Origin of the sequence: Streptomyces sp. NPDC051180 (genome assembly GCF_040689545.1) — a bacterium.
Lineage (GTDB): Bacteria > Actinomycetota > Actinomycetes > Streptomycetales > Streptomycetaceae > Streptomyces.
The window spans coordinates 170,252-211,857 of the sequence record NZ_JBFBBC010000013.1 but is presented as its reverse complement, the minus strand read 5'-3'; the positions used below and the strand labels follow the sequence as shown (position 1 = coordinate 211,857).

Annotated in this window: 36 protein-coding genes; 9 read left to right on the top strand and 27 right to left on the bottom strand. The window is 72.4% G+C overall.

What is annotated here, in order from left to right:
* Nucleotides 1-163: 163 nt before the first annotated feature.
* The 7 genes from truB to rimP form a co-directional block, all read right to left on the bottom strand.
* On the bottom strand, nucleotides 164-1,063 hold the full coding sequence (gene truB, locus AB0424_RS23605; RefSeq protein ID WP_366308465.1) for a tRNA pseudouridine(55) synthase TruB: 900 nt from the start codon (nucleotides 1,061-1,063) through the stop codon (nucleotides 164-166).
* Nucleotides 1,060-1,500, bottom strand: a complete 441-nt coding sequence (gene rbfA, locus AB0424_RS23600) for a 30S ribosome-binding factor RbfA (protein WP_329850685.1) — start codon at nucleotides 1,498-1,500, stop codon at nucleotides 1,060-1,062. The genes truB and rbfA overlap by 4 nt, the downstream gene beginning before the upstream one ends.
* A gap of 29 nt (nucleotides 1,501-1,529) precedes the next feature.
* Nucleotides 1,530-1,823 (bottom strand): DUF503 domain-containing protein, encoded by a 294-nt coding sequence (locus AB0424_RS23595; protein ID WP_125746257.1) that lies wholly within the window; start codon nucleotides 1,821-1,823, stop codon nucleotides 1,530-1,532.
* Between the two features lie 150 nt (nucleotides 1,824-1,973).
* The gene (gene infB, locus AB0424_RS23590) at nucleotides 1,974-5,069 is read right to left on the bottom strand and encodes a translation initiation factor IF-2 (protein ID WP_366308463.1); all 3,096 of its coding nucleotides are present in this window, start codon (nucleotides 5,067-5,069) and stop codon (nucleotides 1,974-1,976) included.
* Nucleotides 5,070-5,216: 147 nt separating this feature from the next.
* Nucleotides 5,217-5,498, bottom strand: coding sequence for a YlxR family protein (locus tag AB0424_RS23585; protein WP_366308461.1), 282 nt, complete (start codon nucleotides 5,496-5,498; stop codon nucleotides 5,217-5,219).
* A gap of 74 nt (nucleotides 5,499-5,572) precedes the next feature.
* Nucleotides 5,573-6,568 carry a transcription termination factor NusA gene (gene nusA, locus AB0424_RS23580; protein ID WP_366308459.1) on the bottom strand — a complete coding sequence of 332 codons (996 nt, stop codon included), beginning with the start codon at nucleotides 6,566-6,568 and terminating at the stop codon, nucleotides 5,573-5,575.
* A gap of 2 nt (nucleotides 6,569-6,570) precedes the next feature.
* Entirely contained in the window at nucleotides 6,571-7,068 is a 498-nt protein-coding gene (gene rimP, locus AB0424_RS23575) for a ribosome maturation factor RimP (protein WP_366308457.1), read from the bottom strand.
* 168 nt (nucleotides 7,069-7,236) lie between these two features.
* On the opposite strand from rimP, the gene AB0424_RS23570 reads away from it, so the two are divergent.
* From AB0424_RS23570 to AB0424_RS23555, 4 genes are read left to right on the top strand one after another with little or no spacing between them, the layout of a single operon-like run.
* Nucleotides 7,237-7,848, top strand: coding sequence for a hypothetical protein (locus tag AB0424_RS23570; RefSeq protein ID WP_366308455.1), 612 nt, complete (start codon nucleotides 7,237-7,239; stop codon nucleotides 7,846-7,848).
* Complete coding sequence (locus AB0424_RS23565) at nucleotides 7,845-8,261, top strand: ferritin-like domain-containing protein (RefSeq protein ID WP_366308453.1); 417 nt, start codon at nucleotides 7,845-7,847, stop codon at nucleotides 8,259-8,261. Before AB0424_RS23570 ends, AB0424_RS23565 begins: the two co-directional genes overlap by 4 nt.
* 32 nt (nucleotides 8,262-8,293) lie before the next feature.
* Entirely contained in the window at nucleotides 8,294-9,193 is a 900-nt protein-coding gene (locus AB0424_RS23560; RefSeq protein WP_366308451.1) for an aminoglycoside phosphotransferase family protein, read from the top strand.
* Nucleotides 9,194-9,238: 45 nt separating this feature from the next.
* Complete coding sequence (locus AB0424_RS23555; RefSeq protein ID WP_366308449.1) at nucleotides 9,239-10,156, top strand: slipin family protein; 918 nt, start codon at nucleotides 9,239-9,241, stop codon at nucleotides 10,154-10,156.
* A 78-nt stretch (nucleotides 10,157-10,234) separates the two neighbouring features.
* Here AB0424_RS23555 and AB0424_RS23550 read toward each other — a convergent pair whose 3' ends face one another.
* The 8 genes from AB0424_RS23550 to AB0424_RS23515 form a co-directional block, all read right to left on the bottom strand.
* Nucleotides 10,235-11,935 (bottom strand): proline--tRNA ligase, encoded by a 1,701-nt coding sequence (locus AB0424_RS23550; RefSeq protein ID WP_366308447.1) that lies wholly within the window; start codon nucleotides 11,933-11,935, stop codon nucleotides 10,235-10,237.
* Nucleotides 11,936-12,042: 107 nt separating this feature from the next.
* Entirely contained in the window at nucleotides 12,043-12,588 is a 546-nt protein-coding gene (locus AB0424_RS23545; protein ID WP_366308445.1) for a GNAT family N-acetyltransferase, read from the bottom strand.
* Between the two features lie 42 nt (nucleotides 12,589-12,630).
* Nucleotides 12,631-13,476, bottom strand: a complete 846-nt coding sequence (locus AB0424_RS23540) for a GNAT family N-acetyltransferase (protein ID WP_366308443.1) — start codon at nucleotides 13,474-13,476, stop codon at nucleotides 12,631-12,633.
* Nucleotides 13,477-13,610: 134 nt separating this feature from the next.
* Nucleotides 13,611-14,768, bottom strand: coding sequence for a flavodoxin-dependent (E)-4-hydroxy-3-methylbut-2-enyl-diphosphate synthase (gene ispG / locus AB0424_RS23535; RefSeq protein WP_366308441.1), 1,158 nt, complete (start codon nucleotides 14,766-14,768; stop codon nucleotides 13,611-13,613).
* A gap of 103 nt (nucleotides 14,769-14,871) precedes the next feature.
* Complete coding sequence (locus AB0424_RS23530) at nucleotides 14,872-16,179, bottom strand: site-2 protease family protein (RefSeq protein ID WP_366308439.1); 1,308 nt, start codon at nucleotides 16,177-16,179, stop codon at nucleotides 14,872-14,874.
* Nucleotides 16,176-17,426: a 1-deoxy-D-xylulose-5-phosphate reductoisomerase gene (gene dxr, locus AB0424_RS23525; protein WP_366308437.1), complete on the bottom strand. Its 1,251-nt coding sequence runs from the start codon at nucleotides 17,424-17,426 to the stop codon at nucleotides 16,176-16,178. Before dxr ends, AB0424_RS23530 begins: the two co-directional genes overlap by 4 nt.
* A gap of 34 nt (nucleotides 17,427-17,460) precedes the next feature.
* Nucleotides 17,461-18,696 (bottom strand): 3-phosphoshikimate 1-carboxyvinyltransferase, encoded by a 1,236-nt coding sequence (gene aroA / locus AB0424_RS23520; protein WP_366308435.1) that lies wholly within the window; start codon nucleotides 18,694-18,696, stop codon nucleotides 17,461-17,463.
* A 352-nt stretch (nucleotides 18,697-19,048) separates the two neighbouring features.
* The gene (locus AB0424_RS23515) at nucleotides 19,049-20,971 is read right to left on the bottom strand and encodes an acyl-CoA dehydrogenase family protein (protein ID WP_366308433.1); all 1,923 of its coding nucleotides are present in this window, start codon (nucleotides 20,969-20,971) and stop codon (nucleotides 19,049-19,051) included.
* A gap of 154 nt (nucleotides 20,972-21,125) precedes the next feature.
* On the opposite strand from AB0424_RS23515, the gene AB0424_RS23510 reads away from it, so the two are divergent.
* On the top strand, nucleotides 21,126-21,428 hold the full coding sequence (locus tag AB0424_RS23510) for a putative quinol monooxygenase (protein ID WP_366308431.1): 303 nt from the start codon (nucleotides 21,126-21,128) through the stop codon (nucleotides 21,426-21,428).
* Between the two features lie 61 nt (nucleotides 21,429-21,489).
* Here the strand turns inward: AB0424_RS23510 and AB0424_RS23505 are convergent, their stop codons facing one another.
* Entirely contained in the window at nucleotides 21,490-22,935 is a 1,446-nt protein-coding gene (locus AB0424_RS23505; RefSeq protein ID WP_366308429.1) for an aldehyde dehydrogenase family protein, read from the bottom strand.
* 139 nt (nucleotides 22,936-23,074) lie between these two features.
* Nucleotides 23,075-24,046 (bottom strand): EamA family transporter, encoded by a 972-nt coding sequence (locus AB0424_RS23500; RefSeq protein WP_366308427.1) that lies wholly within the window; start codon nucleotides 24,044-24,046, stop codon nucleotides 23,075-23,077.
* Nucleotides 24,047-24,210: 164 nt separating this feature from the next.
* Here AB0424_RS23500 and AB0424_RS23495 point away from each other — a divergent pair, with 164 nt between their 5' ends.
* Nucleotides 24,211-24,414, top strand: coding sequence for a hypothetical protein (locus AB0424_RS23495; RefSeq protein WP_366308425.1), 204 nt, complete (start codon nucleotides 24,211-24,213; stop codon nucleotides 24,412-24,414).
* Nucleotides 24,415-24,448: 34 nt separating this feature from the next.
* Here AB0424_RS23495 and AB0424_RS23490 read toward each other — a convergent pair whose 3' ends face one another.
* The gene (locus tag AB0424_RS23490; protein WP_366308423.1) at nucleotides 24,449-26,002 is read right to left on the bottom strand and encodes a PucR family transcriptional regulator; all 1,554 of its coding nucleotides are present in this window, start codon (nucleotides 26,000-26,002) and stop codon (nucleotides 24,449-24,451) included.
* Between the two features lie 132 nt (nucleotides 26,003-26,134).
* A complete protein-coding gene (locus AB0424_RS23485; protein WP_366308421.1) occupies nucleotides 26,135-28,576 on the bottom strand; it encodes an ATP/GTP-binding protein in 2,442 nt (813 codons plus the stop codon).
* 266 nt (nucleotides 28,577-28,842) lie between these two features.
* Here AB0424_RS23485 and gabT point away from each other — a divergent pair, with 266 nt between their 5' ends.
* Complete coding sequence (gene gabT / locus AB0424_RS23480; protein ID WP_366308419.1) at nucleotides 28,843-30,177, top strand: 4-aminobutyrate--2-oxoglutarate transaminase; 1,335 nt, start codon at nucleotides 28,843-28,845, stop codon at nucleotides 30,175-30,177.
* Between the two features lie 118 nt (nucleotides 30,178-30,295).
* Nucleotides 30,296-31,060 carry a phosphatase PAP2 family protein gene (locus AB0424_RS23475; protein ID WP_366308417.1) on the top strand — a complete coding sequence of 255 codons (765 nt, stop codon included), beginning with the start codon at nucleotides 30,296-30,298 and terminating at the stop codon, nucleotides 31,058-31,060.
* On the opposite strand, the gene AB0424_RS23470 is transcribed toward AB0424_RS23475, so the two are convergent.
* The 8 genes from AB0424_RS23470 to AB0424_RS23435 all read right to left on the bottom strand — a co-directional run bounded on the left by AB0424_RS23470 (nucleotide 30,996) and on the right by AB0424_RS23435 (nucleotide 40,716).
* Complete coding sequence (locus AB0424_RS23470; protein ID WP_366308415.1) at nucleotides 30,996-32,798, bottom strand: glycoside hydrolase family 18 protein; 1,803 nt, start codon at nucleotides 32,796-32,798, stop codon at nucleotides 30,996-30,998. The two genes, AB0424_RS23475 and AB0424_RS23470, sit on opposite strands and share 65 nt — an antisense overlap.
* A gap of 98 nt (nucleotides 32,799-32,896) precedes the next feature.
* A complete protein-coding gene (locus tag AB0424_RS23465) occupies nucleotides 32,897-33,376 on the bottom strand; it encodes a hypothetical protein (RefSeq protein ID WP_366308413.1) in 480 nt (159 codons plus the stop codon).
* Nucleotides 33,377-33,514: 138 nt separating this feature from the next.
* Nucleotides 33,515-34,933, bottom strand: coding sequence for an FAD-dependent oxidoreductase (locus AB0424_RS23460; protein WP_366308411.1), 1,419 nt, complete (start codon nucleotides 34,931-34,933; stop codon nucleotides 33,515-33,517).
* Between the two features lie 36 nt (nucleotides 34,934-34,969).
* Nucleotides 34,970-35,767 carry an ABC transporter permease gene (locus AB0424_RS23455; RefSeq protein ID WP_366308409.1) on the bottom strand — a complete coding sequence of 266 codons (798 nt, stop codon included), beginning with the start codon at nucleotides 35,765-35,767 and terminating at the stop codon, nucleotides 34,970-34,972.
* Nucleotides 35,767-36,693 (bottom strand): ABC transporter permease, encoded by a 927-nt coding sequence (locus tag AB0424_RS23450; protein ID WP_366308407.1) that lies wholly within the window; start codon nucleotides 36,691-36,693, stop codon nucleotides 35,767-35,769. The genes AB0424_RS23455 and AB0424_RS23450 overlap by 1 nt, the downstream gene beginning before the upstream one ends.
* Entirely contained in the window at nucleotides 36,690-37,859 is a 1,170-nt protein-coding gene (locus AB0424_RS23445) for an ABC transporter ATP-binding protein (protein ID WP_366308405.1), read from the bottom strand. The genes AB0424_RS23450 and AB0424_RS23445 overlap by 4 nt, the downstream gene beginning before the upstream one ends.
* Before the next feature lie 44 nt (nucleotides 37,860-37,903).
* Nucleotides 37,904-39,151 (bottom strand): spermidine/putrescine ABC transporter substrate-binding protein, encoded by a 1,248-nt coding sequence (locus AB0424_RS23440; protein WP_366308403.1) that lies wholly within the window; start codon nucleotides 39,149-39,151, stop codon nucleotides 37,904-37,906.
* A 50-nt stretch (nucleotides 39,152-39,201) separates the two neighbouring features.
* A complete protein-coding gene (locus AB0424_RS23435) occupies nucleotides 39,202-40,716 on the bottom strand; it encodes a gamma-aminobutyraldehyde dehydrogenase (RefSeq protein ID WP_366308402.1) in 1,515 nt (504 codons plus the stop codon).
* A 175-nt stretch (nucleotides 40,717-40,891) separates the two neighbouring features.
* On the opposite strand from AB0424_RS23435, the gene AB0424_RS23430 reads away from it, so the two are divergent.
* Entirely contained in the window at nucleotides 40,892-41,440 is a 549-nt protein-coding gene (locus tag AB0424_RS23430; RefSeq protein WP_366308400.1) for an NADAR family protein, read from the top strand.
* The last annotated feature ends 166 nt before the right edge of the window (nucleotides 41,441-41,606 follow it).

Genomic DNA, 41,606 nt, shown 5'->3' with positions numbered 1-41,606 from the left:
CCCCGCCGCTCCCCCCCCCCGCGGCGGGGGGGGGGGGGCCGGGGGGGCCCCGGGCGGGGCGGGGGGTGGGGGGGGGGGGGGGGCGCCCCCGGGGGGGGGGGGGGGCCGGGCCCCCCCCCCCCCCCCACGGGGGAGCCGGCCCGGTGGACCGCTCCCTGTCCGCTCAGCCGAAGACGGCGAGGCTCTTCGCCTTGCCGCGCTGGTCCTCGACCAGCGCGAGCAGCGTGCCGTCGGGCCCGAAGACGGCGACCGGTCCCGGCGGGTACGTGGGCATCTCCAGCCGCACACCGTTCAGGAGCAGCTTGGCCCGCTTCTCGTCGACGTCCCATCGCGGGAACGCCGCCGCGGCCGCGTCGGCGACCGGCATGACCGTGAGCTCCTCCTGGAGCTGGTCCAGGGTCCTGGCCGCGTCCAGCTTGTACGGGCCGACGCGGGTGCGGCGCAGCGCGGTCAGGTGGCCGCCCACGCCCAGACCGGCGCCGAGGTCCCGGGCGAGCGCGCGGATGTACGTACCGGAGGAGCAGACGACCGAGACGACGAGGTCGACGACGGGCGTGCCGTCCTCGGCGACCGCGTCCCGCACGTCGTACACCCGGAAGGAGGAGACGGTGACCGGACGGGCCGGGATCTCGAACTCCTCGCCGCCGCGCACGCGCGCGTAGGACCGCTTGCCGTCGATCTTGATCGCGGAGACCTTCGATGGCACCTGCATGATGGCGCCGGTGAGCTCGGCGACGCCCGCGTCGATGCCCTCGCGGGTGACCTTCGAGGCGTCCACCGAGGCGGTGATCTCGCCCTCGGCGTCGTCGGTGACCGTGGTCTGGCCCAGGCGGATGGTGCCCAGGTACTCCTTCTCGGTCAGCGCGAGGTGACCGAGGAGCTTGGTCGCCCGCTCCACGCCGAGGACGAGGACACCGGTGGCCATGGGGTCGAGCGTGCCGGCGTGGCCGACGCGGCGGGTCCTGGCGATCCCCCGCATCTTGGCCACAACGTCGTGCGAGGTGAATCCCGACGGCTTGTCGACGACGACAAGTCCGTCGGGAGTCTTTTCCGAGGTGCTCATTCGGCGGCTTCGTCCTCGCCCGGCTTCTTGTAGGGGTCGGCCTCGCCGGCGAAGGCGGCGCCCGAGGACGCCTCCCGCACCTGCGCGTCGGAGGCCCGCGCCTTGTCGAGGAGGTCCTCGATCGTCTTGGCGTTCTCCGGGAGGGCGTCGGCCACGAAGGTCAGGGTCGGGGTGAACTTGGTTCCCGCCGCCCGGCCCACGGCCGAGCGGAGGATGCCCTTGGCGCTCTCCAGACCGGCCGCGGCGCTCGCCCGCTCCTCGTCGTCGCCGTAGACCGTGTAGAAGACCGTGGCCTCCCGCAGGTCACCGGTGACGCGGGTGTCCGTGATGGTCACGTGCGTACCCAGGCGGGGGTCCTTGATGCCGCGCTGCAGCTTCTCGGCGACCACCTCCCGGATGAGGTCCGCCAGCTTCTTCGCCCGCGCGTTGTCGGCCACTGGTCCTTCTCCTTCTTTGCCTTGCTCAATCAGTCTTCATCAGTGTGGAGCCTGCGGCGCACCGACAGCAGCTCCACCTCGGGACGCGCGGCGACGAGCCGCTCACAGCGGTCGAGCACGTCCGATACGAACCCCGGGTCCCCGGACACCAGCGCGACGCCCAGCAGGGCCCTGCGGTGGAGGTCCTGGTCGCCCACCTCGGCCGCGCTCACGGAGAACTTGCGCTGGAGCTCGGCGACGATGGGCCGGACGACGGAGCGTTTCTCCTTCAGCGAATGAACGTCGCCGAGGAGCAGATCGAAGGACAGAGTCCCCACGTACATGCGGTGCCGGATGTCCCGCCGGTTCGGGTTCGGTGGCCTGCCACGCCGTCGCTTGGCAGGGACACCAGAACCGTACACGCAACGGCCGGGGCCGATCGACGGAATAACTTCCGCCGACCGGCCCCTGCTCACTGCTGCGATCGGACGCGATCAGGCGCGCGGCTTCTCGCGCATCTCGTACGTCGCGATGACGTCGTCGATCTTGATGTCGTTGAAGTTTCCGAGGTTGATACCGCCCTCGAAGCCTTCGCGGATCTCGGTGACGTCGTCCTTGAAGCGGCGCAGACCGTGGATCGTGAGGTCCTCGGCGATGACCTTGCCGTCGCGGACGAGGCGCGCCTTGGTGTTGCGCTTGACCTCGCCGGAGCGGATGAGGACACCGGCGATGTTGCCCAGCTTGGACGAGCGGAAGACCTCGCGGATCTCCGCCGTGCCGAGCTCGACCTCTTCGTACTCCGGCTTGAGGAGACCCTTCAGGGCCGCCTCGATCTCCTCGATGGCCTGGTAGATCACCGAGTAGTACCGGACGTCGACGCCCTCGCGCTCCGCCATCTGCGCGGCACGGCCGGCCGCACGGACGTTGTAGCCGATGACGATGGCGTCGGAGCCCATCGCCAGGTCGATGTCGGACTCGGTGACCGCACCCACACCGCGGTGCAGGACCCGGATGTCGACCTCTTCACCGACGTCGAGCTGGAGCAGCGAGGCTTCGAGGGCCTCGACCGCACCGGACGCGTCGCCCTTGATGATGAGGTTGAGTTCCTGGACCAGACCGGCCTTGAGCACCTTGTCGAGGTCCTCGAGGGACACCCGGCGGACGCGCTTGGCGAAGGCGGCGTTGCGCTCACGCGCAGCGCGCTTCTCGGCGATCTGGCGGGCCGTACGGTCCTCGTCGACCACCAGGAGGTTGTCGCCGGCACCCGGCACGTTGGTGAGACCGAGCACCAGGACGGGAGTCGACGGGGTCGCCTCCTCGACGTTGTTGCCCTTGTCGTCGAGCATCGCCCGGACGCGGCCGTACGCGTCGCCGACCACCACGGTGTCGCCGATGCGCAGCGTTCCGCGCTGGACCAGGACGGTCGAGACGGCACCGCGACCGCGGTCGAGGTGGGACTCGATCGCAATACCCTGCGCGTCCTGGTTCGGGTTGGCCCGAAGGTCGAGCGAGGCGTCGGCGGTGAGGATCACGGCCTCCAGCAGGGAGTCGATGTGCAGACCCTGCTTGGCGGAGATGTCGACGAACATCGTGTCGCCGCCGTACTCCTCGGCCACCAGACCGAACTCGGTCAGCTGACCGCGGACCTTGGTCGGGTCGGCACCCTCGACGTCGATCTTGTTGACCGCGACGACGATCGGGACGCCGGCGGCCTTGGCGTGGTTGAGCGCCTCGATCGTCTGCGGCATGACGCCGTCGTTGGCCGCGACCACGAGGATCGCGATGTCGGTCGACTTCGCACCACGGGCACGCATGGCGGTGAACGCCTCGTGACCCGGGGTGTCGATGAAGGTGATGCGACGCTCTTCGCCGTTGACCTCGGTACCCACCTGGTAGGCACCGATGTGCTGGGTGATGCCACCGGCCTCGCCCGCGACGACGTTCGTCTTGCGGATCGCGTCGAGCAGTCGGGTCTTACCGTGGTCGACGTGACCCATGACGGTGACGACCGGCGGACGGGAGACCAGAGCCTCTTCGCCGCCCTCGTCCTCGCCGAACTCGATGTCGAAGGACTCGAGGAGCTCGCGGTCCTCCTCCTCCGGCGAGACGATCTGAACCTGGTAGTTCATCTCGTCGCCGAGCATCTGCAGCGTGTCGTCGGAGACGGACTGCGTCGCCGTGACCATCTCGCCGAGGTTCATCATCACCGCGACGAGCGACGCCGGGTTGGCGCCGATCTTCTCGGCGAAGTCGGTGAGGGAGGCACCGCGCGACAGGCGGATGACCTCGCCGCCACCGCGGGGAAGCATCACGCCGCCCACGGACGGGGCCTGCATGGCCTCGTACTCCTGGCGCCTCTGACGCTTCGACTTGCGACCACGACGCGCGGGACCGCCGGGACGACCGAAGGCGCCCTGCGTGCCACCACGGCCACCGGGACCGCCGGGACGGCCACCGAAGCCACCGGGACGACCGCCGAAGCCGCCGCCACCGCCGCCGGGACCACCCGGACGACCGCCGCCGCCACCGGGACCACCGGGACGACCGGCGAAGCCGCCGCCGCCACCGCCGGGACCGGCCGGACGACCGGCGAAGCCGGGACGACCGCCACCGCCGCCGCCGGGACCACCCGGACGACCGCCGGGACCACCGGGACCACGACCGCCGGGACCGGGGCGCGGGCCGGCAGCGGGACGCTGCGGCATCATGCCCGGGTTCGGACGGTTACCGCCGGGCGCGCCGCCCGGACGGGGAGCCTGCGGACGCGGCATGCCACCGGGGGTGGGACGCGCGCCGCCCTGGCCCTGCGGACGCGGGGCGCCACCGGGGCCACCCTGCGGACGCGGAGCGCCGGGAACGGCGTTGGGGCCGCCCTGCGGACGCGGGGCGCCGCCACCGGGGCGGGGCGACTGCGGTCGCGCCATGCCGGTGGAGCCACCCGAGGTGAACGGGTTGTTGCCGGGACGCGGGCCGGCCGGACGGGCACCGCCCGGACGGGGGGCCTGCTGGCCACCGGGGCGCGGGGCGCCCTGACCCTGCGGGCGGGGAGCCTGCTGACCCGGACGGGCGGGACGCTCGCCGGAGGGGCGGGGTCCCTGAGCGGCGCCACCCGGACGCTGACCGGCGGCGGGAGCCGACGGAGGCGCGGTGAACTCGGGGGCGGCCGGAGCCGGCGTGGCCGGCTTGGGGGCGGGCTTCGGGCCCGGGCGGGGGCCCGAGGCGGCCGGAGCCGGAGAGGGGGTGCTGCTCGCGGGCGCGGCCGGAGTGACCGGAGCCGGCGCCGCAGGCGCGGCGGGGGCCGGCTTGGGGGCCGGGGCGCCGGGCTTGGGGGCAGCGGGACGAGCCGCGGCGGCCGGAGACGGCGCCGCGGGGGAGGGCGCCGCCTTGCGGGGCGCGCCGGGCTTGGCAGCGGTCTTGCCGGCGTTGCCGCCGGGACCCTGCAAAGCGTCAGTCAACTTGCGCACGACCGGCGCCTCGATCGTCGAGGACGCAGATCGGACGAATTCACCGAGTTCCTGGAGCTTGGCCATGACGACCTTGCTCTCCACACCGAACTCCTTGGCGAGTTCGTATACCCGGACCTTAGCCACTTCGCTCCTTTGTGAGGTCCGGTTACCGCCGGACCGTCGCTACTTCATGGGCGTACTCATCGCGTACTCATCGAGTGCTCATCGCAATCTCGACCTACTTCCAACTCGCGAGGTACCTGACCGCACGGTGATCCGTGCCGTACTTCTTCACTGCGGTGCCGACCGCTCGACGTGGTGACGCAGTTCCGCCGTGTCGAGCGGGCCCTGGACCCTGAAGGCCCTCGGGAACGCCCGGCGGCGGACCGCAAGGTCGAGACAGACCACGGCGGGGTGCAGGTGAGCACCCCGGCCGGGCAGCGTACCGCGCTGATCGGGAACGCACTCGTCCTTGATCAACACGATCCGCAGCAGATCGCTCTTGGCCGCTCGCTCCCGACATCCCACACAGGTTCGTTCAGGGCATACGCGGGCTTGCGTCCGGCCAGACACGATTAAGTCTACCTCCCCGTACCGACCCCACCCGTTTGGGGCAAGAATCGAACAGTTGTTGGCCAAAAACGGTCTCAGTCCTGCGGACCGGCCGGCTCCGTGTCCGGACGGATGTCGATCCGCCAGCCGGTGAGGCGCGCGGCGAGGCGGGCGTTCTGGCCCTCCTTGCCGATCGCCAGCGACAGCTGGTAGTCCGGCACCGTCACCCGGGCGGAACGGGCGGCCAGGTCCACGACCTCGACCTTGGAGACCCGCGCCGGGGAGAGCGCGTTCGCCACCATCTCGGCCGGGTCGTCCGACCAGTCGACGATGTCGATCTTCTCGCCGAGCAGCTCCGCCATCACGTTGCGGACGCGGCTGCCCATCGGGCCGATGCAGGCGCCCTTGGGGTTCAGGCCCGAACGGGTGGAACGGACGGCGATCTTGGTGCGGTGGCCGGCCTCACGGGCGATGGCGGCGATCTCGACGGAACCGTCGGCGATCTCCGGCACCTCCAGGGCGAACAGCTTCTTCACCAGATTGGGGTGGGTGCGCGAAAGGGTGACGGACGGACCGCGGACACCCTTCGCCACCCGGACGACGTACGTGCGCAGACGCAGACCGTGCGTGTAGTCCTCGCCCGGCACCTGCTCCTGGACCGGGAGGATGGCCTCCAGCTTGTCGTCCAGACGGACCAGGACGTTCTTCGGGTCCTTGCCCTGCTGCACCACACCGGCGACGACGTCGCCCTCGCGGCGCGCGTACTCGCCGAAGGTCACGTCGTTCTCGGCGTCCCGCAGCCGCTGCTGGATGACCTGGCGGGCGGTGCTCGCCGCGATCCGGCCGAAGTCCGACGGGGTGTCGTCGAAGTCCTTGGGCTCCTGGCCCTCCTCCAGCTCGGAGGGGTCTTCCTTCGCCCACACCGTCACGTGGCCGGAGGCCCGGTCCAGCTCCACGCGCGCGTGGCGGCGGGCGTCGGGGGTGCGGTGGTAGGCGATGAGGAGGGCCGACTCGATCGCCTCGACCAGCAGGTCGAAGGAGATCTCCTTCTCATGCGCCAAGCCCTTGAGAAGCTTCACGTCGATGTCCACGGCTACGCCTCCTCTTCCTTCTTGTCCTTGCGGTTGAACTCGATCTCGACACGCGCCTTGGCGATGTCGGCGAAGGCGACCCGGCGGGCGGTGGGCTTGCGCCCCTTCAGGCCCGGCACTTCGAGGTCGAGGCCGTCCTCGTCCACGGCGAGGATCCGTGCCACCAGCTCGCCGTCCTCGGCGAGCTGGAACTTGACCAGCCGGCCGGTGGCACGCACGTAGTGGCGGTGCTCCGTCAGGGGGCGGTCGGCACCGGGGGAGCTGACTTCGAGGACGTACTCGCCCTCGCCCATCGCGTCGCTCTCGTCGAGCTTCTCGGAGATCGCGCGGCTCAGCTCGGCACAGACGTCCAGCTCGACGCCCTCGTCCGAATCGACGACGATCCGCAGCAGTCCGCGGCGGCCGGCCCGGGACACCTCGATCTCTTCCAGATCCAGGTCCTTCGCGGCGACGAGCGGCTCCACGAGTCCGCGCAGCCTGTCGCTCTGGGTGGTGCTCATCCGGGTGACTCCTCGGCCGCGTGTGCTGTTGTGGGTTCGTCGCGTGTCAGACCAAAGGGTATCCGGTCCCGGAGGGTGTTGCCGTCCACCGCCCCGGGGCCCGCGGGTACGCTCGCCTGCGGTGATCTCGACGATCTTCGACGACGGACGACAGCCGAGGGAGAAGGCGTGACGACGACGGACAGGCGCGCGCTCCTGATGGCGGGAGCCGCGGCGGGAGCGGCAGCCCTCACGGCCTGCACCTCTTCGTCCGACCGGGGGACACGGCGGCCGAGCGCCGCCGAGCAGGAGGCCGAACGGGTGGCACGCGCCGAGGCGGCCCTGCGGCTGCGTTCGGTGGCCACCGCGCGCGGCCTGCTGGAACGTTACGACGCCGCGCTCGCCGCCCATCCCGCGCTCGCCCCCCGCCTCACCCCGCTGCGCCGCTCGGCGGCGGCCCAGGCCCAGGCGCTGGGCGAGGGCGGCACGACGGTGACCCCCGCGACGGCGGCCGCCACCCCGACCGCGGCCGCGGCCTCCCGCCCGTCCGCGACGGCGTCCGCCTCCCCCACCGCGTCGGCCGGCGCGTCCGCCGGGGCGAAGGCGACCGCCACTCCCCCGGCCGTGCCCGCCGACCCCCGCGCGGCGCTGCGGGAGCTCGCCGCCGCCGCGCGCGAGGCGTCCGACCGGCATTCCGCCGCGCTGCTCACCGCCCCGCCCGAGTACGCCCGGCTGCTCGCCTCCGTGGCGGCCTCGGGCGCCGCGCACGCCTATCTGCTGACCGAAGGAGCCCGGGCATGAGCGCCCTCGACGCGGCGCAGGCCGCGCTGGCCGCCGAGCACGCGGCGGTGTACGGCTACGGCGTCGTCGGCGGCCGGATCGGCGCCGAGCGCCGCCCCGAGGCCACCGCGGCGTACGAGGCCCACCGGGCCCGACGCGACGCGCTGCGCCGCACCGTCCGCGACCTGGGCGGCACCCCGGTCGCCTCGGAGGCCGCGTACACGCTGCCGTTCCCGGCCGCGGACACGGCCGCCGCCGTACGCCTGGCGGCCGTCCTGGAGGACCGGGTGGCCGGGGTCTACTCCGACCTCGTACGCGCCGCGGCGGGCCCGCTGCGGCGCGAGGCGGCCGCCGCGCTCCGCGAGACGGCGGTACGGGCCGTCCGCTGGCGCGGCAGCGACGTAACCTTTCCTGGGCTCGCCGAGCGGGTATGAGTCCGGACCCGACCGAAGGAAACGACGCACGCATGGCATTCGAACCGCCGCAGCGACTCGCCAGGACACTCGGCGAGACGTACGGGGACGCCGCGGCGGCGGAGTGGCTCGGGAAGCTGCCCGCGCTCGCCGACGAGGCCCTCGGCCACGCCTCCCTGGACGCCGACCGGGTGATGGCCCCCGGCGGACGGAGCAGCCTCGTGGTGCTCGTCCGCCGCGCCGACGGCTCCCCCGCCGCGCTCAAGATCGCGCCCCCGTTCACCCGGCCCGACCTGGAACGGGACGCTCTGGCGCACTGGAACGGCTGGGGCGCCGTCCAGCTCGTCGAGGAGGCCGTACCGGGCGCGCTCGTGCTCGAACGGCTGCACCCCGAGGTCTCGCTGCGCTCCCTGCCGGAGGCGAAGGCGCTCCTGGAGGCGGCCGGCACCGTCCGCAGGCTCTGGACCGAGCCCCCGGCCGGGCACGGCTTCGAGACGGTGGCCGAGCGGACCGCCCGCCAGGCCGCGGCCATGGAGTCCCACCGCTCCGCCGCGGCGACCGGCGAACTCACGGCCGCGGCGCTCGCCGCGCGCGAGGAGCTGGTGGCCGCCGAGGCCGAGACGGTGCTGCTGCACGGGAACTTCCGCCAGGGCAAGGTCCTCGGCGGCGACCGCGCGCCCTGGCTCGCCGTCGGCCCCGAGCCGCTGGTCGGCGAGCGCGCCTACGACCTCGCCCGGCTCGTACGGGACCGGGTCGAGGACCTGGTGGCCGCGTCCTCCGGCGCCTCGGCGGCCCGGCGGCGGGTCAACAAGCTGGCCGACTCCCTCGACCTGGACCGGGAGCGACTGCGCGGCTGGACCCTGTTCCGGGCGGTCGAGTCCGGGACCCGGGCGCTCACCGCGGGCCGCCCGCAGGATGCCGAGCTGCTCCTGGAGTTCGCGAGCTGGCTGTAGGGGAATACCCTTTTTGTACCGTTCGGCTCAATCCAGGGGGCCGTGATGATCCAAGAACTGCTGATGGCGGTGGCCGGGGCGGCCGCGGCCACCGCCGTGTACGCCGGCGCCGCGGCGCGGGTGATCAAGCAGTACGAGCGCGGCGTCGTCTTCCGCTTCGGACGGCTGCGCGACGAGGTCCGCGCCCCCGGCCTGACCATGATCGTTCCGGTCGTCGACCGCATGCACAAGGTGAACATGCAGATCGTCACCCTGCCCGTGCCGGCGCAGGAGGGCATCACCCGCGACAACGTGACGGTGCGCGTGGACGCCGTCGTCTACTTCAAGGTCGTCGACGCCGCCGACGCGCTCGTCCGGGTCGAGGACTACAAGTTCGCCGTCTCCCAGATGGCGCAGACCTCGCTGCGGTCCATCATCGGCAAGAGCGACCTCGACGACCTTCTCTCCAACCGCGAGAAGCTCAACCAGGGTCTCGAACTCATGCTCGACAGCCCCGCCATGGGCTGGGGCGTCGCCATCGACCGCGTCGAGATCAAGGACGTCTCCCTGCCCGAGACCATGAAGCGCTCCATGGCCCGGCAGGCCGAGGCCGACCGCGAGCGGCGCGCGCGGGTCATCAACGCGGACGCCGAGCTCCAGGCGTCCAAGAAGCTCGCCGAGGCGGCCGGCGTCATGTCCACGCAGCCCGCCGCGCTGCAGCTCCGCCTCCTCCAGACCGTCATGGCCGTCTCCGCCGAGAAGAACTCCACCCTCGTCCTCCCCATCCCCGTCGAGCTCCTCCGCTTCCTGGAGCGCGCCGCGCCGGGGGCCGCCGAAGCGGTGTCCCCCGAGCCGGCCCCCTCCGCCGACGCGCCGCCGCTCAGCGAGGCGTACCTCAAGGGGCGGGCCGCGGCCGTCGACGCGATCGGCGACCTCACCGGGCCCTCCGTCGAACCCACACCCCACGACGAACCCGCGTCCTGACCCGGGGAGGGGCGCCCGCGTCTGCCTCCGTGGGGGCGGCACCGGCCCCCCGCCTCCGGGGGGCGCGGCTCCGCGGGGTCAGGCGGTGAGGTGGGCGAGGGCCTCTTCGACGGTGAGTTCCTCGCGGGTCCCGGTGCGGCGGTCCTTGAGTTCGAGGACGCCCTCGGCGGAACGGCGGCCCGCGACGAGGATCTTGGGGACGCCGATGAGCTCCGAGTCGGTGAACTTGACGCCCGGGGAGACGCCGGCGCGGTCGTCGACGAGGACGCGGAGGCCGGCGGCGGCCAGCTTGTCGGAGACCTCGAGGGCGAGCTCGGTCTGGAGGGCCTTGCCGGCGGCGACGACGTGGACGTCGGCGGGGGCGACCTCGGAGGGCCAGCAGAGGCCCTTGTCGTCGGCGGACTGCTCGGCGAGGGCGGCGACGGCACGGGAGACGCCGATGCCGTAGGAGCCCATGGTGACGCGGACGGGCTTGCCGTTCTGGCCGAGGACGTCGAGCTTGAGGGCGTCGGCGTACTTGCGGCCGAGCTGGAAGATGTGGCCGATCTCGATGGCGCGGTCCAGCTTGAGGCCGGTGCCGCACCGGGGGCACGGGTCGCCCTCCTGGACGACGACGACGTCGACGTACGCGGTGACCTCGAAGTCGCGGCCCGCGACGACGTTCTTCGCGTGCATGCCCTCCTTGTTGGCGCCCGTGATCCACGCGGTGCCGGGCGCGACGCGCGGGTCGGCGATGTAGGTGACCTTCTCCAGGCCCTGGGGGCCGACGTAGCCGCGGACCAGGTCGGAGCGGACGGCGAAGTCGGCCTCGGTGACGAGCTCGACGGCGGCCGGGGCGAAGTGCGCCTCGACCTTGTCCATGTCGACCTCGCGGTCGCCGGGGACGCCGACGGCGACGATCTCGCCGTCGACCTTCACCAGGAGGTTCTTCAGGGTGGCGGAGGCCGGCACGCCCAGCGAGGCGGCGAGCGTCTCGATGGTGGGGGTGTCGGGGGTGGGGATCTCCTCGGCCGCGGGGACCGAGGCGGCGTCGACCGCCTTGACCTCCTGGTGGACGGCCTCGGTGTTCGCCGCGAAGTCGCAGTTCGGGCAGTCGGCGAAGGTGTCCTCGCCGGCCTCGGCCGGGGCGAGGAACTCCTCGGACTTGGAGCCGCCCATGGCGCCGGCGGTGGCGGCGCAGATGCGGTAGTCGAGGCCGAGGCGCTCGAAGACGCGCTGGTACGCCTGGCGGTGCAGGGCGTAGGACGCGGCCAGGCCCTCGTCCTCGGTGTCGAAGGAGTACGAGTCCTTCATGAGGAACTCGCGGCCGCGCAGGATGCCGGCGCGGGGCCGGGCCTCGTCACGGAACTTCGTCTGGATCTGGTAGAGGATGACGGGCAGGTCCTTGTAGGACGAGCACTGGTCCTTGACCAGGAGGGTGAAGATCTCCTCGTGGGTGGGGCCGAGGAGGTAGTCGCCGCCCTTGCGGTCCTGGAGGCGGAAGAGCTCGGCGCCGTACTCGTCCCAGCGGCCGGTCGCCTCGTAGGGCTCGCGGGGCAGGAGGGCGGGGAGGGAGACCTCCTGGGCGCCGATGGCGTCCATCTCCTCGCGGACGATGCGCTCGACGTTGGCGAGCACCTTCTTGCCGAGCGGCAGCCAGCTCCAGATGCCCGCGGCGGTGCGGCGGACGTATCCGGCGCGGACGAGGAGCTTGTGGCTGAGGACCTCGGCGTCCGCCGGGTCGTCGCGCAGCGTCTTCGCCATCAACTGGGACATGCGCTGGACCGGTGCGTTGGCCATGGTTCTCGTACTCCTGCCGGGCTGGTGGTCCCCCCGGCTCGAGCGGGGCCGTGAGCCCGGGGAGGTGATGGCCCCGAGGTTAGCCGGGCCGCCCCTGGCGAGAGAAATCAGTTCCGGCGCAGCAGGGGCAGCGGCGCGCCCATCACCGCGTACGGGCGGACGGCGCTCGGGAACTGGACCTGGCGGGCGAGGTCGCGGTAGCCGAGGGCGTGGTAGAGGCCGCGGGCCGGGGAGTCGGTGTCGATCGCGGAGAGGATCGAGCGGGGTTCGGCGGCGCCGTCGGTGATGGTGGTGATCAGCTCGCGGCCGACGCCGCGGCCCTGGAAGGCGGGGTGGACGTGGAGCTCGGTGATGACGAAGGAGTCGTCGAGCCAGTCGGCGGTGCCGGTGACGCGCAGGTAGGACTCGACGACGGTGGACCACCAGTGGGTGCGGTCGTTGGGCATGCCGTACACGAAGCCGACGAGCCGTCCGTCGGCCGTGGTGGCGCCGTAGGCGCGGGCTCCGGGGCTCATCAGGTGGCGCAGCACGATGTGGCGGCGTACGGCGACCTCGCCGGCGTCCAGGCCGAAGGCGACCGCCTGCACGGCGAGGGCCTCGTCCACCCGGGCGGCGAGATTGACCGGTCCGATCACGGGGTCTGCGTCATCCATGCGGCGCACCCTACAAGCGGCCGCCCGCCTCGGGCACCACGTTCAGAACAGCACGCTCGTGAACGCGCCGGTCTCGCGGAAGCCGACGCGGCGGTACGCGGCCCGCGCGGGGGCGTTGTAGTCGTTGACGTACAGGCTGACCACGGGTGCCACGTCCGCCAGGGCGTACCGGAGCACGGCGGCCATGCCGGTCTCGGAGAGGCCCTTGCCGCGGTGCTCCGGGGCGACCCAGACGCCCTGGATCTGGCAGGCGTGGCGGGTGGCGGCGCCGATCTCGGCCTTGAAGACGACCTTGCCGTCCTCGATGCGGGCGAAGGAACGGCCCGTGCCGACCAGCTCGGCGACCCGGGCCTGGTAGAGGAGTCCGCCGTCGTTGGCGAGCGGGGAGACGCCGACCTCCTCGGTGAACATGGCGACGCAGGCGGGCATGATCGCCTCCATCTCGTCCTTGCGGACGCGGCGCACCAGCGGGTCGGGCGTGACGGCGGCGGAGGGCTCCTCGGTGACCATGAGCGGCTGGTGGGCCCTGACGTCCCGCGCGGGGCCCCAGCTGGGCTCCAGGAGGCGCCACAGCTCGGTGGTGGGTTCGGCGGGGCCGACGATCGAGGAGCAGCGGCGGCCGATCCTGCGCGCCCGGTCGGCGAAGGCGCGAACGGCCTCGGGGGTCGCGCAGATGGGCACGAGGTTGGCTCCGGAGTAGCAGAGGGAGCGCAGTCTTCCCTCGGTGTACCAGCCCCACATCTCGCCGCCGAGCCGCCAGGGGTCGAGCCCGGCGACCTGGACGCGGGCGGCCACGAAGGCGTTCTCGACGGGGGCGCTCTCCAGGACGGCGAGCGCGGCGCCGAGGTCGGCGGGTTCGAGGACCCGGGTGGTCGTCTGTGTCAACACGAGGGGGCCTCACGGGTGCGGATCTGCTGGTCTCCGCACTGTACCCCTCTGCTCCGCGGGGGAGCCCGTCGTGCGCGCGAAGCCCCTCCACCGGTGCGGTGGAGGGGCTTCGGGGTGCGGGTGTCCGGCCGGAATCAGCCGGCGACGGCGACGGTGGGCTCGCCGCTGGCGATGCCGTCCTTCTCCATCTGCTCGGCGATCTTGAGCGCCTCCTCGATGAGGGTCTCGACGATCTTCGACTCGGGGACGGTCTTGATGACCTCGCCCTTCACGAAGATCTGGCCCTTGCCGTTGCCGGAGGCGACGCCGAGGTCGGCCTCGCGGGCCTCGCCGGGGCCGTTGACGACACAGCCCATGACGGCGACGCGCAGCGGGACGGTCATGCCGTCGAGACCGGCGGTGACCTCCTCGGCGAGCTTGTAGACGTCGACCTGGGCGCGGCCGCAGGACGGGCAGGAGACGATCTCCAGGCGGCGCTGGCGGAGGTTGAGCGACTCCAGGATCTGCATGCCGACCTTGATCTCCTCGGCCGGCGGCGCGGAGAGCGAGACGCGGATGGTGTCGCCGATGCCCTGCGAGAGCAGGGCGCCGAAGGCGACGGCCGACTTGATGGTGCCCTGGAAGGCCGGGCCCGCCTCGGTGACGCCGAGGTGCAGCGGGTAGTCGCACTGGGCGGCGAGCTGGCGGTACGCCTCGACCATGATGACCGGGTCGTTGTGCTTGACCGAGATCTTGATGTCGCGGAAGCCGTGCTCCTCGAAGAGGGACGCCTCCCAGAGGGCGGACTCGACGAGCGCCTCGGGGGTGGCACGGCCGTACTTCTTCAGGAGCCGCGCGTCCAGCGAGCCGGCGTTGACGCCGATGCGGATCGGGGTGCGGGCGTCGGAGGCCGCCTTGGCGATCTCCTTGACCTTGTCGTCGAACTGCTTGATGTTGCCGGGGTTGACGCGGACGGCCGCGCAGCCGGCGTCGATCGCCGCGAAGACGTACTTCGGCTGGAAGTGGATGTCGGCGATGACCGGGATCTGGGACTTCCGGGCGATCGTGGCGAGCGCGTCGGCGTCGTCCTGCGTGGGGCAGGCCACGCGCACGATCTGGCAGCCGGAGGCGGTCAGCTCGGCGATCTGCTGGAGCGTGGCGCCGATGTCGGACGTGCGGGTCGTGGTCATCGACTGCACGGAGACGGGGGCGTCACCGCCGACGGCCACGCTGCCGACCTGGATCTGACGGCTCTTGCGACGCTCGGCGAGCCGGGTCGGAACGGTCGGGATACCGAGAGAAATCGCGGTCATCTTCTGTGCAACCTCAAGGTTGTGCGTCGGCGGGCTCAGGTCTCCGAGGTTACCGCCCCGGGGGCGGGGGGCCGGACACCACCGGGTCCGGCCCCCCTGGGGGTCATGTCAGCTTCACCGGGTTGACGATGTCGGCGGCGAGCACCAGCAGGGTGAAGCAGACGAAGACACCGGCCACCACGTAGGCGGCGGGCATCAGCTTGGCCACGTCGAACGGGCCGGGGTCGGGGCGCTTGAAGATCCGGGCCGTGTGGCGGCGGACGGACTCCCACAGGGCGCCCGCGATGTGGCCGCCGTCGAGCGGCAGCAGCGGGAGCATGTTGAACAGGAACAGCGAGACGTTGAACATGACCAGCAGGTTCATGAACATCACGAGGATCGTCGTCGGCGGGGCCTCGACGGTCATCAGCTCGCCGGTGATCCGGGCGGCGCCGAGCACGCCCACCGGGGAGTCGTCGGCGCGCTCGCCGTCGCCGAAGGTGGCGTCCCACAGGCCGGGGATCTTGCCCGGGAGCGCGATGACCGAGTGGACGCCGTTCTCCAGGAGGTCGGTCATCCGGTCGGTGGTCTCGCCGAAGGAGAGGGGCGCGACCTCGGTCTTGGAGGCGAAGCCGAGGTAGCCGGCGTCGATGTAGTCCACCGGCTGGACGACCTTGCCGTCCGCGTCCTTCCTCGGCACCTTGTTGGAGACCAGCGTGGGGTGCAGGTCGACGCGCTGTCCGGCGCGCTCGACGGTGACCGTGGCCGGGCCGATGGTCTCGCGGATGCGGTCGGAGAGGGTGTCCCAGTCGGCGACGGGCGTGCCGTTGAAGGCGACGATCCGGTCGCCGTCCCTCAGGCCGGCCTTGAACGCCGGGGACACCGGGTCGCCCGTCGCGCACTTCTCGCGCTTCTCGCTCTGCTTGATGACGCACTTCTGGACGCCGGCGACCTGGGTCGTCTGGCCCTCGATGCCGAGGGTCATCATCGAGCCGAAGAACAGCGCCGCCGCCAGGACCAGGTTCATGAACGGTCCGGCGAACATCACGATCACGCGCTTCCACGGCTTGCGCGTGTAGAACAGCCGGGTCTCGTCGCCGGGCTGGAGCTCCTCGTACGACGCCTCGCGGGCGTCCTCGATCATGGAGCGCCAGGGCGAGGTGGAGCGGGCCTCGATCTTGCCGTCCTCGCCCGGCGGGAACATGCCGATCATGCGGATGTAGCCGCCGGCCGGGATGGCCTTGATGCCGTACTCGGTCTCCCCGCGCTTCCTCGACCAGATCGTGGGGCCGAAGCCGACCATGTACTGCGGCACGCGGATGCCGAAGAGCTTGGCCGTGGAGAGGTGGCCGAGTTCGTGCCAGGCGATGGAGACGAGCAGTCCGAACGCGAACAGCACGATGCCCAGGACGTACAGGAGCGTTTCGTTCATGCGCGGGCCTCCGCTGTTGCCTTCGCTGCGAGCTCACGGGCCCGGGCCCGTGCCCAGGTCTCCGCTTCGAGGACGTCCGACACCGTGAGCGAGGTTCCCCTGCTGGGCTGTCCGTGCTCGGTGACGACCGCAGTGACGGTATCCATGATTCCGTTGAACGGCAGCCGTCCGGCGAGAAACGCCTCGACGCACTCCTCGTTCGCCGCGTTGAAGACGGCGGGGGCCGTGCCGCCCAGGGTGCCCACGTGCCGGGCCAGGCCGACGGACGGGAAAGCCTCGGTGTCCAGCGGGAAGAACTCCCAGGTGGACGCCTTGGTCCAGTCGAAGGCGGGGGCCGCGTCGGGGACCCGCTCCGGCCAGCCGATGCCGACGGCGATCGGCCCGCGCATGTCCGGCGGGGTGGCCTGGGCGAGCGTGGACCCGTCCGTGAACTCGACCATCGAGTGCACGTACGACTGCGGGTGGACGACGACCTCGATGCGGTCGAAGGGGATGTCGTAGAGCAGGTGGGCCTCGATGACCTCCAGGCCCTTGTTCACCAGGGTGGCGCTGTTCACCGTGATCACCGGGCCCATCGCCCAGGTCGGGTGGGCCAGCGCGTCCTCGCGGGTCACGTCGGCCAGCTGCTCCCGCGTACGGCCGCGGAACGGGCCGCCGGAGGCGGTGACGACCAGCTTGCGCACGTCGGCGCGGGTGCCGGCGGCGAGCGCCTGGAAGAGGGCCGCGTGCTCGGAGTCGACCGGGATGATCTGGCCGGGCTTGGCGAGTGCCTTCACCAGCGGGCCGCCGACGATCAGCGACTCCTTGTTGGCGAGGGCGAGGGTGCGGCCCGCTTCGAGGGCGGCCAGGGTCGGCGCGAGGCCGATGGAGCCGGTGATGCCGTTGAGGACGGTGTGGCACGGTGATGCCGCCAGCTGCGTGGCGGCGTCCGGCCCGGCCAGGATCTCCGGCAGCGGCTCGGAGCCGTACAGCGCCTTCAGCGCGTCGCGCAGCTCCGGCAGCACCTCCTCGCGGGCGACCGCGACCGCGGCGACCTTCAGCCGGTGCGCCTGCTCGGCGAGCAGTCCGACCCGGCCGCCCGAGGCGGCCAGCGCGGTGACCCGGAAACGGTCGGGGTTGCGCAGGACCAGGTCGATGGCCTGCGTGCCGATGGACCCGGTCGAGCCGAGGACGACGATGTCCCGGCGTCCTTCGGAGACGTCGAAGGCGATGTGCGGGTCGGCGAGAGGAGAGGGGCGGTCGCTCATGCCCCCCATTCTTGCCGCAAACCCCGCGTGGTCTTCACGGGGTGTGGACGAACGTGTCGAACACCCGGTGGAAGTCGGGGAACGTCTTCTTCACGCACCCCGGGTCGTCGAAGGTGATCCCGGGCGTGGGCAGGGCCGTGACCGCGAAGGACATCACGATCCGGTGGTCCCCGTGGGTGGCGATCTCCACCGGCCCCGTCGGGGTGCCGGGGTGGATCTCGATCCAGTCGGGACCCGTGCGGACGGTGATCCCCAGCCGGCGCAGGTTCTCCGCGCAGGCGTCGAGCCGGTCGCACTCCTTCACCCGGGTGTTCGCCACGTCCTCGATCCGCACCGGGCCGTCCGCGAAGGGCGCGATCGCCGCGAGCGTCGGCATCGTGTCCGAGATGTCCCGCATGTTGACCGTCAGGCCCCGCAGCACCCCGGTCGACCGGACCGTCGTCCCCTCCTCGCCGACCTCGACGTCCGCCCCCATGCGGCGCAGCACGTCCACGAAGGCCAGGTCGCCCTGGAGCGCGCCGCGGCCGAGGCCGGGCACCGTCACCGAGCGGCCCGGTCCGAGCGCCGCCGCGGCGAAGAAGTAGCTCGCGGTGGACGCGTCCGGCTCGATCCCGTACGTCCTCGCGCGGTACCCCGTCGGCGCCACCCGGTAGGTGCGGCCCTCCTGGCGGACCTCCGCGCCGAAGCTCCGCATCATCGCCAGCGTGATCTCGACGTACGGCTCCGACACCAGGTCGGTGACCGTGATGTCCAGGCCCTCCGCCGTCAGCGGACCCAGCATCAGCAGCGCCGTCAGATACTGCGACGACTGCCCCGCGTCGAGGGTCAGCGCCCCGCCCTTCACGCCCCTGGCGTGCACGGCGAGGGGGTGGTGCCCCTCCTTCTCGCCGTGCCGCAGATCCACTCCCAGCGTCCGCAGCGCCTCCGTCAGGGGGCGCAGCGGCCGCCGCCGCATCTGCGCCGACGCGTCGAAGCGGTACGTGCCGTGGCCCGCGGCGGCCAGCGTCGGCAGGAAGCGGGCCGTCGTCGCGCCGTCCCTGCAGTACACCTCCGCGGCCTCCGCCCCCGGGCCCGCCGGGCGGCCCTCGACGCGCCACTCCCCGACCTCCCGCCGGACCTCGTACCCCAGCGCCCCCAACCCCTCCGCGAAGCCCTCCGTGTCATCCGAGACCAGCGGCCTCAGCAACGTCGTGGTGCCCTCCGCGGCCGCGGCGAGGAACAGCGCGCGGGCCGTGACGGACTTGGAGCCGGGGATGTCGATGACGGTCACACGGTCCATCCTGCCGTGCGGGGCGGCGACTGCGCGGCACGGTCCGCCACGTGGACCGTCGACGGGGCGGCGCGGGTTCCTCTGCGGCGCGGCCGGGCTGCGCCCCGGGCCCACCGCCGTGTGGGCGGTCGTCCCGCCGGGCGGGACGGGTGGGCACACGGGACGGCGCGCCTGGCCGCGCGTCGCCCCCTGAGCCTGGGCACGCACCAGCGGTGCGCCGCGCACCGGGTGCCGGCGGGGGCGCGGATGCCTGGGCCCGGCGGGGGCGTCGTCCGTTGTGCCCACCCGTTCCGCCCCGGCGGAACAGTTGCCCACGACGAGGCGGACCCACGGCACCGTGCGCGCGGCGGGGTCAGGGGTACGGGCGGTGGAGGTTGGGGTGGGGGGAGGGGCCGGGGGGTGTGGGGGCGATCCAGGGGGCGTCGCCACTGGGGTCGAGGACGCCGGCCTCGAGCCAGGTGTGGCGCCCGGCGAGGACGGCGTCGACGACGGCCCGGTCGAGGTCGTCGGTGTTGGACCAGAGGCGGGTGAAGAGTTCGTCGACGCGCAGGCGGGCCTGGTGGCAGAAGGCGTCGGCGAGCTGGTGGGCCGCGGGGCCGTGGTCGGAGGTGGTGCGCAGGAGTTCGGCGCGGACGCACGCGGCGCTCATCGCGAAGAGTTCGGCGCCGATGTCGACGATCCGGCCGAGGAACGCCTGTTTGCGTTCCATGCGGCCCTGCCAGCGGGACATGGCGTAGAAGGTGGAGCGGGCGAGCTTGCGCGAGGTCCGTTCGACGTACCGGAGGTGGACGGCGAGGTCGCCGAACTCGGCGTACGAGCGCGGAAGTTGGCCGGGCCCGGTGAGGAGTCCGGGGAGCCAGCGGGCGTAGAAGCCGCCGGCCCGCGCGCCGGCTCTGGCCTTGTCGGCGAGGGAGGTGTCGGGGTCGATGAGGTCGCCGGCGACGGAGAGGTGGGCGTCGACGGCCTCGCGGGCGATGAGGAGGTGCATGATCTCGGTCGAGCCCTCGAAGATGCGGTTGATGCGCAGGTCGCGGAGGACCTGCTCGGCGGGGACGGCCCGTTCGCCGCGGGCGGCGAGGGAGTCGGCGGTCTCGTAGCCGCGGCCGCCGCGGATCTGGACGAGCTCGTCGGCGATGAGCCATGCCTTCTCGGAGCCGTACAGCTTGGCGAGGGCGGCTTCGATGCGGATGTCGTTGCGGTCCTCGTCGGCCATCTGGGAGGCGAGGTCGACGACCGCCTCCAGGGCGAAGGCGGTGGTCGCGATGAAGGAGATCTTGGTGCCGACGGCCTCGTGGCGGGCGACGGGCCGGCCCCACTGCTCGCGGACGCCGGACCATTCACGGGCGATCTTCAGGCACCACTTGGCGGCGCCGGCACAGGCGGCGGGGAGGGAGAGCCGGCCGGTGTTGAGGGTGGTGAGGGCGATCTTGAGCCCGGCGCCCTCGGGGCCGATGCGGTGGGCCGCCGGTACGCGGACGCCGTGGAACCGCGTGACGCCGTTCTCCAGGCCGCGCAGCCCCATGAAGGCGTTGCGGTGCTCGACGGTGATGCCGGGGGCGTCCGCCTCGACGACGAAGGCGGTGATGCCGCCGGGGTGGCCCTCGGACGCGGGCACGCGGGCCATGACGACGAGCAGGTCGGCGACGACGCCGTTGGTGGTCCAGAGCTTCACGCCGTCGAGGACGTAGGCGTCGCCGTCGGGGACCGCGGTGGTGGCGAGCCTGGCCGGGTCGGATCCCACGTCGGGCTCGGTGAGCAGGAAGGCGGAGAGGGCGGTGCGGGCGAGCCGGGGCAGGAAGGCGTCCTTCTGCTCCTGGGTGCCGAAGAGTTTGAGGGGCTGCGGTACGCCGATCGACTGGTGGGCGGAGAGCAGGGCGCCGACGGCGGGGCTGGCGGAGCCGACGAGGGCGAGGGCCCGGTTGTAGTACAGCTGGGTGAGGCCGAGACCGCCGTACGCCGGGTCGATCTTCATGCCGAGGGCGCCGATCTCCTTGAGGCCGGCGATCGTCTCGTCGGGGATGCGGGCCTCGCGCTCGATGCGGGCGCCGTCGAGGCGGGTCTCGCAGAAGTCGCGGAGGACCGCGAGGAACGCCTCGCCGCGCCGGACGTCCTCGTCGGCGGGGAGCGGGTGGGGGTGGACGAGGTCGAGGCGGAACCGGCCGAGGAAGAGCTCCTTGGCGAAGCTCGGTTTGTGCCAGTCCCGCTCGCGGGCCGCCTCGGCGGTCTGCCGGGCCTCGCGTTCGGTGACCTTGGGCCGCTGGGTGGGTGCGGTCATGGACGCCTCCTGGGGCTTCCTGTCCGTCGTACCCGATAACCGGGGGTTCGGAAAGACGGCGGGAGCGGGGGGGCGCGGGAGGGGCGGGGGCGCCGGGTGTCCTCCTGGTGGAATTGCCGGTCGCCGGGGCGGCGGGCCGCGTAGGGTCCGCGCCATGTCGCAGCCGATCAAGCTCATCGTCCACATCGCCACCCTGCCCGGCCGGGGGGCGGAGCAGGTGGCCGCCTTCGAGGCGCTCGCCCCCCTGGTGCGGGCCGAGGAGGGGTGTCTCCGCTACGACCTGCACCGGGTGGCGGACGACCCGGACCGGTTCGTGCTGATCGAGCGCTGGGCCTCGGCCGAGGCGCTCGGCGCGCACGACGCGGCCCCGCACATGGCGGCCGCCGCCGCCGCGAACAAGGCGTTCCGGGCCGGGCCGGCCGAGGTCGTACGGCTGGTCGACGTCCCGGTGGCATGACGAAAGGCGGCCCGAGCCCCCGCACAGTGGGCTCGGGCCGCCTGGCCTCGTGGTGTACGGGTTACAGCGCCAGGCCGGTGAGGACCAGGACGCGCTCGTACGTGTAGTCGTCCATGGCGTACCGGACGCCCTCGCGGCCGACGCCGGAGCGCTTGGCACCGCCGTACGGCATCTGGTCGGCGCGGTAGGACGGGACGTCGCCGACGATCACGCCGCCGACCTCGAGCGCGCGGTGGGCGCGGAACGCGGTCTGCAGGTCGCGGGTGAAGACGCCGGCCTGGAGGCCGAAGTCGGAGTCGTTGACCGCGGCGAACGCCTCGGCCTCGCCGTCGACCTTCGCGATGGTCAGGACCGGGCCGAAGACCTCGGCACGGGCCAGGGTGACGTCGGCGGGGAGCTCGGTGAGGACGGTCGGGGCGTAGGTCGCGCCCTCGCGCTTGCCGCCGGTGAGGAGCTTGGCGCCGGCGGCGACGGCCTCGTCGACCCAGGACTCGACGCGCTGGGCGGCGGCCTCGTCGACCAGCGGGCCGACGTCGGTGGCCGCGTCGGACGGGTCACCGGTGACCTGGGCCTCGACGGCGGCGACGATCTTCGGGACCAGGCGGTCGTGGACGGAGGAGTCGACGATCACGCGCTGCACGGAGATGCAGGACTGGCCGCCCTGGTAGTTGGAGAAGGTCGCGATCCGGCTCGCCGCCCAGTCCAGGTCCTCCTCGGAGGACCAGTCGGGCAGGACGACGGCGGCGGCGTTGCCGCCGAGCTCCAGGGTGCAGTGCTTGTGCGGCACGGACTGCTGGATGGCGTAGCCGACCTTGTCGGAGCCGGTGAAGGAGATGACCGGGAGGCGCTCGTCCTGGACGAGGGCCGGCATGCGGTCGTTCGGCACGGTCAGGATCGACCAGGAGCCGGCCGGCAGGTCGGTCTCGGCCAGAAGTTCACCCAGGATCAGGGAGGAGATCGGGGTCGACGGCGCCGGCTTGAGGATGATCGGGGCGCCGACGGCGATGGCCGGGGCGACCTTGTGGGCGCTGAGGTTCAGCGGGAAGTTGAACGGCGCGATGCCGAGCACGACGCCCTTGGGGATGCGGCGGGTCAGCGCGAGACGGCCCACGCCGCCGGCATCGGTGTCCAGGCGCTGGGCCTCGCCGGCGTTCCAGCGGCGGGCCTCTTCGGCAGCGAAACGGAAGACGGAGACGGCACGGCCGACCTCGCCGCGGGCCCACTTGACGGGCTTGCCGTTCTCGGCGGAGATGAGGAGGGCGATCTCCTCGGTGCGCTCGGCGAGCCGCTTCGACACGTGGTCGAGGGCGGCGGCGCGGACGTGCGCCGGGGTCGCGGCGAACTCGTCGACGACGGCGTGCGCGGCGGCGACCGCCTCCTCGACCTGGGCCTCGGTGGGCACGCTGACCTTGCCGACCAGACGTCCGTCGTACGAGTTCGTGACGTCGAAGGTGGCCTCGCCGGTGGCCTCGCGGCCGGCGAGCCAGAAGGCGTGGGTGGTCGTCATTGCGTCCCGGCCCTTTCCGTATCGGGGGGTGCGAGCGATTGCTCTCGTGACACGTTAGGGCCGGTGCGCCGGACGTGGGCTTGTCCGGTGTGGAGTGATGGGGGTGGACCTCTGTCCTAATTGGCCGAAGGGGCCGGGGTCACCCGCGCCGCTCGGTCGAGACGATCAGGCAGACGCCGGCGACGACGATCGCGCCGCCGAGCAGGAGCGGCCAGGTCAGGGCCTCGTTCAGGACGAGCGCGCCGAGCAGGACGGCGACGACCGGGTTCACGTAGGCGTAGGTGGCGACCAGCGAGAGCGGGGCGGCCTGGAGGAGCCAGGCGTACGCCGTGAAGGCCAGGAGCGAGCCGAAGAGGATCAGGTAGGCGAGGGCCGCCCACGAGCGGCCCGATATCGCGCCGAGGTCGAGGCCGTGGTGCTCGCCCCGCACGAGGCCGAGGAGGAGCCCGGCGATGCCGCCGGCGACCATCTCGTACGCGCTGGCCGTGAAGGGGTTCGGGGGCAGCGGCAACCGGGCGGAGGAGAAGGAGCCGACCGACCAGAGCAGGGTCGCGACGACGACGAGGAGCACGCCGCCGATCTTCACCTCGCCGCTCAGCCCGGGCAGCGTGAGGACGGCGAGGCCGGCCAGGCCGAGCAGGACGCCGCCGACGGCGCCGAGGCCGGGGCGCTCGCCGGTGGCGGCGCGCAGCAGGACGACCCAGGCGGGGACGACGGCGATAAGGAGGGCGGCGAGGCCGGAGGGGATGGAGGTCTCGGCGAGGACGACCAGGCCGTTGCCGCCGAGGATGAGGAGCAGGCCGATGAGGACCGCGGAGGCGAGCTGCCGGCCGGTAACCTTGAGGGCGGCGGGGCCCTGGCGCCAGGCGATGATCCCGGCGAGCAGCAGGCCCGCGGTGACGAAGCGAGTGCCGGCCGAGAGGAAGGGCGGCATCGTCTCGACGGCGACCCGGATGCCGAGGTAGGTCGAGCCCCACACGACGTACACGATGCCGAGGGCGGCCCAGACGGTGCCGGTGATCCGGCGGGCGGGGGCGGCGGTCCCGGCGGTGCGGGGTGCGGGGGCGGCCTGGCCGGCCTCGGGGGCCGGATCGACGGCAGGGCTTGTCATGTGCAGGAGAGTAGGGAGTCCGGGGTCGAACAGCCAAGAAAACTGCCCGGATCCGGGCAGGATCACCGGAAGTCGGACGGCCCAGGGGCCTGTGCGCCGCCCTTCGCCCCCTCCCCGGCAGGTGACAGGATGGCCCGGACCGCTCGACCACCTGGGGGAAGCACATGATTCTTTACGTCCTGATCGGCGTCCTGGCCCTCGCCGCCGGAGGCTGCGTCTGCGTGGTCTGGGCGGCCCGCGGCGGCCCCCAATGGGTCCGCGGCGTGGCCGCCGTGACGCTGCTGGGCGGCGAGCTGGTGCGCGACAGCCGGCGCAGGGGCGGCCGGCGGAACAGCGGCTCGGACGGAGGCGCGTCCGCGGACGGCTGAGCCCTCACGCGCACCACCGCTCCACCGCCCCGCGCTACTCCGCGCCCTCGCCTGTCGCCTTCAGCGCCAGCCACAGCTCCATGCGGACGTCCGGGTCGTCCAGCGAGCGGCCGAGGATCTCCTCCACCCGGCGCATCCGGTAGCGCAGGGTGTGCCGGTGGACGCCCAGGTCCGCCGCGGCCGCGTCCCACTGGCCGTGCCGGGAGAGCCAGGCGCGCAGGGAGGCGACCAGATCGCCCCGCCCGGTCGCGTCGTGCTCCCGCAGGGCCCGCAGCATGCCGTCGGCGAAGGCGCGGACGGCGTCGTCGGCGAGGAGCGGCAGGACCGAGCCCGCCGCGAGGTCCTCGTGCTCGACGAGCGCCCGGCCCCGCCGCCGGGCCACCGACAGCGCCTGCTCTGCCTGCTTGTACGCGGCGGCGGCGGCGCCGGCCGCGAGCGGCGCCGAGAGCCCGATGACGACGCCGGCGTCCTCCGCGTCGCGCTCCGCGTACCCCTCGCACGCGGCGACGACCGCGCCCCCGTCGCCGGCGAGGACGACGAGCCGCTCCCCGTTTCCGGAGACCGCCAGGATCGCCTCGCCCGCCCGGGCGGCCGCCGCCTCCAGGGCCTCGGCGAGCACCGGGAGCGGCGGCTCGCCGGCCGCCTCTCCCCCGGCGGCCTCGGCGACGAGCAGCCGGAACGGGGCGTCCAGCAGCCCGCCGTACACGTCGCCCGCCACCGCGCGCGCGTGGTCCGGCTGGCCCGCGAGCATCAGCTGCAGCAGCGCGGCGCCCAGCCGCTGCTCGGCCGCCTGGAGCGAGCGGGAACGTTCCGTCGTCAGGGTGAGCAGCGCGATCGCGGAGTGCACCGCGTACCGCTCGGCCGTGCCGAGGGGCGCGCCCGTGCCGACCGCGAGGGCTCCCCGCACCCGGCGTCCGGTGCCCAGCGACTGGAGCTCGACCCGGTCGTCCGTACCGCCGACGACGGCGCTGGCGGGCGCCGGGCGGTCGCGCAGCCGCTCCACGTCCGGGGTGAGCCGGGCCGCCCGGCGGGCCGCCCACTCGGGTGAGACGGCGACGACCGTGCCGGAGGTGTCGTACAGCGCCGCCCAGCCGTCGACGTGCGCCGCCAACCGGGCCACCACCGCCTCGGGGCCCTCGGAGAGCGCCGCCCTGGTCAGTTCGCGCTGGGCCTCGAACCCGGCCGTCACCGCCCGGTACTGGTCGGCGGAGATCGCCGCCGAGACCGCCTTGCTGATGGCGAGGAACGGGGTCCTCCTGGGCACCTCCAGAAGCGGCAGGTGCTCCTCGCGGGCCGCGTCCAGCAGGGCCGGCGGGATCTCCTCGTAGTTCACCCCGACGGCGAAGCCGAGCCCGACCACCCCCGCCGCGAGCAGCCGCCGCACATAGCGGCGCATCGCCTCCAGGTCCTCCGCGTCGAGCGTCAGCGCGGTGGTCAGCAGCAGCTCGCCGCCCTCCATGTACGGGACCGGGTCGGCCAGCTCGCTGACATGGGCCCAGCGGACGGGCGTGTCGAGGCGGTCCTCACCGGCGCGGACGATGAGCTTGAGGGCGGAGTGCTGCACGAGCGAGGCGAGGGTGGGCGGCATTGGGGACCGTCGGACCTTTGAGCGAGAGGGGCGCCGCTCAGACGAGCGGCGCCCCCGATTGTGCCAGGGCCCATGGGTGCCCGCTCAGCCACACGGGACGGACCCCTCTCGGCCACGCGGGGAGGGGGCGGGTCAGGAGCGCAGGTCGACGAGGACGGGCGGCGTGTGGGCACCCCGGACGGTGGTCAGCGACACGACGGCGTGGCCGGGCGGCAGGGAGTGGGCCAGTTCGGAGGCGGACCACCGCTCCCGTTCGACCTTCCGGGTCGTGACGGCGTCGGTGGTCACGGCCTTGCCGGTGACCTTCTTGCGCAGGGCGTGGATGAACCGGGTCATCGGCTGGTTCGCGAAGACGGTGTGGTGGGCCACCTCGGTGGTCTCGACCCACTCCTTGCCCCAGGTCTCGGCGAAGCCCCGGCCGTCCCAGGTGGTGATGCCCGCGAGCGCCACGCGGCAGCCGACGGAGCCGAGCAGGGGGCCGTGCAGGCTCTCGGGCACCTCGCCCAGGGTGCGCAGGCCCAGGACGACGCCCGCGTTCTGCGGGCGGAGCCGCTGGAGGGAGCGGACGGTGCCGGGGGTGACGGCCCCGGTGGCGTCGTCGAGGACGAGGCAGACGAAGTGGCCGCGGCCGCCGGCGTTCCTGGCCGCCGCGAGGAACTGGGCGAGGAGCAGTCGGGCGAGGAGCCGCGACGCCTCCTCGTGGCCGCGTTCGGGCAGGGTGACGCGGACCCGCAGCGGGTGGTGGGCGACGGACTTCAGGGAGAAGGGCCGGACGCCTCCCGTGTCGGCGCCGAAGAACTCGGCGAACACCGGCCGGTCGAGCAGCGCGACGCGGTCCGCGAGGAGCGGTCCGGCGTCCGCCGCCGTGCCGGCCTGCCGGATGCGGGCCTCCAGCTCGCGGCGCATCGCGGCCGGGCCGTCGGACGGCATCCGGTCGAGCAGCGCGGCCAGTGTCGCGGGGTCGCCTTCGAGCAGTTCGCGCAGGGCGGGCACTGAGGGGAAACGGCCGTGCACGGCCCGGTAGGGGCCGATGAGCTGGGCCAGGACGGTGGCGGCGCGACGGGCGTCGAGGTGCTCGACGTCCCCCACCAGCCCTTCGGCGAGCAGGGCCGCGGCCTCGTCGGGGTCGGTGAGGCCGGCGTAGAGGTCGAGGTCGTACGGGGAGGTCGGATCGCCCGGCCTGACGACCACGTCGTAGGCGTCGTCGGGGCCGAGCTGCGCGTCGGCGGCGCCGACGGCGACGACCGCGCAGCCGCCGGTCAGGGCCTGGAGGGTGAGCGACTCGACGACCGGGCGGGTCAGTCGGGCCGTCTTCCCCGCGCCGGAGGGTCCCACGACGAGCAGCGAGGTGCCGAGCGCGGCCGGGTCGAGGGCCAGGCCCGCGCCGCGGTACGGGGCCGGGTTCCGCTCCTCGGCGACGCAGCGGCCGATCCGGACCTGCCCGAGCAGCAGGTCGTGGGTGGCGGCGCGGACCGGGAGGTCGCGGGCGCCCGAGGGGTGTGCCCAGGCCGCCGCGCCCTGGCGCAGCACCGTGTCGACGGTGGTGGCTCCGCGGCCCGGCCCGTCCAGGTGCCGGCGGACGCGCGCGCAGTCCACGTCGTTCATCCGTCCGGCGTGGACCTCGGCGGCGAGCAGGTCGGCGGCCCGCCGCTCCCCCGCGGCCCGCAGTTCGGGCCACTGCGAGAGCGGCACCGGCGCCGCCGCGTCGAGCGGGGCCGCGGGCGCGGCGGCGCGGGCCCGGAGCCGGGCGCGGATCAGCTCGGGCCACTCACCCAGGCGGGCGAACGGCCAGACGACGGCGGCGGTGATCACCGTGTAGACGGTGTAGACGAGGAACGGCGAGGCCAGGACGTCGTAGCCGCCGCCGACGAGCACCACCAGGGAGAGCACGGGGCCGACGACCGGCAGCGGCTCCCAGCCGACGCCGGGGAAGGCGTCCGGCCAGACGAAGGTCAGCGCGATGAGCGCCGCTCCGGCCGCGAGGGCGGCGCGCGCCGTCGGCCGGCGGTCGGCGAGCAGGTGGCGGGCGAGTTCCGCCCAGGCGCCGAGACGGGCGATCGCGTAGAGGAGGCCGGCGAAGAAGACCCCGTCGTAGACGACGTGGGCCTCGGCGCCGTGCCAGTCCCGGGGGGAGGTCCCGCCGGCGTACCACCAGTCGCCGGGGGTGAAGGTGGCGAGCGGGATCCACTGGTAGGGGACGACGCCGCGCCGCCAGGCCGACCACAGCAGCAGCCCCACGACCAGCGGGATCAGCAGGCCGACGACGGTGACGGGCGCGAGCCGCCGGGCCTCGCGCGGCGGCGGCGGGGGCACGTGCCGGAAACGCCAGACGCCGGGCGGCGCGGTCTCGGGACGCGGCGCGTCGAGCCACGCGGCCACGGGGGAGGCGGGGGCGCCCGGGGCGCCGGACGGCCGGGGCGGGACCAGGGGCGGGGCCGGGCGGGCGCCGCCCTGCGGGGGCCCGGCCGGCGGCGGGGGCACGGCGTGGGCCGGGACAACGGTCGGCGGCCCCGCCGGTCGCGGCACCGCGCTCCCCGTGGTGTCGCGTGACTCGTACGTGCCGTCGGTCTCCATGAACCCCTGCCCCCTGACCAGCCAGGTCGCCGCGTCTGTGCCACCGTCAATCTAGTGGGCCGGGACCTCCCCGGAGGGGTTTCGACCACCCGTACGGCCGATCACCGGCAGGACGGTCGCGGGAAGCGGAAGCGGAGGGGCCCTGTCCATCCCGGACAACGACACACCCCCATCACTCCCGATCGGCGCATGCCTGACGCCCTCTTCCGCGCCTAGCCTGCGGAGGAAACCCGCAAGTGCGTCCAGAACATCCCCAGGAGCCCCGCATGAACGCTGTCCCGCAGGAGCGGCGCGTCGTCACCGCCATCCCCGGTCCGAAGTCGCAGGAGCTTCAGGCCCGCCGTCTCGACACGGTCGCCGGTGGCGTCGGCTCCACGCTGCCCGTCTTCACCGCGCGGGCCGGCGGGGGCATCATCGAGGACGTCGACGGCAACCGTCTGATCGACTTCGGCTCCGGCATCGCCGTGACCTCGGTCGGCGCGTCCGCCGAGGCCGTCGTGCGCCGCGCGTCCGCGCAGCTCCAGGACTTCACCCACACCTGTTTCATGGTGACGCCGTACGAGGGTTACGTGGAGGTCTGCGAGGCACTGGCCGAGCTGACCCCGGGCGACCACGCCAAGAAGTCCGCGCTGTTCAACTCGGGCGCCGAGGCGGTCGAGAACGCGGTCAAGATCGCCCGTTCGTACACCAAGCGCCAGGCCGTCGTCGTCTTCGACCACGGCTACCACGGCCGTACGAACCTGACGATGGCGCTGACCTCGAAGAACATGCCGTACAAGCAGGGCTTCGGTCCGTTCGCGCCCGAGGTCTACCGGGTGCCGGTGGCCTACGGCTACCGCTGGCCCACGGGCCCGGAGAACTGCGGCCCCGAGGCCGCGGCCCAGGCGATCGACAACATCACCAAGCAGATCGGCGCCGAGAACGTCGCCGCGATCATCATCGAGCCGGTGCTCGGCGAGGGCGGCTTCATCGAGCCGGCCAAGGGCTTCCTGCCGGCGCTCGTGAAGTTCGCCAACGACAACGGCATCGTCTTCGTCGCGGACGAGATCCAGTCCGGCTTCTGCCGCACCGGCCAGTGGTTCGCCTGCGAGGACGAGGGCATCGTCCCGGACCTCATCACCACCGCCAAGGGCATCGCGGGCGGTCTGCCGCTCGCCGCCGTCACCGGCCGCGCCGAGATCATGGACTCCGTCCACGGCGGCGGTCTGGGCGGCACCTACGGCGGCAACCCGGTGGCCTGCGCCGGCGCGCTGGGCTCCATCGAGACGATGAAGGAGCTCGACCTCAACGGCAAGGCGCAGCGCATCGAGGAGCTCATGAAGGCCCGCCTGTCGGCGATGGCCGAGAAGTTCGACGCCATCGGCGACATCCGCGGCCGCGGCGCCATGATCGCGATCGAGCTGGTCAAGGACCGCGCGACCAAGGAGCCGAACCCGGAGGCCGCGGGCGCGCTCGCGAAGGCGTGCCACGCCGAGGGCGTGCTGGTCCTGACCTGTGGCACCTACGGCAACGTGCTCCGCTTCCTGCCGCCGCTGGTCATCGGCGAGGACCTGCTCAACGAGGGCCTGGACGTCATCGAGAACGCGTTCGCCCAGATCTGAGCCTTCCGGGTCCTCACGACCCGGAACTCACACACGGTGTGAAGACTCTGTGGGGGGCCGATGGCGGGATACGCTTCCCGCTGTCGGCCCCCTCTTCTCTGGCGTACGGTTTCTGCAGATGAGAGAAACACCCCGGGCGGAGCCTCCCCAGCCCCGCCCACCTCGTGCCATCGCGCACACCACCGGTGCCTCGTGCTCCGGGACTCCTCACCGATCGGATGGCCGCACGCCCCATACCCCCCGGGGCGCGCGGCAGCCCGATCCCCCCGGCCGCCCTGGAACCACCCCCCCTGTTCCAGGGCGGCCGACTCTCTTCTCGGCGCTCGTCGCCCTCGCCGTCGTGACCTGGCAGGTGCTCGTCCACGGCCCCTTGGCCAGGCTCGACGAGCGGGCGTCCCTCGCGGTGGTGGACACGGTCCCCCGGTGGCTGAGCGAACTCGCCTCCGACCTCGGCAACATGACGGTCGCCCTTCCCGTGCTGGCCTGTGCGATGGCGTACGCCTGGCTGCGCGGCCGGCGCGCCGCCGCCCTGTACGCGGGGCTGGCCATGGGGGCCGTGCCGCTGCTGGTGATCCCCCTGAAGGAGTGGACGGCCCGGCCCGGCCCGCTGGAGCCGTGGGCGCACGGCTACTACCCGTCGGGGCACACGGCCACCGCGATGGTGGCGTACTTCGGCGCCGCGTCCCTGGTCTCGAACCGGCTGGTCCCCGTCGCCGCCGTGCTGACGGCGGTGACGGGGACCGGTCTGGTCCTGCGGGGCTTCCACTGGCCGCTGGACGTGGTGGCCAGCCTCTGCCTGGGGGTGCTGATCCTGGGGGTCAGCTCCAGTTGTACGCGTCGAAGTTCTTCGAGAAGCCCCACTGGTTGTAGCGGTCCCAGTTGATCGACCAGGTCATCAGGCCGCGCAGGGCGGGCCAGGTGCCGTGGGTCTGGTACGTGCCGCAGTTGGCCTTCCTGGTCAGGCAGTCCAGGGCCTTGTTGACCTCGGTCGGGGCCGTGTGGCCGTTGCCGGCCTGGGTGGAGGCCGGGAGGCCGATCGCGACCTGGTCGGCGCGGAGCGCGGGGAAGAAGCGGTCCGTGTTGCCGGCGACGGGGAAGCCGGTGAGGAGCATGTCGGTCATGGCGATGTGGAAGTCGGCGCCGCCCATGGAGTGGTACTGGTTGTCCAGGCCCATGATGGAGCCCGAGTTGTAGTCCTGGACGTGCAGCAGGGTCAGGTCGTCGCGCAGGGCGTGGATGACCGGCAGGTAGGCGCCGGCGCGCGGGTCCTGGCCGCCCCAGGGGCCGGAGCCGTAGTACTGGTAGCCGAGCTGGACGAAGAAGGTCTCCGGGGCCATGGTCAGGACGAACTTCGCGCCGTACTTGGCCTTGAGGGTCTTGACCGCCTGGATCAGGTTGACGATGACCGGGCTGGTCGGGTTCCGGAAGTCGGTGTCACCGGTCTGGAGCGAGAGCGAGTGGCCCTCGAAGTCGATGTCGAGGCCGTCGAGGCCGTACTCGTCGATGATCTTCGAGACGGAGGAGACGAAGGTGTCGCGGGCCGCGGTGGTGGAGAGCTGGACCTGGCCGTTCTGTCCGCCGATGGAGATGAGGACCTTCTTGCCGGCGGCCTGCTTGGCCTTGATCGCGGCCTTGAAGTCGGCGGCGGACTCGACGCCGGGGCACTCGGTCGCCGGGCAGAGGCTGAAGCGGATGTCGCCGGAGGTCACCGAGGTGGGCTCGCCGAAGGCGAGGTTGATGACGTCCCAGGAGTCGGGGACGTCGGCCATCCGGGTGTAGCCGGAGCCGTTGGCGAAGCTGGCGTGGAGGTAGCCGACGAGGGCGTGCGCGGGCAGGCCGCCGCCCCCGCCTCCGCCGCCGGAGGTCGTGGTGGCGGTCACGGCGGCGGACTTCGGGGACTCGCCCGCGCTGTTCACCGCGGAGACCTGGAAGGTGTACGGCGTGGAGGCGGTGAGGCCGGTCGCGGTGGCGGAGGTGCCGGTGACCGTCTGGACCCTGGTGGCGCCCTGGTAGACGTGGTACGAGGTGGCGCCGGAGACCGCGGCCCAGGTGAGCGGCACGGTGGTGGAGGTCGGGGAGCCGGCCGCGAGCCCGGTGGGGGCGGTCGGCAGGGTGACCGGGTCGCCGCCGGGGCCGTAGAGGGAGAGGTCGTCGGCCTGGTAGGCGGGGGTGCCGTACCAGCCGTGGGTGTAGATCGTCACCGAGGTGGTGGAGGCGCCGGTGGTGAAGGTGGTCGACAGGCGCTGCCAGTCGGGCGCGGAGCCGGTCCAGGTGGAGACGTCGGTGGTGCCGGTGCCGGTGGCGCCGAGGTAGACGTAGCTGCCGCGGACCCAGCCCTGCAGCGTGTACGTGGAGCCGGGCTTCACGGTGACGGTCTGGGAGCAGCGGGCGTTGTCGCTGCCGGCCGGGGTGGCCTGGAGCGCCTTGGTGCCGCCGTGCACGGGGGAGGTGACGACGGCTCCGCTGCCCGCCGTGCAGGTCCAGCCGTCGAGGCCGGCCTCGAAGCCGCCGTTGCGGGCGAGTTCGGCGTCGGCGGCGCCGGCCTGGGGAGTCAGGGCCAGGAGTCCGCCGGCGGCGAGGGCGCCCGCCAACAGCAGGGTGAGGGGTCTGGTGCGGTCCACAACTGCCTCCGGGGGTGGGGGAATCGAGGTGGGAGCGCGCCACAGCATGGTCCAGACCAATCGAGTGGTCAAGACCTCTGTTCGTTCCCGACGGTCGGTCAGACCCCGCCGCTCCCGCCCGACCCCCCGGCCAGCAGGCCCGCGGCCTCGTGCATCGCCAGCTCCAGGAGCGAGGCGTCGTTGAGCGTGCCCGTGCCGTCCGGCGCCACCAGCCAGCGCACCCCGCCGGTCACCCGCCCCGGGTACGGCACCACGATCCAGGTGCCGGCGCCCGCGCCGCGCACCCCGGTGCCGAGCCAGCGGGAGACGGTGCCGGGCGGCACGAAGAAGCCGATCCGCGCCTCGCCGAAGTCGGCGAGGACCGGCCCCGGCCGGTCCACCAGCCGGTTCAGCACGTCGAGCGTGGCGCCGCCGAGCTCGCCCGGCAGGATCAGCACGTCCCAGCGCAGGCCGGCGGGGAGCAGCGCCACCCCGTGCGGGTTGCGCTCCCACTCCCACCGGCAGGCGTCGGGATCGGGCGCGACCGAGGCCAGCCACTCCATCGCACTCTTGGTGCCGGAGGCCCCCGTACCAGTCATCGCAACGTCTCCTCTCCGTGTGGACGCGGTGTCCACACGGAGAGAGCGCGGGCGGCGGCCGCTCTTACGCGACTTCGCCTACTCACCGGTTGTGAGGTGAGTCACAGCCGATCAGCAGGCGTCCGGGACCGCCCGGGATCAGCTGTCGAAGCCGAGACCGAAGCGGTCCATCGTCTTCAGCCACAGGTTGCGGCGGCCGCCGTTCTCGTCGGCGCGGGCCAGCGCCCACTTGGTGATGCCGATGCCGGCCCAGGCGATCGGCTCCGGCGGGAACGGCATCGGCTTGGAGCGGACCATGTCCAGCTCGGTGCGCTCGGTGCGCTCCCCCGCGAGCAGGTCGAGCATCACGTCCCCGCCGAAGCGGGTCGCGCCGACGCCGAGGCCGGTGAAGCCCGCCGCGTACGCCACCTTGCCCTGGTGCGCCGTGCCGAAGAAGGCCGAGAAGCGCGAGCAGGTGTCGATCGCGCCGCCCCAGGCGTGGCTGAAGCGCAGGCCCTCCAGCTGCGGGAAGCAGCGGAAGAAGTGCTCGGCGAGCTTGAGGTAGGTCTCCGGACGGTGGTCCATGTCGGCGTTCAGCTTGCCGCCGAAGGGATAGATCGCGTCGTAGCCGCCCCAGAGGATGCGGTGGTCGGCGGTGATCCGGAAGTAGTGGAACTGGTTGGCGGAGTCGCCCAGGCCCTGCCGGTTCTTCCAGCCGACGGAGGCGAGCTGCTCGGGGCTGAGCGGCTCGGTCATCAGGGCGTAGTCGTAGACCGGGACGGTGTACGGCCGGACGCGCTTGACCAGCGACGGGAAGACGTTGGTGCCGAGCGCGACCTTCTCGGCGACGATCCGGCCGTAGGGGGTGCGCACGCCCATGCCGGCGCCGACGGAGACCAGCTCCAGGCCGGGGGTGTTCTCGAAGATCCGGACGCCCAGGTCGAGGCAGGCCCGCTTCAGGCCCCAGGCCAGCTTGGCCGGGTTGAGCATGGCGACGCCGCGGCGGTCCCAGAGCCCGCCGAGGAAGGTCGGCGAGTCGACCTCGGCCCGGACGGCGTCCCGGTCGAGGAGTTCCAGGCCGTCCGCGAGACCGAGGCGGTCGATCTCCTCGTACATCTCGGTCAGTTCCTCGACCTGGTACGGCTCGGTGGCCACGTCGATCTCGCCGGTGCGCTCGAAGTCGCAGTCCAGGGAGTAGCGGGCGACCGCCTCCTCGATGCCGTCGAGGTTCTCCTCGCCGAGCCGTTCCAGCTGCGCCAGCTCCTGCGGCCAGCGGGCGAGCCCGTTGCCGAAGCCGTGGGTCAGGGAGGCCGCGCAGAACCCTCCGTTGCGGCCCGAGGCGGCCCAGCCCACCTCGCGGCCCTCGATCAGTACGACATCCCGGGCGGGGTTGCGCTCCTTGGCGAGGAGCGCGGTCCACAGTCCGCTGTAGCCGCCGCCGACGACGAGGAGATCGCACTTCTCGGTGCCGGTGAGGGCGGGCAGGGCGCCGGGCTTGCCGGGGTCTTCCAGCCAGAAGGGGACGGGCTGGGCGTCGGAGAGAGATTGTGCAGCGAGACGCATGGCGACTGGGGCCATGGTTTCCAACTCCTTCGGTGCCTGACCGGGGCTCGGTCAGGCTGTTGCTGTCTTCTTGCGCCGGTTCGCGATGATCTGTCCGGCCATGACCATCAGTACCGCGAGGACGAACATCGCGGTGCCGATGACGTTGATCTGAACGGGGGTTCCACGCTGCGCCGAGCCCCAGACGAACATGGGGAAGGTCACGGTGTTGGGACCCGCGTTGAAGTTGGTGATGATGAAGTCGTCGAACGAGAGCGCGAAGGCGAGCAGCGCGCCGGCCGCGATGCCGGGCGCGGCGATGGGCAGGGTGACGCGCAGGAACGTCTGCGCGGGTCCCGCGTAGAGGTCGCGTGCGGCCTCCTCCAGGCGGGGGTCCATGGACATGACCCGGGCCTTGACCGCGGTGACGACGAACGACAGGCAGAACATGATGTGGGCGATCAGGACCGTCCAGAAGCCCAGCTCGATCCCCATGTTGAGGAAGAGGGTGAGCAGCGAGGCGGCCATGACGACCTCGGGCATCGCCATCGGCAGGAAGATCAGCGAGTTGATCGCTCCGCGCGCCCGGAAGCGGTAGCGGACCAGGGCGAAGGCGATCATCGTGCCGAGGGCGACGGCTCCGAGGGTCGCCCAGGCGGCGATCTGGAGCGACAGCGACAGCGACTGGCACATGTCGGCGACGCCGCAGGGGTCCTTCCAGGCGTCCAGCGAGAAGCGCTGCCAGGAGTAGTTGAAGCGCCCGTTCGGCTTGTTGAACGAGAACACCATGACGACGACGTTCGGCAGGATCATGTACGCGAGCGTCAGCAGGCCCGCGATGACGACCAGGTTGCGACGGATCCAGCGCATCAGACCAGGTCCTCCGTTCCCGCTCGGCGGATGTAGACGGTGACCATGAGCAGCACGATCGCCATGAGGATGAAGGAGAGCGCGGCGGCCGTCGGATAGTCGAGCACCCGCAGGAACTGCGACTGGATGACGTTGCCGACCATCTTGGTGTCGGTCGAGCCGAGCAGTTCGGCGTTGACGTAGTCGCCGCTGGCCGGGATGAAGGTGAGCAGGGTGCCGGAGACGACGCCGGGCATCGACAGCGGGAAGGTCACCTTGCGGAAGGTGGTCGCCGGCGAGGCGTACAGGTCCTGCGCGGCCTCGTGCAGCCGCCCGTCGATCCGCTCCAGGGAGGTGTAGAGGGGCAGGATCATGAAGGGCAGGAAGTTGTACGTGAGACCGCAGACGACGGCCATCGGGGTGGCGAGCACGCGGTCGCCCTCGGTCCAGCCGAGCCAGCTCGTCACGTCGAGGACGTGCAGCGTGTTCAGCGCGTCGACCACGAGGCTGTCGTCGGCCAGGATCGTCTTCCAGGCCAGCGTCCGGATGAGGAAGCTGGTGAAGAAGGGCGCGATGACGAGCACGAGGAGCATGTTGCGCCAGCGGCCGGCCTTGAAGGCGATGAGGTACGCGAGCGGGTAGCCCAGGAGCAGGCAGAGCAGGGTCGCGGTCCCGGCGTACAGCAGGGAGCGGACGAACTGCGGCCAGTACTCCAGGAAGGCGTCCCAGTAGGTGGCGAAGTGCCAGGTGACCTGGAAGCCCTGCTCCAGGTTGCCGGTCTGGACGGAGGTCGACGCCTGGTAGACCAGCGGCAGCGCGAAGAAGACGAGCAGCCAGATGATGCCGGGCAGCAGCAGCCAGTAGGGGACGAGCCGCTTGCGGGTGGACGGCTTGCGCAGGACCGGTTCCTCGGTCGGCGGCGCGTCCTTCACGAGGGTCGCGGTCATGCGGCGTCCTCCACCGTCTCCACGCCCGCGTCGATGTCCTGCGCCGCGTCGAGTCCGAAGGTGTGCGCCGGGTTCCAGTGCAGGACGACCTCGGCTCCGGGAACGAGCCGGGTGTCCCTCTCTATGTTCTGCTCGTAGACCTGGAGTTCCGCGCCCGCCGGCGAGTTCACCACGTACTGGGTGGAGACGCCGATGAAGGAGGAGTCGGCGATCCGGCCGGTCACCCGGTTGCGGCCGTCGGCGATCGAGCCCGCGTCGTCGGCGTGCGCGAGCGAGATCTTCTCGGGGCGGACGCCCACGAGCACCTTGCCGCCCTGGCGGACGGCGGAGGTACAGCGGTCGCCGGGGATCCGGAGCTTGCCGCCGCCGGCCGTGACGAGCACCTCGGAGCCGGTCTCCAGGACCTCGGCCTCGATGAGGTTGGAGGTGCCCAGGAAGTTGGCGACGAAGGTGGTGTGCGGGTTCTCGTACAGGTCGGCGGGGGCGCCGAGCTGCTCGACCCGGCCGCCGTTCATCACCGCGACCTGGTCGGCCATCGTCATGGCCTCCTCCTGGTCGTGGGTGACGTGCACGAACGTGATGCCGACCTCGGTCTGGATCCGCTTGAGCTCCAGCTGCATCTGCCGGCGCAGTTTGAGGTCGAGGGCGCCGAGCGGCTCGTCGAGGAGCAGCACCTGCGGGTGGTTGATGAGCGCGCGGGCCACGGCGACGCGCTGCTGCTGGCCGCCGGAGAGCTGGTGCGGCTTGTGGTGGGCCTTGTCGCCGAGCTGGACGAGCTCCAGCATGTCGTCGACCTGCTTCTTCACCGACTTGATGCCGCGCCGGCGCAGACCGAAGGCGATGTTCTCGGTGATGTCCATGTGCGGGAAGAGCGCGTAGGACTGGAAGACGGTGTTGACCGGCCGCTTGTACGGCGGGAGGTCGGTGACGTCGGTGTCGCCGAGGAAGACCGTGCCGGTGCTCGGGTCCTCCAGGCCGGCGATCATCCGCAGGGTGGTGGTCTTGCCGCAGCCGGAGGCGCCGAGGAGGGCGAAGAAGGAGCCCTGCGGGACGGTCAGGTCGAGCGGGTGGACGGCGGTGAACGAGCCGTACGACTTGCTGATCCCGGTGAGACGGACGTCGCCGCCGCCAGTGTTCTTTCCGGTGTGCGCAGTCTTGTCAGTCATGGGTTGCGGTCCCAGGGGAGTGAGAGAGGTGGACGACGTCGGGCTCAGGCGCCGATGAGCTTGGCGAACTTCTCCTCGTACGCCGACTCCTCCGCGCTGGTGAGGGAGCGGAAGGCGTGCGACTTCTTGGCCATGGCCTTGTCCGGGAGGATCAGCGTGTTGTTCGCGAGCTCGGGGTCGATCTTGGCGAGCTCGTCCTTCACCCCGTCGACCGGGCAGACGTAGTTGATGTACGCGGCCAGCTGGGCGGCGACGGGAAGCTCGTAGTAGTGGTCGATGAGCTTCTCGGCGTTCGTCTTGTGCCGGGACTGCGCGGGGACGAGCAGGTTGTCGCTGGAGGTGATGTATCCGGCGGCCGGGATGGCGTAGCGGATGTCGGGGTTGTCCGCCTGGAGCTGGATGACGTCGCCGGCCCAGGCGAGGCAGGCCGCCAGGTCGCCCTTGTCCAGGTCGGAGGTGTAGTCGTTGCCCGTGAAGCGGCGGATCTGCTTCTTGTCGACGCCCTTCTGCAGACGTCCGATCGCGGCGTCGTAGTCGGCGTCCGTGAAACGGCCCGGGTCCTTGCCGAGGTCGAGCAGGGTCATGCCGACGGAGTCGCGCATCTCGGTGAGGAAGCCGACGCGGCCCTTGAGGGTCGGGTCGTCCAGGAGCTGGCTGACCGAGTCGACCTTCTTCCCGCCGGTCGCCTTGACGTTGTAGGCGATGACGGTGGATATGCCGGTCCAGGGGTACGAGTAGGCGCGGCCCGGGTCCCAGTCGGGGCTGCGGAACTGGGAGGACAGGTTCGCGAACGCGTGGGGCAGGTTCGAGGCGTCGAGCTTCTGCGCCCAGCCGAGCCGGATGATGCGGGCCGCGAGCCAGTCGGTGACGCAGATCAGGTCGCGGCCGGTGTCCTGGCCGGCCGCGAGCTGCGGTTTGATCTTGCCGAAGAACTCGACGTTGTCGTTGATGTCCTCGGTGTACTTGACCTTGATCCCGGTGCGCTTGGCGAACGCCTCCAGGGTGGGACGGGACTTCTCGTCCTCGCTGACGTCCATGTATTCGGTCCAGTTGGAGAAGGCCACGGTCTTCTCCTTCGCCGAGAAGTCCGTCGAGGCGGGACCCTGGCCCTCCCGCTTGGCCGGCGGGATGCCGCAGGCGCTCAGCCCGGCGAGGCCGCCGAGGGTGAGCGCGCCGACGCCGCCCGCCCGCAGCATCGAACGACGGCTGAGCGCGCCCCTGCCGCTCGTCAGACTGCGCCGTATCGCCGCCCGCTGCGCGGGGGACAGGCTGTCGGGCTCGTACTGCTCCATGCGCTGTGCCCTTTCGGGATGGTGTGAGCCGCTGGTCGGGCGGCGGGCTGCTATCGGTCCCCGAAGATCGTGCGGTGCCAGTCCTTGGCCGCCACCGCGGTGTTGTCGAACATCACGTGCTTGACCTGCGTGTACTCCTCGAAGGAGTACACCGACATGTCCTTTCCGTAGCCGGACGCCTTGGTGCCGCCGTGGGGCATCTCGCTGATGATCGGGATGTGGTCGTTCACCCAGACGCAGCCGGCCTTGATCTCCCGCGTGGCGCGGTTCGCCCGGTAGACGTCACGGCTCCACGCGGAGGCCGCGAGGCCGTACGGGGTGTCGTTGGCGAGCCGGATGCCCTCGTCGTCGCCGTCGAAGGGCAGCGCGACCAGGACCGGTCCGAAGATCTCCGACTGCACGACCTCGCTGTCCTGCGCGGCCCCGGTGATCAGGGTCGGTCGATAGTACGCACCGTCCTTGAGGTCTCCGCCGGGCGCTTCGCCGCCGGTGACGACGGTGGCGTAGCCGCGGGCGCGCTCGACGAAGGCGGCGACGCTGTCGCGGTGGCGGTGGCTGACGAGCGGGCCCAGGTCGGTGGTCGGCTCGAAGGGGTCGCCGACGCGGACGGTCTCCATCAGCTCGGCGACGCGGGCGACGAACGCGTCGAAGAGCGGACGCTGGACGTACGCGCGGGTGGCGGCGGTGCAGTCCTGGCCGCTGTTGATGAGGGAGGCGGCGACGGCGCCGTGGGCGGCGGCCTCCAGGTCGGCGTCGTCGAAGACGACGAAGGGGGCCTTGCCGCCCAGTTCGAGGTGGAGCCGCTTCACCGTGGCGGTGGCGACCTCGGCGACCCGCTTGCCGACCGGGGTGGAGCCGGTGAAGGAGGTCATGACCACGTCGGGGTGGCCGACGAGGTGCTCGCCGACGACCCGGCCGGAGCCGCTGACGACGTTGACCACGCCGTCGGGGATGCCCGCCTCCTTCGCGGCCTGCGCGAACATCAGCGAGGTCAGCGGGGTGAGCTCGGCCGGCTTCAGGACGATCGTGTTGCCGGCCGCGATCGCCGGGAGGATCTTCCAGGCGGCCATCTGGAGCGGGTAGTTCCAGGGGGCGATGGAGCCGACGACGCCGATCGGCTCGCGCCGTACGTAGGAGGTGTGGTCGCCGCTGTACTCGGCGGCGGACTGGCCCTGGAGGTGACGGGCGGCGCCCGCGAAGAAGGCGGTGTTGTCGACGGTGCCGGGCACGTCGAACTCGGTGGTGAGCCTGAGCGGCTTGCCGCACTGGAGCGACTCGACCCGCGCGAAGTCGTCGGCCCACTCGGCGAGGACGCCGGCGAGGCGGTGCAGCGCGTCGGAGCGCTCGCCCGGGGTCGCGCCCGACCAGCCGGGGTATGCCGCCTTGGCGGCGGCGACGGCCTCGTCCACGTCGGCGGTGGAGGCGAGCGCGTAGGTGTAGACGCTCTCCCCGGTCGCCGGATCGATCACGCTGTGTTCCCGACCGGAGGTCCCGGCCCGGAGCCGCCCGCCGATGTACTGTGCGCCGTCCGCGAAGCGGTCCGTCACCTGGAAGCGGTTGCCCATGACGCTCTCCGTTGTCCCAGCTCGATTTGAGTGCCGATCCTGACATGGTGAAAGTGCCCCAACAAGTGATTCCGTTGTTGCCTTTTGGTTACGCGACGGAATCGGTCGACCATGTGTCGAGGCGGCCGGAAAATCTCCGTACGGAGTGTCCGTGGCGGCTGCCACACTCCCATGCATGAAGAAGATCGACGAGCTGACACAGCAGGTCAACAGGGGTGACCGGACGAAGTGGCTGCTCTTCTGGGGTCACCGTCCGCATCCGGACGGACGCCTTTCCGCGAGCTGTCTCAGCCAGTGGTGGCCGGCGCCCTTCACCGTCGACGGCGTCGCGTACGCGACGGCGGAGCACTGGATGATGGCGGCCAAGGCCCGTCTCTTCGGGGACGCCGAGGCCGAGCGGGCCGCGCTGGCCGCCGGCACCCCCGCGCAGGCGAAGGCGGCGGGCCGCCTCGTCCGGGGATTCGACGACACGGTCTGGGAGCGGGAGCGCTTCGGCGTCGTCGTCGAGGGCAGCGTCCACAAGTTCGCCTCGGACCCGGCGCTGACCGGATTCCTGCTGGGCACCGGGAACCGCGTCCTGGTGGAGGCCAGCCCGGTGGACCGCATCTGGGGCATCGGCCTGGCCGCCGACGACCCCCGCGCCCAGGACCCGGCCCGCTGGCGCGGCCTCAACCTCCTGGGCTTCGCCCTGATGGAGGCCCGGGACCGGCTGGCGGCGGGCTAGGGGGTGTCTTGTCGGTCAGGCCGGATCGGGGAGCGGCGTCTGGTGCCGTGCCTCGCAAGGCGGAGGAGGGAGTCATGGCGGAGCCATGCCGACCGACGACAACGCGGCGAGGTGCGGTGCCAGACGCCGCGAGCCCGGCCTGATCGGCAAGACACCCCCTAGCGCC

What these genes read in the sequence shown, in the direction of transcription:
- truB (WP_366308465.1), bottom strand. Translation starts at nt 1,063, where the DNA reads ATGAGCACCTCGGAAAAGACTCCCGACGGACTTGTCGTCGTCGACAAG.
- AB0424_RS23595 (WP_125746257.1), bottom strand. Translation starts at nt 1,823, where the DNA reads ATGTACGTGGGGACTCTGTCCTTCGATCTGCTCCTCGGCGACGTTCAT.
- rimP (WP_366308457.1), bottom strand. Translation starts at nt 7,068, where the DNA reads ATGAGCACCACCCAGAGCGACAGGCTGCGCGGACTCGTGGAGCCGCTC.
- AB0424_RS23565 (WP_366308453.1), top strand. Translation starts at nt 7,845, where the DNA reads ATGAGCGCCCTCGACGCGGCGCAGGCCGCGCTGGCCGCCGAGCACGCG.
- AB0424_RS23560 (WP_366308451.1), top strand. Translation starts at nt 8,294, where the DNA reads ATGGCATTCGAACCGCCGCAGCGACTCGCCAGGACACTCGGCGAGACG.
- AB0424_RS23555 (WP_366308449.1), top strand. Translation starts at nt 9,239, where the DNA reads ATGATCCAAGAACTGCTGATGGCGGTGGCCGGGGCGGCCGCGGCCACC.
- AB0424_RS23550 (WP_366308447.1), bottom strand. Translation starts at nt 11,935, where the DNA reads ATGGCCAACGCACCGGTCCAGCGCATGTCCCAGTTGATGGCGAAGACG.
- AB0424_RS23545 (WP_366308445.1), bottom strand. Translation starts at nt 12,588, where the DNA reads ATGGATGACGCAGACCCCGTGATCGGACCGGTCAATCTCGCCGCCCGG.
- ispG (WP_366308441.1), bottom strand. Translation starts at nt 14,768, where the DNA reads ATGACCGCGATTTCTCTCGGTATCCCGACCGTTCCGACCCGGCTCGCC.
- AB0424_RS23530 (WP_366308439.1), bottom strand. Translation starts at nt 16,179, where the DNA reads ATGAACGAAACGCTCCTGTACGTCCTGGGCATCGTGCTGTTCGCGTTC.
- dxr (WP_366308437.1), bottom strand. Translation starts at nt 17,426, where the DNA reads ATGAGCGACCGCCCCTCTCCTCTCGCCGACCCGCACATCGCCTTCGAC.
- AB0424_RS23515 (WP_366308433.1), bottom strand. Translation starts at nt 20,971, where the DNA reads ATGACCGCACCCACCCAGCGGCCCAAGGTCACCGAACGCGAGGCCCGG.
- AB0424_RS23510 (WP_366308431.1), top strand. Translation starts at nt 21,126, where the DNA reads ATGTCGCAGCCGATCAAGCTCATCGTCCACATCGCCACCCTGCCCGGC.
- AB0424_RS23505 (WP_366308429.1), bottom strand. Translation starts at nt 22,935, where the DNA reads ATGACGACCACCCACGCCTTCTGGCTCGCCGGCCGCGAGGCCACCGGC.
- AB0424_RS23500 (WP_366308427.1), bottom strand. Translation starts at nt 24,046, where the DNA reads ATGACAAGCCCTGCCGTCGATCCGGCCCCCGAGGCCGGCCAGGCCGCC.
- AB0424_RS23495 (WP_366308425.1), top strand. Translation starts at nt 24,211, where the DNA reads ATGATTCTTTACGTCCTGATCGGCGTCCTGGCCCTCGCCGCCGGAGGC.
- AB0424_RS23490 (WP_366308423.1), bottom strand. Translation starts at nt 26,002, where the DNA reads ATGCCGCCCACCCTCGCCTCGCTCGTGCAGCACTCCGCCCTCAAGCTC.
- AB0424_RS23485 (WP_366308421.1), bottom strand. Translation starts at nt 28,576, where the DNA reads ATGGAGACCGACGGCACGTACGAGTCACGCGACACCACGGGGAGCGCG.
- gabT (WP_366308419.1), top strand. Translation starts at nt 28,843, where the DNA reads ATGAACGCTGTCCCGCAGGAGCGGCGCGTCGTCACCGCCATCCCCGGT.
- AB0424_RS23475 (WP_366308417.1), top strand. Translation starts at nt 30,296, where the DNA reads ATGAGAGAAACACCCCGGGCGGAGCCTCCCCAGCCCCGCCCACCTCGT.
- AB0424_RS23465 (WP_366308413.1), bottom strand. Translation starts at nt 33,376, where the DNA reads ATGACTGGTACGGGGGCCTCCGGCACCAAGAGTGCGATGGAGTGGCTG.
- AB0424_RS23460 (WP_366308411.1), bottom strand. Translation starts at nt 34,933, where the DNA reads ATGGCCCCAGTCGCCATGCGTCTCGCTGCACAATCTCTCTCCGACGCC.
- AB0424_RS23455 (WP_366308409.1), bottom strand. Translation starts at nt 35,767, where the DNA reads ATGCGCTGGATCCGTCGCAACCTGGTCGTCATCGCGGGCCTGCTGACG.
- AB0424_RS23450 (WP_366308407.1), bottom strand. Translation starts at nt 36,693, where the DNA reads ATGACCGCGACCCTCGTGAAGGACGCGCCGCCGACCGAGGAACCGGTC.
- AB0424_RS23445 (WP_366308405.1), bottom strand. Translation starts at nt 37,859, where the DNA reads ATGACTGACAAGACTGCGCACACCGGAAAGAACACTGGCGGCGGCGAC.
- AB0424_RS23440 (WP_366308403.1), bottom strand. Translation starts at nt 39,151, where the DNA reads ATGGAGCAGTACGAGCCCGACAGCCTGTCCCCCGCGCAGCGGGCGGCG.
- AB0424_RS23435 (WP_366308402.1), bottom strand. Translation starts at nt 40,716, where the DNA reads ATGGGCAACCGCTTCCAGGTGACGGACCGCTTCGCGGACGGCGCACAG.
- AB0424_RS23430 (WP_366308400.1), top strand. Translation starts at nt 40,892, where the DNA reads ATGAAGAAGATCGACGAGCTGACACAGCAGGTCAACAGGGGTGACCGG.